Genomic DNA, 57,671 nt, shown 5'->3' with positions numbered 1-57,671 from the left:
ACACAGGGTGAAGAGGTGCGCCGCCGCTGGGACAGCCGCGGGCGTCTGATTGCCCTTGAAAACGAGAACGGCGAAGCGTATCAGTTCCGCTGGGGGCCTGACTCGCTGCTGCTGGAAGAGGTGGGGCTCGATGGCGTAGCCTCGCAGTATCGCTACGATGCCTGCGGGCGCACGATAGCGCGCACGTTTGCCGCCGGTCATCCGGAGGCCATCACCCACGCCTTCGCCTGGAGCGCGAGTGGCCAGCTGGTCGCGCGTACCACGCCGGAAGGGCAGACACGCTACCACTACACGCCGTCCGGGCTGTTAAGCCGGATTGGGCTGCATCCTGCGCTTTCAGCCGACGCGTGGACCACCGAGGCAGAGCAGGAGCTCGTCTTTGAGTATGACGCGCTCGGTCGCGTGACGCGAGAAGCGGGCGAGCACGGCGAGCTGGCGTGGGAGTATGACGCGCTGGGCAACCGCACCTCCGTCACGCTGCCCGATGGCCGCGAATTGAAGCAGTTCTACTACGGCAGCGGGCATCTGCTCAGCATTGCTCTCGATAAGCTGTCGGTCTCCGATTTTACCCGCGACGAACTCCACCGTGAGACCAGCCGCACCCAGGGGCTGTTGACCACCCGCAGCGAGTACGACCGCCTCGGCCGCCTGCATCGCCGGGACGTCTTTACCGGCAATGCCCAGCGCCCGTCGCCGCGCCGCTGGTCCCGCCGCTGGGATTACGACTACCGCAATAATCTGGTGCGCGAAGAGCGGGACGATAACCCGTTCAGCTGGTACCGCTGGCAGTACGACAGCGCCGGGCGTCTGCTCGTTCAGGACGGTACGCTGCCCGGCCAGGAGCAGTGGCGCTGGGATGCGGCCGGTAACCCGCTCGAAGGATCTGCTGAGAAGGTCACGCACAACCGCCTGACGCAGCTGAATGGCATTCGCTGGCGCTATGACATCCACGGCCGCACCGTGGAGAAGGATAACGGCCAGACCCGCTGGCACTACCGCTACGACGGCGAACATCGCCTGACGGAGGTCATCAGCCAGCCGCGGGACCGTAACAAGCCGCAGACGCAGGTCAGCTTCCGCTACGATCCGCTCGGTCGACGCGTCAGCAAAACGCGCCGCCAGATGCTGGGCGGACAGCCAACCGGCAAGCCGGTCACCACCCGGTTTGTCTGGGAAGGGTTCCGCCTGCTGCAGGAAGTGCACGGGGATGTGCCGCTGACCTACGTCTACAGCGATCAGGACAGCTACGACCCGCTGGCGCGTATTGACGGCGTTGATGCTCCGGAGATTTTCTGGTTCCACTGCCAGCCCAACGGCACGCCGGAGCGGATGACGGATATCGAAGGGCAGGTGCGCTGGGAAGGCGTGAACAGCGCCTGGGGCAAGCTACTGCGGGAAAGCGAGACGCAGGTATCAGGATATTCTCAGAACCTGCGGATGCAGGGGCAATACCTGGACCGTGAGACAGGGCTGCACTACAATCTGTTCCGGTATTATGACCCGGACTGCGGGCGGTTTACGCAGCAGGACCCGATAGGGCTGGCGGGGGGGATAAACCTTTACCAGTATGCGCCGAATGCGCTGGGGTGGGTGGATCCGTGGGGGTTGACTCCTGAAGATCTGATTCGCTACCGCCCACACGATTCCCTTTCTGCTCAAAACGGAGCTCGAAGCTCTGCTATCTCTAGGGCATGGGTGCAAGAAAAAGCCTTATTGCAGGATGGTGGGGCTGGCACCAGGAATTGGACAGCGCATGAGAGAGATTTAATATTGAAGACTCCGAACAAGAGTCTTACCTCCGTGATGTCACGGGCAGGCTATACTGGGCATCATATCAACTCGGTAGAAGGCAATGGTACACTTGGTTCTAAATGGCAAGGTGATCCGAGGAATATTGTTTTCTTGAAAAATCATAACCATCCCGACAAGTTCAATGAGCATGTCCATGGTGATCAAGGACATAGAGGGAATACTAAAAACTCGACGCGCGGGCGCTTAATAGATAGAGAAAGAACACTAAAATCTAGACAACGATGTAAGCAATTATAGGTGGAAAGATGAACATAAAAAATGCAGTCCAAAATCTTGCGAACAAATTCAAAATGAATGATTTGAATATGGGAGAGATAGACTATACAGACGATGAAAATGAGACTTCTTTTCCCGTGAATATAAATGGGGAGGTTGATTTTTTTTATCGTCATTTAATTTTAAATGACCGTCCAACATTTGATGGTACTTTCTATTTACAGATTATTGAGCCTCACGATCTCAATGAAATATTATCCGGTTGGCGAGTTCAAAATGATACAGCTTGGCGCGATGAATATATAATCTTTGCTGAAAGAAATGGTGACGTTCTTTTTTGTGATACCCAAAATTTAACATCTCCTGTTTATGGTAGCATTCAAAAACGCAACTTTATCATTTCCGGTTCCCTAGCTAACTTTTTGGATGCTTTTTGTTCTGCCATTGAGATAGAACAAAATAATTATGATGGTGATGCTACAGATGATGATTTTAATTTTCGAGGGGATTTCCTGGAGGATATCGATTTGATGCTTAAAACCAAACTAAAAGATGTTGAGGCGGAAGGGTTTAAGAAATTCTTTTTTGGTTAGTTTTTAATTTCTTAATAATTAATATTCACTGTTTTAGATACCTCCTTGCTTCTAAAAGCATTTATTTCTTATGCCCCTTTTCATAGGTGAGGAGGTTTATTTGCTATTAATAATGAATAAACATATGAAAAAAGATTTACATCTCTTGTAGAAAAAAGAAACGAGTTTCATGATGTTAAAAAATACGCCAAGGCTTTAGAGCAATACCAAACATCCCCTCTGCAATTGTGCGTCTTTACGCTGCAGGATGATGGCGAGTTGAAGCAATCCAACTATGACAGAGGGAGTTCACTCCGTATAGTCACAGCATCTCTCTTGGCAATGTGCAATCTTCATCAGCAGCGAATTATCAAATTAAGCAGCAGTCATATTTGATACTTGTAAAGTAAAACTTGGCGTAAAGGGTAATGAAAGTTATCGATGGTATCCGATTTAATGATTCTAATGAAAGTGTTGTTTTTAATTACTATAGTTGGGTTGAGTTAATTAAAGCGATTATTGTTAAATATGCGAATAAAACAGAGGGTGAGGCTGAGCGTATAGTGTTAGCCTCTCCACTTGTTCGTATTACGGAAAATGATTACATGTCTGTGGCTTTGCGCAGTCATGAAAGTGAATATCATTGGGCAATGTTAATTGTCTATGGTGATCAATATTGGACAAAAGGAGTTTCTCCAAATGAACCTGAGGGATATTTCGAGTGGGAAAAGGAATGCAAGAAAAAAAATAAACTGGCAGAAGATAACTTTATTTTTAGTGAGTAAGTGAAGTGAAAATATTAAGAAGAAAGATCTAGCCAGTTTTTATTGTATATTTTGGCATTATTACGGTGAAGCGTAGGGTAATGTCGCATAGCGTTCCCTTTTTAAGATTAAAAGCTCCGCTAAAAATTATAACGTTATCTTATATCATAAGAGGGTTTTTTTCTGTATATCTAACAAACGAATTAATTATTACTTAGATGAAAGCCTAGCTGAGAGGCAAAAGATGAGCACGGTTTACATTGTCATTTTGACCTATATAAAACCACTCGAAGAAATCGACGCAGCGATACCTGCTCATGTTGAGTGGCTTAAAAAGGGGTACGAAGAGGGGATTTTCCTGACGTCCGGTAGACGGATCCCAAGAAACGGTGGGGTCATTCTCGCGAAAGGTGAGAGCCTTGCCTCTCTTGAAGAGCGCCTACGCGAGGATCCTTTTCAGAAGTTAAAACTTGCGACTGTTGAGATCATTCCCTTTGAACCCAGCATGAAGACAGATCTCTTAGGCAATGTGTTTTGACCCCGCAATAAAAAATCCACGCCAAAGCGTGGATTTTTTTCATTCAAAACAAATCAGACGTTAAACAAGAAGTTCATCACATCGCCATCTTTAACGATGTAATCTTTCCCTTCCGCACGCATCTTGCCTGCTTCTTTCGCGCCTTGCTCACCCTTGTAGGTGATGAAGTCTTCAAACGCGATAGTCTGCGCACGAATAAAGCCTTTCTCGAAGTCGGTGTGGATCTTACCGGCCGCCTGAGGCGCAGTCGCACCTACAGGGATGGTCCATGCACGCACTTCCTTCACGCCAGCGGTGAAGTAGGTCTGCAGGTTCAGCAGCTCATAGCCCGCGCGGATCACGCGGTTCAGGCCCGGCTCTTCCAGACCCAGCTCGGCCATGAACTCTTCACGGTCGGCGTCGTCCAGCTCGGCGATGTCGGATTCAACGGCCGCGCAAACGGCCACAACCACAGAACCTTCCGCCGCGGCGATTTCGCGCACTTTGTCCAGGTACGGGTTGTTCTCGAAACCGTCTTCATTGACGTTGGCGATGTACATGGTTGGCTTCAGGGTCAGGAAGCTCAGGTATTTGATCGCCGCCTTGTCTTCTTCAGTCAGGTTTTTCAGCGCGCGCAGCATGCCCGCGTTTTCCAGCTGTGGCAGGCATTTTTCCAGCGCAGCCAGTTCCGCTTTCGCGTCCTTATCACCGCCTTTGGCTTTCTTCTGCACGCGGTGAATCGCGCGTTCGCAGGTGTCGAGGTCAGAGAGCGCCAGCTCGGTGTTGATGACGTCGATGTCGTCAGCCGGATCCACTTTGTTGTTAACGTGGATGATGTTGTCGTTTTCGAAGCAGCGAACAACGTGGCCGATCGCTTCGGTTTCACGGATGTTGGTCAGGAACTGGTTACCCAGACCTTCACCTTTGGATGCGCCTTTTACCAGGCCCGCGATGTCCACGAATTCCATGGTGGTTGGCAGAATGCGCTGCGGCTTCACGATTTCCGCGAGCTGGTCCAGACGCGGGTCCGGCATTGGCACAACGCCGGTGTTAGGTTCGATGGTACAGAACGGGAAGTTCGCCGCTTCGATACCCGCTTTGGTAAGCGCGTTAAACAGGGTGGATTTGCCCACGTTTGGCAGACCGACGATACCGCATTTGAATCCCATTTCTAAATCACCTTAATATCTTGATAATCAATCCGTTAACGATAACCGATTGATGAAAAGTAAATAACTACGCCTATTATACACGTAACCCGCATGACGCGCGGTAAAAAAGCCGGATCGGGCGGATTATTGCGCTTTGAAAGCGTGCAGGCGGTTTGTCGCTTTGGTTAACCCGTCTTTCAGCCAAATTTCAGTGCAGCGCGCCGCTTCGTCTACCGCCTCGTCAATCAGTTTCTGCTCTGAAACCGGGGGTTTACCCAGAACAAAACCGACAACCTTGTTTTTATCGCCCGGATGGCCGATTCCCACGCGCAAACGGTGAAAATTCGGGTTATTGCCCAGCTTGCTGATGATGTCTTTAAGACCGTTGTGGCCGCCGTGCCCGCCGCCCAGCTTGAATTTTGCTACGCCGGGCGGGAGATCCAGCTCATCGTGAGCCACCAGAATTTCATCCGGATTGATGCGATAAAATGTTGCCATTGCCGCCACGGCTTTACCGCTCAGGTTCATAAAGGTGGTGGGCACCAGTAAGCGAACATCCGCGCCAGCAAGGTTGATACGTGAGGTGTACCCGAAGAATTTAGGTTCTTCACGCAGGGGAGCACGTAACCGCTCGGCCAGCAGATCGACATACCATGCCCCGGCGTTGTGGCGGGTGGCCGCATATTCTGCGCCCGGGTTGGCGAGGCCGACAATCAGTTTAATCGTCACGATTCAATTCCTAATGGGTTCCAGATCTGGCGCGTAGTTTACTGTCTGGCGCGCCGCTTGACAAAATTCTGCGATCTTCCCAGCGAAATACGAATAATTTCTGATTTGAACAATTAGAATTTCAAGCTGTTCAAAGACTTATTTGTAAACTTTTGTTTGGGAGTTATCTGTAATTGTGATCATTCACGCAACTCATAAAAGGGGCGTTGTCTATACTTTACACACAAGGATTAGGGGCTTTCCCCCTGACAACCCAAAGTTCCGGAGGTGACACATGAAACGCAAAAACGCTTCGTTACTCGGTAACGTGCTGATGGGATTGGGGCTGTTCGTGATGGTAGCCGGCGTGGGTTATTCAATTTTAAACCAGTTACCGCAGCTTGACCTCCCGCAATACTTTGCGCATGGTGCGATATTGAGCATCTTCGTTGGTGCGGTATTGTGGCTGGCTGGGGCTCGCGTGAGCGGCCATGAGGAAGTGTGTGACAAATACTGGTGGGTGCGCCACTACGATAAACGCTGTCGTCGCGACCAGCATAAGCACAGCTAGTGCTACAATAAAGAATACCGAAACGGCTCCCGAGGGAGTCGTTTTTTTTTGCATCAAGGGTTGACCCTCACGTAACGTAAGGCTCCAGAGTGATGCCACTGGCAAAGAAAAAGGAGCAGTTATGTTGATTCAGGTGGGTGAGCTGGCGAAACGTGCCGGGCTCACCGTGCGGACATTGCACCACTATGAGCAAACAGGGTTGTTGCTGCCTTCTGCCAGAAGCGCGGCAGGTTACCGGCTTTACAACCTGGCGGATGTCCAGCGTCTGCACATGATCCAGGCGCTGGCAAAAGCGGGGCTGGAACTTGCTGAAATCAGGGATTTCCTGGAACAGGAGTCGCTGTCGTTAACCGAGTTACTCGATGCGCAAATCACGCTGCTGGATAAACAGCTGCGCAGCATACATACGCTGCGCGACCGGCTGGTGGAGTTGCGGACCGGGCTTATCGACGATGCGACGCCGGATCTGGAATCCTGGCTACAGACTCTGGAGTTAATGAATATGTACGATCGCTGGTTTAGCAAAGAAGAGTTACAGCAGCTACCGTTTGCAGTGCAGAAGGATGCGCTGGCGGCTATCTGGTCAGGGCTGGTTGCAGAGGCCAACACGCTTCTGGAGCAACATATACCCGTTACGGATCCGCGGCCGATGGACCTGGCGGCACGCTGGATGGAACGCCTGGAGCAGGACACGGCGGGCAAGCCTGAGTTTCTCACCCGGCTGAACGAGATGCACAGCGTGGAGCCACAGATGCAGGCGCAGACCGGTATCACGCCGGAGATGACGGATTACATCACGCACGCGTTTGCGGAATCAAAGCTAAAAATATGGGAGAAGTATCTCACTGCCGAAGAGATGGCCTTTACCCGGGCACATTATTTTGACCGCATGATGGAGTGGCCGCCGCTGGTGGCGAAACTGCATCAGGCGCAGCGGGAAAATATCGATCCTGCCTCGGAGGCGGCGCAAAAGCTGGCTGAAAACTGGCTGGCGTTATTCCAGTCGTACGCGGGCACCCGTCCGGAGACCCAGCAAAAGTTTCGCACCGCCATGCAGCAGGAGCCGCATCTGATGAAAGGAACATGGATGACGCCTGCCGTGCTTGAGTGGCTTCAACAGGCGATTGGGGTGATGATGCAGAGACGTTTCTCTGCATCAGGCGGTTCACAGATCCGCTAACGCGGCTTCACGGTTAGGATAAAAGGCAAGACGGCCAGGGATCGGCTGCACGCCCGCCCGCGCCATGGTGCGCAGCGGCTGAAATTCCAGGTTACTCACCCGCAGCTCGCAGCCTTCCGGCAGACGTGCAACAAAGCGCTGGAAGGCATCCAGGCCGCCTGCATCCAGCACCGGTACGGCATCCCACTTCAGCACCACAACCCGCTTGCCCGCGATACGGGACTCCAGATCGCTGAACAGACCTTCCGCCGCGGCGAAGAACAGCGGGCCAATCACGCGCAGAACCAGCACATCGTCAGGCACCTCCACATTGACCGGGGAGAGGCGAGTCATTTGCGCGATGCGGCGCATAAACAGCAGGGAAGCCAGCACGATCCCGACGCTGATGGCGATGACCATATCGAACAGCACGGTCAGCGACATACAGATCAGCATCACAATGATGTCGTCTTTCGGCGCACGACGCAGCAGGTTCACCACCTTGTGCGCCTCACTCATGTTCCAGGCCACCATCAGCAGGAGGGCAGCCATGGCGGAAAGCGGTAGCCAGGAGAGCAGCGGGGCGAGGATCAGCAGGGCGAGGATCACCAGCACGGAGTGGATAACCGCCGAAACGGGTGAGGTTGCCCCCGCTCGCACGTTTGCAGCTGAACGGGCGATGGCTGCCGTTGCGGTAATGCCGCCGAAGAACGGCGCGACGAGGTTGCCTAATCCCTGACCGACAAGCTCGCAGTTGGCTTTGTGTTTGGTGCCGGTCATACCGTCCAGAACGACGGCACAGAGCAGAGATTCAATCGCCCCCAGCATCGCCATAGAGAACGCGGCGGGAAGCAGGGCACGCAGAGAATCCCAGCTTAGGGTAAAGCTGGAACCGGGCATGTCCCACGGCAGCACCAGCTGCGGCAACAGCTGCGGAATGCCGCTGCCCTGCGAACCGTCCGCCAGAACATAGTGGAACTGCGAGCCGATAGTCGCGACGTGACCACCGAACATATTGACGATAGCCATTACCGCGCAGCCCAGCAGCAGCGCGGGCAGATGACCCGGCAGTCGAATGCCCAGACGAGGCCAGAGGATCAGCGTGCCCAGCGTCACAATCCCGATGGCGGCGTCGCCCAGGTTGGCAGTCGGCAGCGCCATAAACAGCGCCCCCACTTTTTGCAGATAGTGTTCAGGGACGTGAGCCATTTGCAGGCCGAGGAAATCCTTAATCTGCATGGTTCCGATGGTAATACCAATCCCCGAGGTGAACCCCAACGTCACGGAAAGGGGGATGTACTCGATCAGCCGCCCAAAGCGGGCCAGGCCGAACAGAATTAAAAAGACCCCGGACATCAGGGTGGCGACCAGCAGGCCTGCCAGACCAAACTGCTGCGAAACGGGGTAGAGGATCACCACAAAGGCGGCGGTCGGGCCGGAGACGCTGAAGCGCGAACCGCCGGTCAGAGCGATGACGATCCCGGCAACGGCCGAGGTGTACAGGCCGTACTGCGGCGCAACGCCGCTGCCAATCGCCAGCGCCATCGCCAGCGGGATGGCAATAATGCCGACGGTGATCCCGGCAATCAGGTCACGCACAAAGCGTGAGGAGGTGTACTTCTCTTTCCAGCAGGCGTCGATGAGGGCGCGAAAGGGCAGAACATGTGAGGAGGCTACGTTTTTCACAATTATCTATCATCCGTATGCGCATCATCTGTCATATGAATGGCAGGTGAAGGAGGCATTAATCATACAAATAAAACCCGGAGACAAAAAAACCCGCCGCAGCGGGTTTTTCGGCCGTGTTCGATTAGTGTTCGAACATTGCTGAGATGGATTCTTCGTTGCTGATACGACGAATCGCTTCGGCCAGCATCCCGGACAGGGTCAACGTACGCACGTTTGGCAGTGCTTTGATCTCGTCGCTCAGTGGGATGGTATCGCATACCACCACTTCGTCAATGACGGAGTTGCGCAGGTTGTTTACCGCATTACCGGAGAAGATCGGGTGGGTCGCGTAAGCGAACACGCGCTTGGCTCCACGCTCTTTCAGCGCTTCAGCTGCTTTACACAGCGTACCGCCGGTATCGATCATGTCGTCAACCAGCACGCAGTCGCGGCCAGCAACGTCACCGATGATGTGCATCACCTGAGAAACGTTAGCGCGCGGACGGCGCTTGTCGATGATCGCCATGTCGGTATCGTTGAGCAGCTTAGCGATAGCACGGGCACGTACCACGCCGCCGATATCCGGAGAAACCACGATTGGGTTATCCAGGTTCAGCTGCAGCATGTCTTCCAGCAGGATTGGGCTGCCGAATACGTTATCAACCGGGACGTCGAAGAAGCCCTGGATCTGCTCTGCGTGCAGGTCAACGGTCAGTACGCGGTCAACGCCAACGCTGGACAGGAAGTCAGCGACAACTTTAGCGGTAATTGGCACACGTGCGGAACGGACGCGACGGTCCTGACGGGCATAGCCGAAGTAAGGGATTACAGCAGTGATACGGCCTGCTGAAGCGCGACGCAGGGCGTCGACCATAACAACCAGTTCCATCAGGTTGTCGTTTGTTGGAGCACAGGTGGACTGGATGATGAAAATATCACCACCGCGTACATTTTCGTTAATTTGTACGCTGACTTCGCCGTCGCTAAAGCGACCTACGGCGGCGTCGCCGAGGGAAGTGTACAGGCGGTTGGCAATACGTTGTGCTAGTTCCGGGGTGGCGTTACCAGCAAAAAGCTTCATATCAGGCACGAGAAGAACCTCAGGCATGCGTCCAGTGGTGGATAGCGTTCGCCGCAAACTGTGCGGGCCAGGCAAATGCTATCCAGGCGGTGTATTAAAGAGCGCGATGCAACGTCTGGAACAGGGTGACGTTGTCACCGAAACTCAGTCTGCGCCAGAATGGCCTGCTGTAGGGGGGAGGTGTTCATCCCACGCGCTACAAAACCATGCAGCCAAACTGGCGCTTGCTCAAGCACCTGACGAGCGGCGGATTCGGTGTCAAATTCAGCAAAGACACAGGCTCCTGTACCAGTCAGGCGCGACGGCGCGTATTCTAACAGCCAGGAAAGCACCGCATCAACCTCGCGAAAACGTTTTCTTGCGATATCCTCGCAATCGTTGCTGAATTCACAATTTAATAACGTTTCTATTGACCGCACCGGGGTATTTCTTTTCAGGTCAGGATCTTTAAAGATGACCGGGGTCGGAATGCTCACGCCAGGGTGAGCAACCAGATACCATTTTTCCGGCGGTTCAGCCGGGGAGAGGATCTCGCCCACACCCTCAGCAAAGGCCGCATGGCCGCGAACAAACACCGGCACATCCGCACCCAGCGTCAAACCCAGAGCGGCCAGTTCGTCCTTCGACAGCCCGCAGCCCCAAAGGTGGTTTAGTGCAACCAGCACGGTGGCGGCGTTGGATGATCCACCGCCCAGACCACCGCCCATCGGCAGCCGCTTCTCGATACGGATATCCGCTCCGCTTCCTTCGGGCAGACGGCCTGATTCCGCTGCGGCTTTCATCAGCAGGCGCGCGGCGCGCACGATCAGGTTGTCCTCATGCGCCACGCCGTCGACCGGTGTCAGCAGGCAAATCTGCCCGTCCTGGCGCAGTTCAATGGAGATCGTGTCGCCATAGTCAATAAACTGAAACAGCGTCTGCAGGGTGTGATAACCGTCAGCACGCTGGCCGGTAATGTACAAAAACAGGTTTAGCTTTGCCGGAGAGGGCCAGTGGGTCATCATTTAACGATCCAGTTGTCCATTTTCAGCTTGATACGCTGGCTGCCCTGGGTCAGTTCCATATTCGATGGCAGCGACGGTTTACTCTTACTGTCATAGGCGCTGTACACCACTTTCCAGGTTTTGCCGTTTTGGGTGTAGTTCACCTGGCTCAGACGGTATTGATCGTCAAGGCTGTAGTCAGTAGCCTCACCCGGCAGGCCCAGGATCCACTGGCGCAGGCTGTTGAGCGGGATAGGCATTCCGGTCAGCTTGCCAATCATCTCTTCGGCATCGGTCGCGGTGTAGTGCTGGCCTTTGTTATCGGTAATCTGCGCTTCGCCCGGTTTAGCGATAAGCTCCAGCTCGGTGCTGCCCAGCGGGTTCAGCAGCAACAGGCGGTAGTTGTCCTGACCGGTCTGCTGCCAGAAGAAGCGAGCATAAACCTTTTGCTCGTCAGAAAGATAAGCAAATGCCCCGCGGGTCTGGTACTGCTTCAAATTCCGGACGTCCTGCTGGTGCTGACGCCACTGCGGTGAGTCAGGGCTTTTGCCCGGGCCTTTTGGTTTAGTGACGGTACAGGCGGTCAGAACCAGTGCTGCCAGCGGCAGCAGGCGAATCAGTCGGGTCATAATGAGGACAAATCCTTGAGATACGTTGCAGTTATGACTGTTAATGCTAGCGTCGAAGGGGGCTACCGTCTACGTTCAAATTATCTCAAAGCGTTGTATCTACCCTAAATAATTCAAGCTGCATGAAGGCGGCAAGAGAGTGAATCCCCATGAGCATAGATAACTATGTGATTGGGGTGAACGAGCGCAGCCAACGCGCATGCAGCTTGAAGTATGACGGGTATAAGCTATTACTCCGAAAGGGGGCAGTCCCTTTTATTGATCTCGCGCATCCTGTATGATGCGTTCTGCTAACCTTATTAACGCTGGTACTACTCCCGCTCAACATGACCCTATTAGCACTCGGCATCAACCACAAAACCGCCCCGGTTTCGCTGCGAGAACGCGTAACGTTTTCGCCGGATACGCTTGACCTGGCGCTGGACAGCCTGCTTGCACAGCCGATGGTGCAGGGTGGCGTGGTGCTCTCGACGTGCAACCGTACCGAGCTCTATTTAAGCGTGGAAGAGCAGGACAACCTGCAAGAAGCGCTTATCCGCTGGCTATGCGATTACCACAATCTCAACGAAGACGAACTGCGCAATAGCCTGTACTGGCATCAGGACAATGATGCCGTCAGCCATCTGATGCGCGTCGCCAGCGGGCTGGATTCGCTGGTGCTGGGCGAGCCGCAAATTCTGGGTCAGGTGAAAAAGGCGTTTGCGGATTCGCAAAAGGGACATCTGAAGGCCAGCGAGCTGGAGCGCATGTTCCAGAAGTCGTTCTCCGTGGCGAAGCGTGTGCGAACCGAAACCGACATTGGTGCCAGTGCGGTTTCCGTTGCTTTCGCGGCCTGCACCCTTGCGCGCCAAATCTTTGAATCCCTCTCCACCGTCACTGTGATGCTGGTGGGCGCGGGCGAAACCATCGAACTTGTGGCGCGCCATCTGCGCGAGCATAAAGTGAAAAAGATGATTATCGCAAACCGCACCCGCGAACGCGCGCAGGTCCTGGCGGATGAAGTGGGTGCAGAGGTGGTTGCCCTGAGCGACATCGATGAACGCCTGAAAGAGGCGGACATTATCATCAGCTCTACCGCCAGCCCGCTGCCGATTATCGGCAAAGGGATGGTGGAGCGTGCGCTGAAGTCCCGCCGTAATCAGCCGATGCTGCTGGTGGATATCGCCGTCCCGCGCGATGTTGAGCCGGAAGTGGGCAAGCTGCCTAACGCCTATCTCTACAGCGTGGATGACCTGCAAAGCATCATTTCGCACAACCTTGCCCAGCGTAAAGCGGCGGCGGTTCAGGCGGAAACCATCGTTGAGCAGGAAACCAGTGAGTTTATGGCCTGGCTGCGCGCGCAAAGCGTCAGCGAGACCATCCGCGAGTATCGCGGGCAGGCGGAGCAGGTGCGTGATGACCTGACTGCCAAAGCGTTAGCGGCCCTTGAACAGGGCGGCGACGCACATGCTATTATGCAGGATCTGGCGTGGAAACTGACCAATCGCCTGATCCATGCACCAACCAAATCTCTTCAACAGGCTGCCCGTGACGGGGATGATGAACGCCTGACTATTCTGCGCAACAGCCTCGGGCTGGAATAGCGCCCTATACCCATTTTCTAAGACAAGGTGCACTTACGCCTATGAAGCCTTCTATCGTCGCTAAACTGGAAGCTCTGCACGAGCGCCATGAAGAAGTCCAGGCGCTGCTCGGCGATGCCGGGACCATTGCGGACCAGGAACGTTTTCGCGCGCTCTCGCGTGAATACGCGCAGTTAAGTGATGTTTCCAAATGCTTTACCGACTGGCGACAGGTTCAGGAAGATATCGAAACCGCGCAGATGATGCTCGACGATCCTGAAATGCGCGAGATGGCGCAGGAAGAGTTGCAGGATGCGAAAGCGCGTTCTGAGGAGATGGAGCAGCAGCTCCAGGTGCTTCTGCTGCCAAAAGATCCGGACGATGAGCGTAACGCGTTCGTGGAAGTCCGCGCCGGGACCGGCGGTGACGAAGCGGCGCTGTTTGCCGGGGATCTGTTCCGCATGTACAGCCGCTACGCCGAGTCGCGTCGCTGGCGCGTGGAGATCATGAGCGCCAACGAAGGCGAACACGGTGGCTACAAAGAGGTTATCGCCAAGATCAGCGGCGACGGCGTATACGGTCGTCTCAAGTTTGAATCCGGCGGTCACCGCGTGCAGCGCGTACCGGCTACCGAATCTCAGGGCCGTATCCACACCTCTGCCTGTACGGTGGCGGTAATGCCGGAGCTGCCGGAAGCAGAACTGCCGGACATCAATCCTGCGGACCTGCGTATTGATACCTTCCGCTCCTCCGGGGCGGGTGGTCAGCACGTCAACACCACCGACTCCGCCATCCGTATTACCCACCTGCCAACCGGCATCGTCGTCGAATGTCAGGACGAGCGTTCACAGCACAAAAACAAAGCCAAAGCGTTGTCCGTGCTGGGCGCGCGTATCCACGCGGCCGAAATGGCGAAACGCCAGCAGGCGGAAGCGTCTACGCGTCGTAACCTGCTGGGCAGCGGCGATCGCAGCGACCGTAATCGCACCTATAATTTCCCGCAGGGCCGCGTAACCGACCACCGCATCAACCTGACGCTGTACCGTCTGGACGAGGTGATGGAAGGGAAGCTGGATATGCTGATCGAGCCTATCGTGCAGGAATACCAGGCCGACCAGTTGGCGGCACTGTCCGAGCAGGAATAATGGATTTTCAGCGCTGGTTACGTGAGGCGGTCGGAGAGCTTTCAGAAAGCGAAAGCCCGAAACGCGATGCCGAAATTTTGCTTGAGCATGTGACGGGTAAAGCCCGCACGTATCTGCTGGCTTTTGGTGAAACCGAACTGACCGCGGAGCAGGAAGCGCAGCTCGCCTCGCTGCTCGCCCGTCGTAAAACCGGCGAGCCGGTGGCGCATCTTGTTGGTGAGCGAGAGTTCTGGTCGTTACCGCTCTACGTTTCGGCGGCGACGCTGATCCCGCGTCCGGACACGGAGTGTCTGGTTGAGCAGGCGCTGGCGCGATTACCGGCGGCGGCCTGCAGCATACTCGATCTCGGTACCGGTACAGGTGCCATCGCGCTGGCGCTGGCCACCGAGCGGCCCGACTGTACGGTGACGGCGGTGGATGTAATACCCGACGCGGTGGCGCTGGCGCAGCGTAACGTGGAACGTCTCGGGCTAAGCAACGTGACGGTGCTGCAGAGCAGCTGGTTTGCAGCACTTGCGAATCGTTCATTTGCGCTGATTGTCAGCAATCCTCCCTACATCGACGAATATGACCCGCACCTTGCGCGGGGAGATGTTCGCTTCGAACCGCTCACGGCGCTGGTTGCTGCGAACGCGGGATTAGCCGATCTTGATCACATTGTTACAACGTCACGGAAACATTTACTTCCCGGCGGCTGGCTGCTTGTGGAACATGGCTGGACGCAGGGAGAGGCCGTGCGGGCACTGTTTACCGAAGCAGGCTACGCCGCTGTTGAAACCTGCCGCGACTACGGCGGCAACGAACGCCTGACGCTGGGGCAGTGGCTATGAGCCTGTTTACCGTGCTCTTTATCGTCCACCTGATTTCCGTTGCGCTGACCATCAGCTTTTTCATCGTCCGTTACTGGTGGCGTTACAGCAACAATCCCCTGATGGATGCCCGCTGGGCGCGTATCGCGCCGCACTGTATCGACACGCTGTTGCTCCTTTCCGGTGCCGGGCTCATGTGGAAGACAGGCTATCTGCCATTTACTGATAAAGGCGCATGGCTGACTGAAAAGCTGTTTGGCGTTATCATCTACATCGTTTTGGGTTTTATCGCGCTTGGACGTCGTCGTCCGCGCAGCCAGCAGGTCGGGTTTATCGCCTTTCTGCTGGGTCTGGTGGTGCTGTACATCATCATTAAACTCGCCACCACAAGAATACCGTTACTGGGGTAAGTCATGAGGTCCTTAGCCGATTTCGAATTTAATAAAGTGCCGCTTTGCGATGGCATGATCCTGATTTCTGAGATGATTCGCGACGATTTTACGTCGCAGTTTGTCTACGATGAGCTGGAGAATCTGGTCAGCCTGGCGCGTGAAGAGATTAATCAGGCTCGCCCGCAAGACTGGCAATTAGAGAAGCTGCTGGAGCTTTTCTACGGCGAATGGGGTTTCTGCGACACGCGGGGCGTGTATCGCCTGTCTGACGCATTATGGCTGGACCAGGTCTTAAAAAATCGTCAGGGCAGCGCCGTTGCGCTGGGTTCTATTTTACTGTGGGTCGCGCACCGCCTGGATATTCCGCTGGTGCCGGTCATCTTTCCGACGCAGATGATCCTGCGTGCGGAGTGGCTGGACGGCGAGATGTGGCTCATTAATCCCTTCAACGGCGACACGCTGGATGAACATACGCTGGACGTGTGGCTGAAAGGCAACATCAGCCCAGTGGCTGAGCTCTTCAACGAAGATCTCGACGAGGCGGATAACGCAGAAGTGATCCGCAAGCTGCTCGATACGCTGAAGTCTGCGTTAATGGAAGAGCGTCAAATGGAGCTGGCCCTGCGCGCCAGCGAAGTGCTGCTGCAGTTTAATCCGGAAGACCCGTACGAAATTCGCGACCGCGGCTTGATCTACGCCCAGCTCGACTGCGAGCACGTGGCGCTGAACGATCTGAGCTATTTCGTCGAGCAGTGTCCGGAAGACCCTATTAGCGAAATGATTCGTGCGCAGATCAACGCGATCTCGCACAAGCAAATTACACTGCATTAATCTTAATTCCGATTCACACCTGAATAAGGCGATCCTATGAAACAAAAAGTGGTTAGCATTGGTGATATCAAGGTAGCAAACGACCTGCCGTTCGTGCTGTTTGGCGGCATGAACGTGCTGGAATCCCGCGACCTCGCCATGCGTATCTGCGAGCACTACGTGACCGTGACCCAGAAGCTGGGCATCCCGTACGTGTTTAAAGCCTCTTTTGACAAAGCCAACCGCTCCTCTATCAACTCTTACCGTGGCCCGGGCCTGGAAGAAGGGATGAAGATTTTCCAGGAGCTGAAGCAGACCTTTGGCGTGAAAGTGATCACCGACGTGCATGAAGCCTCCCAGGCGCAGCCGGTGGCAGACGTGGTTGACGTGATTCAGCTCCCGGCATTCCTGGCTCGTCAGACCGACCTGGTTGCGGCGATGGCGAAAACCGGTGCCGTGATTAACGTGAAAAAACCACAGTTCGTCAGCCCGGGTCAGATGGGCAACATCGTCGATAAGTTTATCGAAGGCGGTAACGATCGGGTCATCCTGTGCGACCGTGGCGCTAACTTCGGTTACGACAACCTGGTTGTCGACATGCTGGGCTTCAGCGTGATGAAAAATGTCTCCGGCCAGTCTCCGGTGATTTTCGACGTGACCCACGCGCTGCAGTGCCGCGACCCGTTCGGCGCCGCGTCCGGTGGCCGTCGTGCGCAGGTGACCGAACTGGCGCGCGCCGGCATGGCGACCGGCCTGGCTGGCCTGTTCATTGAAGCGCACCCGGATCCGGATAACGCGAAATGCGACGGCCCATCCGCGCTGCCGCTGGATAAGCTGGAGCCGTTCCTGAAGCAGATCAAAGCGATTGACGATCTGGTGAAGAGCTTCGACGAACTGGATACCAGCAAGTAATAAAAAACCCGCTTCGGCGGGTTTTTTTATGGGGCATATTGACGGGTGGCGCTGCGCTTACTCGGCCTACGAAACCCGTAGGCCCTGCAAGCGCAGCACCGCTGGGCAAAAAGGCTAAGCAAAAATCGTCATCAAGTATGCAATAAACAACGCCATATGCGCCGCACCGTTCAGCACGTTGGTACGCCCGGTGGAAAACGAAATCTGGCACAGCAGCAACGAGGCAACCATCACAATCATCTCCGGCGCGCCCAGCGCAAACTGCAGCTCGTTACCGGTCATAAAGGCAATCAGCGTCACCACCGGCACGGTGAGTGAAATGGTCGCCAGCACGGAGCCAAAGAACAGGTTCATTGCGCGCTGCACCTGATTATTCAACACCGCTTTCAGTGCGCCCAGCCCTTCAGGCGACAGGATCAGCAGCGCCACCAGGAAGCCGGTAAACGCCACCGGCGCGTTCAGCTCGGTTAACAGCGTCTCCAGCGGGTTGGCGTTCATCTTGGTGACGGCAATCACCGCAATCAGATGCACGATCAGCCAAACCGTATGCCACGCGCTGCTGTGGGCCGACGGCTTACCGTGGTGCGGGTCATCGTCGTCGCTGTCGTCTTCATGCTCATACACAAACAGGCTCTGGTGCGTTTTGGTCTGAATCAACAGGAACACGCCGTACATGGCAGCGGAAATCAGGGCGACCAGCAGCGCCTGACCGGTGGAGAAGTTTGCACCCGGCAGCGCCATCGGGAAGACCAGCACGATAATCGCCAGCGGGAAGAGGGCAATCAGATACTGTTTAATGCCGAACAGGTTCATATACTGGGTCGCGAACTTGCGGCCGCCCAGCAGCAGAGAGAAGCCCACCAGGCCTCCCGTCACAATCATAATGATCGAGTAGAGCGTGTCGCGCATCAGCGTCGGCGCGGCATCGCCGGTCGCCATGAGCGCGGAAATCAGGCTGACTTCGAGAATAACGACGGAAAGGCTGAGAATTAACGATCCGTAGGGCTCGCCCAGACGGTGGGCCAGGACGTCCGCATGGCGAACAACGCTAAATGCGCTGGTCAAGATGCCCACCAGGGCAAGAATATTGATACCAACCACCACTGGCAGTGACTGACTGCTTCCCCAGAAGAGCAGCACAGCCAGTGCCAGAACCGGGAAAATGAGTGACGTCTCCTTGTGGCGGGTCTTTACCGCCTCGTGTGTTGCTGTCATGTGCTTCTCCATCAATGCAGGTGCTTGTAATTATAGATAGATTTTTGAGGGCATTAAACTAACAGATCTCTGTTAAATACCCTTTATCTTTTACTTAATTTTACCTTTTATCATGATTTTTCTTTTTGATGTCTATAATTAGCTGTCTTTATTTATTATTCATTAAATAACAATGAATTAGAAATGATATTTATTCATAAATTATCGCGGAGTGGCACCATGCCATATCGTCGTCCACACTTATCTCTTTAAGCAAAAGAGAGGTGAGTGATGCCATATAAAACGAAACGCGAATTACCCGATAACGTGCAAAACGTGCTGCCCGCTCACGCGCAGGATATCTACAAAGAGGCGTTTAACAGTGCCTGGGATCAGTACAAAGATAAGGACGATCGCCGGGATGATGCCAGCCGTGAAGAGACGGCACACAAAGTCGCCTGGGCCGCCGTAAAACATGAATATGAAAAAGGAGACGACGATAAATGGCATAAAAAGAAATAGCCGTGAAATAATTCGCTGCCTTCATTTTGACTTTTCAGGCGGTTGAACTGCCGTTGTATTGCAACTGGTCCGCTAATTGCTTATCGTTATTTAACTGCTGGCAAAATGACCAGCACATAATGCCGGGAAGGCGAATTACAGATGTCGCAAGGAAGCATGCAGTGGCGGAGGTGTAAAGTGTTAACGCGTGATTTCTTAATGAAGGCAGATTGTAAGACGGCATTTGGTGCTATTGAGGAATCGCTTCTCTGGTCAGCTGAACAACGTGCGGCGTCACTTGCTGCCACGCTTGCCTGCCGCCCGGATGATGGCCCGGTATGGATTTTTGGCTACGGTTCTCTGATGTGGAACCCGGCTCTGGAATTTGTCGAATCGGCAACGGGAACGCTGCCTGGCTGGCACCGCGCATTTTGCCTGCGCCTGACGGCCGGACGCGGCAGCGCGTGCCAGCCGGGGCGCATGCTTGCACTGAAAGAGGGCGGACGCACCACGGGCGTGGCGTATCGCCTTCCGGATGCCACGCTGGAAGAGGAGCTCACGCTGCTCTGGAAGCGTGAGATGATCACTGGCTGCTATATGCCGAGCTGGTGCAAGCTGGAACTGGATGACGGTCGTACCGTTAATGCGCTGGTATTTATTATGGATCCGCGCCATCCGCTGTATGAAGCGGATACCCGCACGCAGGTGATTGCTCCGTTGATTGCCACCGCGAGCGGGCCGCTGGGCACCAACGCGCAGTATCTCTTCTCCCTCGATCAGGAGTTGACCCGCCTCGGCATGCAGGACGATTGTCTGAATGAACTGGTAGCGAAGGTAAAGGCGCTGCTGGAAGGGAACCCGCTCAACGGCACGCTGCGACCGGGTTTTGCCTGAAAATACGCACGGTTCGCCGGGCGTATGACGTTATGCGGCCACGTAGCTGACGGAATGCTCCAGCGACTGGCTGTGGCTGTCGATCAGCACATCCCACGTGCCGGTATACGGCACGGTAAGCCAGGCGTTATCATCCTGCACGGTCAGAATATCCGCCTGGGATTGTTTTTGCGCTTTCGCACTCATGAGATGAATACGACAGCGCTCTGAGCAACGCACCACTACCGTATCCCCGCCAAACAGTTTCAAACTTGTTTTTACCAGTGCCATTTTTTACCCCGTAGTCTTAAACAACGCTCTCCCTGCAGCCATATCCGAGAGTGATGTTGTTCACAATTCACTCATGGCATAACACCAAAGGGGAGGGGGTGGGATGCTGATTTTGATCAAAAAATGGCATAACGTTTAAACAAAAATGACAAAATTCCTGAAAGCATTCAGCTGGCGCGGGTTTTAACCGGTAAACCCGCGCCGGAATAAAATTAAATGCGGAAATGGCCGGCCGTTTCAGCAAGGTCGCCCGCCTGGCTCTGCAGGGCACCCGCAGCGGCGGCGGATTGCACGACCAGCTCGGCGTTCTGCTGAACCATGCGGTCGAGATGGGTCACCGCGTGGTTGATCTCGTGAATGCCTTTCATCTGCTCGCTGGTGGCGATGGAGATTTCACGCATGATGCCGGAGACGCTGCCGATGCTGGAGCGGATCTCGTCCATGCTTTCCCCGGCCAGATGCACGTAGCGGGAGCCGGTTGCCACGCTGTCGGTGGTGGAGTCGATCAGCGATTTGATCTCTTTCGCAGCCTGAGCGCTTCGGCTCGCCAGGTTACGCACTTCGCCTGCTACGACGGCAAACCCGCGCCCCTGCTCACCGGCACGCGCCGCCTCGACGGAAGCGTTCAGCGCCAGAATGTTGGTCTGGAAAGCAATGCCGTCAATAACGCTGGTGATGTCGCCAATTTTTGCCGACGCGACTTCAATGGACTGCATGGTGCTGATCGCCTGGGAGACTACCTCGCCGCCGCGCGCAGCGGCCGCAGAGGCTTTGCTCGCCTGATCGTTCGCTTCTGCCGCCGACTCGTTCGACTGCGTCACGGAGGCGGTGATCTGCTCCACGGCGCTGGCCGTCTCGCGCAGGCTGGACGCCGCCTGCTCGGTACGTCCGGAAAGATCCTGGTTACCCGCGGCAATCTCCTGGGCGGCGTTTTTCACCGACTCGCTGGCATCACGGAGCTGTACCATCACCACCGACAGCTTATCGCTAAAGGCGTTAAAGGCCTGAGCAATCTGCGCCACCTCGTCCTCGCCGCTGTCCGGCAGACGCTGCGACAGATCGTTAGTCCCGTTGGCAATGTTGTGCATCGCGTCGCGAATGTCAGACAGGCGCTTCAGCAGACGGGCAATCAGGAAGTGAACAATGGCCGCGCTCAGCAGCGCCAGGATCACCAGCGAAATCGCCGATGCCTTGAGCATGGAACGCATGCCGGAGGTGGCATCACCGTTGTCGAGCGCGACGACTAACAGCCAGTTTGTGCCCGGCACGGCTGTTGCCACGAAGGTTTTTTCCGCGTCGTTAAGCGTGCCGTCGACAAGGTTACCGCTTTTCAGCGCGGCAAAATCGATGCCTTTGATGGTCTCAGCGAACGGTTTAAGCGTCAGAGCCGGGTCGTTAGCGGCAATTACGCTGCCGTCACTGTTCAGAAGCAACCCGCTGCTGGACGGGGTTGGATGGATCCCGCGAACGTTCGCCACCACGCTGTCCATGGCCACATCGCCAGCCACCACCGCTTTCAGGGTGCCATTCTCTTTCACCGGCACGGCGAAGGTCACCACCAGTTTACCGGTACCCGCATCAACGTAGGGCGCGGTGACGACCGGACCGTCCGTACTGACCACCTGCTGATACCAGGGGCGAATGGTCGGGTCATAATCAGCCGGAACGCCCGCCGGTTCAGAGAATTTCGCCGTTTTGCTGGCGTAGCCGACATAAACGTTAGTGAACCCACCCGCCTGCGCAAGCTGTTTAAACACCGGAACCGGATCGTCACTCAGCGCAACGGTCTGGGCAGAGGCAATCACCGTCATCTTGCTTTTGACCCAGTCGGCAATCGCCATGTTATGGCTGGCGCTGGTGCTGGTCAGGATATCGCGCTGCGACTGTTGGTTATCCTGACGGGTGACCTGGAAGTTAATAACGGTGTTGAGGAGAAGGGCGACGACCAGACAACCTGCCGTCGCAGCGATGATGCGTGCACGAATCGATCTGAACATAAGTGAAATACCTGCTGTGTTGTTTCCATGCCTATCGGCAACCCCGCAGGTAAACTTGATGCTGAAACCGCGTCCATAAGAAAATAATATTTTTACGGGTTTATTATTAAAAAGTTAATACTTTATCAGCGGACAGCGTCCACTCGGCCAGCTCAACCAGCGTACCAATTTCAACGCCATCAATCAGCGGTAGTCCGGTAATGCCGCGCCCGTCGGTGCAGGTTTTGCACAGCTTCACCGGCACGTTTTGCGCGGTCAGGATCTCCAGCATCTGCTGGATGTTATAGCCCTCTGCCGGTTTTTGACCTTTCAGCCCCGCAGTTACCGCGTCCGACATTAAAAAGAGGCGTAACGCCAGGTCGCTCTCTTTTTCACGCAGCGCAATGGCCAGGCGCAGGCTGTTAAAAAGGGATTCACTTCCGTAGGCCGCACCGTTAGCGACGATAACAATCTTTTGCATGTTGACTCCTGTACATATAAAGGCACGAATAATATAGGGTTTACCGAGTTTACGCTGCCTGCTGCTGTCAATAAACTTCAGGATATTCCTGAAATTTCCCGTAAGGCTGCAATTCTTTCTTGATCGCGTTAAGGTAAGAAGTCTTTTATAAAAATCCAGGCGCTAAATCCGACGTTGATGGCTGTATCGTCTCGCATTCGTTTTCTGTTATTACTCTCCCTTCTGTCGGCCGGAGCCGTTCACGGTGCGCCGAATTCCTTTATGCATCAGGCCCAGCACCCCTTTGATAATAACGGGGACAGTCTGCCCGACCTCGGCATGGCGGCGCCAACGGGCGAGGGGGAGAAGCATCTGGCCGAAATGGCGAAAGCCTTTGGTGAAGCCAGCATGACCGACAACGGTCTGACGACCGGCGAACAGGCGCGTCAGTTTGCTTTTGGTCAGGTGCGCGACGCGGTAAGCGGCGAAGTGAACCAGCAGATTGAATCCTGGCTTTCGCCCTGGGGGAACGCCAGCGTGAACTTACTGGTCGATAACGACGGCAAATTTAACGGCAGCAACGGGAGCTGGTTTATCCCGTGGAACGATAACAACCGTTATCTGAGCTGGAGCCAGCTTGGCCTGACCCAGCAGACGGATGGCCTGGTCAGCAACGCCGGTATAGGCCAGCGCTGGGTAGCGGGGAAATGGCTGCTGGGTTACAACACCTTTTACGATAATCTCCTGGATGAAAATCTGCAGCGTGCCGGGCTGGGCGCGGAAGCGTGGGGGGAAAATCTGCGCCTCTCAGCCAACTATTATCAGCCCTTTAGCGGCTGGCGCGAGCGCTCTGACGTCAAGGAGCAGCGCATGGCGCGCGGATATGACGTCACCGCTAAAGCCTGGCTGCCGTGGTTCCACCATCTCAATACCAGCGTTAGCTTCGAGCAATACTATGGCGATAACGTCGATCTCTTCAACAGCGGAACCGGCTATCACAATCCCGTAGCGGTGAATCTTGGGCTTAACTATACCCCCGTTCCGCTGGTCACTTTGACCGCCGGGCACAAGCAGGGCGAAAGCGGCGAGAGCCAGAATAACCTCGGACTGAAGCTCAACTATCGCTTCGGCGTGCCGCTGGTGAAGCAGCTTTCCGCCGGTGAAGTCGCCGCCACGCGTTCCCTGCGCGGAAGCCGCTATGATTCGCCGGAGCGCAATAGCCTGCCGGTGATGGAGTTCCGCCAGCGCAAAACGCTGTCCGTCTGGCTGGCAACGCCGCCGTGGGACCTGAAAGGGGGCGAGACCGTTATGCTGAAGCTTCAGGTTCGCAGCACGAACGGTATTCGTCAGATCCACTGGCAGGGGGATACGCAGGCACTGAGCCTGACGTCACCGGCGAAAAGCAACAGCACCGACGGCTGGAGTGTGATTATGCCTGCCTGGGATGACCGTGAAGGCGCGACAAACCGCTGGCACCTGTCGGCTGTGGTAGAAGATGAGAAAGGCCAGCGCGTCTCGTCCAATGAGATCACGCTTGCCGTGGTGCAGCCGCTGGTCGCACTGCCTGACGACGATCCGCGCTGGAAGCTGCTGCCGGATGAGTAGCCCTTAAAAAATGCGTTCCTGATGCACCCACACGGCGGCTTCAACGCGGGATTTTAGCTTCATTTTCTTCAGCATATGCTTCACGTGCACTTTCACCGTGCTTTCGGTGATGTCCAGACGACGGGCGATCATCTTGTTCGGCAGCCCCTGGGCAATCAGTTTGAGAATATCGCGCTCGCGCGGCGTGAGCTGGCTGACGTCACGGTCAGAGGTGGCGCGGTTCGCCCGCAGGCTGGCTGCCAGGACCGGCGTTAAGGCTTCGCTGAGCACCATCTCGCCCGCCGCCGCCTGCTGCAGCGCCTTAAGCAGATCTTCCGGCTCCATGTCTTTCAGCAGATAGCCGTCAGCGCCGCGCTTAAGCGCCGTGACCACGTCCTCTTCATGGTTCGACACGCTAAAGACGACGATGCGTCCGGAAAGCGATTTTTCCCGCAGCTTGTCGAGGGTCTCCAGACCGTTCATGCCGGGCATATTCAGATCGAGCAGGATCAGATCGGGATCGAGGGATTCGGCAAGCTCAATGCCCTGTTCGCCGTTGCTGGCTTCGCCCACCACGGTGATATCGGGTGCCATGCTGACCAGCTGTTTCACGCCAGTACGCAGCATCGGATGGTCGTCGATCAACAGGATGGATGCCGGTTCCTGATTAGTCATGGGTTTCTCCTTGAGCAGTTGTAAGCGGTTTCTCGGGAATAAAGGTGACGACAACTTCCGTGCCGCCCGTTTCTCTCCGGCGAACCTGGCAATCACCGCGCAGGCTTTGGGCGCGGTCTCGCATAATGATTAAACCATAGTGGTTAGTCCGTTCGGCATTTTCCGGCACGCCGCGGCCGTTGTCGTGAACCGTCAGTCTGACCTGATTGTCGTGCTGGCTGACGGTGACCGTGACCGCCGTCGCTTCGGCGTGTTTAAGCACATTGCTTAGCGCTTCGCGGGCGATCTGCAGTAAATGTATGGCCTGATGGGAGGGGACAAACCGCGGCGGCAGCTGGTAATCCAGCTTCACCGGGAACCCCAGCCTGGCGCTAAATTCGTGACAGCTGGCTTCCAGCGCCGGGCGCAGGCCCGGCTCGGTCAGCTGCAGGCGGAAGGTGGTCAGCAGCTCGCGCAGCTGCACCCAGGAGGTATTCAGCTCGTTGCGGATCTGGCCGAGCAGCTGCTTATTGCTTTCGGGCATCTCCGCATCCTGCATCTGCAGGCAGCTCACCTGCATTTTCATACAGGAGAGCGACTGGGCGATAGAGTCGTGAAGCTCGCGGGCAATCGTCGCGCGCTCTTCCATGACGATCAGCTGCTGCTGCTTTTCCTGATGCCTGTCGAGCGCCAGCGTGGCCGTTAGCTGTTCAACCAGCGTATCCACCAGCTGCTGCTGGTCGTGGCTCAGGTGACGCCCGGCTGGCAGCGTTGCCAGCAGAATACCGTACTGGGTGTGGCTGTCGGTCAGGCGCCACTTCAGGGTGGTGCCGCCGGTCGTCAGCGGCGGCAGGCCGCGAGGGCAAAGATGGCAGCCTTTGTCATCGCAGGACATATCCGACTGGCAGGTAAATTCCTGATGGTTGTCTTCGTCTTCCACATCGTAGACCCGCAGCTCAAGGTCGTGAAGCAGGGTCAGATTTTGCAGACCGTTCAGCACCGGCGAGAGACGTTCACATAGCGGCACCTGCATGTGCAGACGACGGTTGGCCTGCCACAGGAATGAGAGGATCTCGTTTTTCTGCTCCAGCCCGGCCGTTTTTTCCTGAACGCGCTGCTCCAGCACCGCGTAGCTCTCGGAGAGCTCTGCCGACATGGTATTAAGCGCCTGGCCGAGCATGGCCATCTCGTTGCGCCCGCTGATGTGCGTGCGCTGGGTAAAATCGCGTGCGGTGACCGCGCGGGCCATTGCCAGCAGCTGTTTCCACGGGTTCAGCAGCCGCGCGCGAAGCCAGACGATGGTGAAGATCAGCAGCAGACCCATAAACAGCGCCATGGCGCGGTGCACCATCACCACCCGGTCGATGCGTAATTCGGTGGTTTGGTCGAAAGAGGAGACCAGTGCATCAATACGTGAGACAAACCCCGCCACGTCCTGTGCGACGGTTTCCGTGCTGCGTGCCTGTTTCAGCCCTGGCTGCAGCTGGGTGTGCCAGTACCCCTGAAGAGCCTTAAGCTGGGACTGCTGGCCGGCGCGGACAGCGGCGTTTTCCAGTTCGGGGCTGAAAACCGTGCGCTCCATTTCATCAATCAGGGGCCGATCGTCCTGCGTCAAGGGAACCGATGCCAGCAGGCGATAGCTCTGCATGCGCAGCGAGCCTGCCTCGTTGATGGCATGCGCATTACCCTGTACTCCCTGTACCAGCCAGCCTGAGATCGCCATGCCGGTCACGCCGATGGCGGTGGACAGCAAAACGATCAGAGCGAGCTGATTCACGAGCGTCAGCGGAGATAAACATCTTTTTAACATAGAGGTGGCGTGCTCCTGACGTGGCCTGCTTGCAGGAATGGCGCTATTCTGGTGCATACCCTGGAGTATACCCATACCAATAAAGGATTACCCCTAAATTGCCAACGGAGTAGGGGGAAGGAGGTGAGGGTAGCCATGAACCGTCAGCGCCGTGAAAAACCACGTCTTTTTTACCGAATTAGCCTACTCACTAAGGGTGAGGCCTTATTTTGCTCCGCAAATCCCCCCACTTTTCCTTTGATTTATATCAACTTACCGCCGCCCTAAAACCCTAATGTTTGCAGCATCATTCGAGAATCAGAGGTGTCTATGAGTCACTCATCCGCTCCCGAAAGGGAAAATGGTGCCGTTATTACAGACTGGCGTCCAGAGGATCCGGCGTTCTGGCAACAGCGCGGCCATCGTGTAGCAAGCCGGAATCTGTGGATTTCCGTGCCCTGTTTGTTATTAGCGTTTTGCGTATGGATGTTGTTTAGCGCGGTGGCGGTCAACCTGCCGAAAGTCGGCTTTACGTTTACGACCGATCAGCTGTTCATGCTGACCGCGCTGCCGTCGCTGTCGGGCGCTCTGCTGCGCGTCCCTTACGCGTTTATGGTGCCGGTGTTTGGCGGCCGTCGCTGGACGGCGTTCAGTACGGGCATCATGATCGTTCCCTGCGTCTGGCTCGGCTTCGCGGTGCAGGATACCTCTACGCCATTTAGCGTATTCGTGATTATCTCCCTGCTGTGCGGTTTTGCGGGCGCGAACTTCGCCTCCAGCATGGCGAACATCAGCTTCTTCTTCCCGAAAGCGAAGCAGGGCGGCGCGCTGGGCATTAACGGCGGTCTGGGGAATATGGGCGTGAGCGTGATGCAGCTGATTGCCCCGCTGGCGATCTCTGTTTCTATTTTTGCGGCCTTTGGCGGCGCTGGCGTTGAGCAGGCAGATGGTTCTTCCCTTTATCTGCAGAACGCCGCCTGGATCTGGGTGCCGTTCCTCGTGGTCTTCACCCTCGCAGCCTGGTTCTTTATGAATGACCTGTCCGCGTCGAAGGCATCGCTGAGCGAACAGCTGCCGGTGCTGAAGCGTGGACACCTCTGGGTGATGGCGCTGCTGTATCTGGCGACCTTCGGTTCGTTTATTGGCTTCTCGGCGGGCTTCGCGATGCTGTCGAAAACGCAGTTCCCGGACGTGCAGATCCTGCAATTCGCCTTCTTCGGCCCGTTTATTGGTGCCCTTGCTCGCTCGCTGGGCGGCATGGTGTCTGACCGTCTGGGCGGTACCCGCGTGACGCTGGTTAACTTCGTCGTGATGGCGGTATTCTGCGCGCTGCTGTTCCTCACGCTGCCGGCCGACGGACAGGGCGGTAACTTCATCGCCTTCTTCGGCGTGTTTATGGTGCTGTTCCTGACGGCCGGTCTGGGGAGCGCGTCCACCTTCCAGATGATCTCCGTGATCTTCCGTAAGCTGACGATGGATCGCGTGAAGGCGCAGGGCGGCAGCGAAGAGCAGGCCATGCGCGAAGCGGCGACGGATACGGCTGCGGCGCTGGGCTTCATCTCCGCCATCGGCGCAATTGGCGGCTTCTTTATCCCGAAAGCGTTCGGTATCTCACTCGACCTGACCGGCTCTCCGGCGGGTGCCATGAAAGTCTTCCTCGTCTTCTATATCGCCTGCGTCGTGATTACGTGGCTGGTATATGGCCGTAATACCAAGAAAAATAAGTAAGTATGATTATCCGTTTACGCGGCCTTCGGGCCGCGTTTTTTTTACATTGAAAATAGTTACAACATACTGATGGGTTTACACAGAAGCCCGCGGATAACACTGTGATCGCCATCGCTTTGCAGGGCGCTCTACCCCTTAATACCTGAGATGTTAAATTCTGACTGGCTTTTTGTACGATGAAATAAAAATAACTTTATATTTCATGTTGATATGATTTTCCTGGAGATACCGCTTTGGTGGTATTCGGTGTAACCCCTCGCCTGAAAGTCCCTCGTCGTCTTGATCGTTATCAATTCTCCCCCTCTTTCAGGGCGTTACCTTCGCTGCAAATCAGCAATGTCGATTTAGAGAGCCACAGGCTCCATACAGGAGATACCCGATGAGCAAATTTTTGGACCGGTTTCGCTACTTCAAACAGAAGGGTGAAACTTTTGCCGATGGGCACGGCCAGGTTCTGGATACCAACCGGGACTGGGAAGACGGTTACCGTCAGCGCTGGCAGCATGACAAAGTCGTCCGTTCGACCCACGGCGTGAACTGTACTGGCTCATGCAGCTGGAAGATTTTCGTTAAAAATGGTCTGGTGACCTGGGAAATGCAGCAGACCGACTACCCGCGCACCCGCCCGGATATGCCGAACCACGAACCGCGCGGCTGCCCGCGTGGCGCCAGCTACTCCTGGTATCTCTACAGCGCGAACCGTCTGAAATACCCTCTGATGCGCAAGCGCCTGATGAAAATGTGGCGTGAAGCGAAAGTGCAGCACAGCGATCCGGTGGATGCCTGGGCGTCCATCATCGAAGACGCTGACAAAGCGAAAAGCTTCAAGCAGGCTCGCGGCCGCGGCGGCTTTGTGCGTTCCTCCTGGAAAGAGGTGAACGAGCTGATTGCCGCCTCCAACGTCTACACCGTCAAAACCTACGGTCCTGACCGCGTGGCGGGCTTCTCGCCGATCCCGGCGATGTCGATGGTCTCTTATGCCTCCGGCGCGCGCTATCTCTCCTTAATCGGCGGTACCTGCCTGAGCTTCTACGACTGGTATTGCGACCTGCCGCCAGCGTCTCCGCAGACCTGGGGCGAGCAGACCGATGTGCCGGAATCCGCGGACTGGTACAACTCCAGCTACATCATCGCCTGGGGCTCAAACGTGCCTCAGACCCGTACGCCGGACGCGCACTTCTTTACCGAAGTGCGTTACAAAGGTACCAAAACCGTGGCGGTGACCCCGGACTACGCGGAAATCGCCAAGCTTTGCGATCTGTGGCTGGCGCCGAAACAGGGTACCGATGCCGCGATGGCGATGGCGATGGGCCACGTCATGCTGCGCGAGTTCCATCTGGATAAACCAAGCCAGTACTTCACCGACTACGTCCGCCGCTATACCGACATGCCGATGCTGGTCATGCTGGAAGAGCGTGACGGGTACTATGCCGCAGGCCGTACGCTGCGTGCTGCCGATCTGGTGGATTCGCTGGGTCAGGAAAATAACCCTGAGTGGAAAACCGTTGCGTACAACAGCAACGGCGAGCTGGTGGCGCCAAACGGCTCTATCGGCTTCCGCTGGGGCGAGAAGGGCAAGTGGAACCTTGAGCAACGTAACGGCACGACCGGCGAAGAGACGGAGCTGCGCCTGAGCATGCTGGGTAGCCAGGACGAAATCGCTGAAGTCGGGTTCCCGTACTTCGGCGGCGAAGGTTCCGAGCACTTCAACAAGGTTGAACTGAAAAACGTACTGATGCACAAGCTGCCGGTTAAGCGCCTGCAGCTGGCCGACGGCTCTACCGCGCTGGTCACCACCGTCTATGACCTGACCATGGCGAACTATGGCCTGGAACGCGGTCTGGGCGATGAAAACTGCGCAACCGGCTATGACGACGTGAAAGCCTACACCCCGGCCTGGGCGGAAAAGATCACCGGTGTACCGCGCGCACACATTACCCGTATCGCACGTGAGTTCGCAGAAAACGCGGACAAAACACACGGCCGTTCGATGATCATCGTCGGTGCGGGCCTGAACCACTGGTATCACCTCGATATGAACTACCGTGGCCTGATCAATATGCTGATCTTCTGCGGCTGCGTAGGTCAGAGCGGCGGCGGCTGGGCGCACTACGTGGGCCAGGAAAAACTGCGTCCGCAGACCGGCTGGCAGCCGCTGGCGTTTGCCCTCGACTGGCAGCGCCCGGCACGCCACATGAACAGCACCTCCTACTTCTATAACCACTCCAGCCAGTGGCGCTACGAGACGGTCACCGCGCAGGAGCTGCTGTCGCCGATGGCGGATAAATCCCGCTACAGTGGGCACCTGATTGACTTCAACGTGCGCGCCGAGCGCATGGGCTGGCTGCCGTCGGCGCCGCAGCTGGGCACGAACCCGCTGCGCATCGCGGAAGCGGCGAAGAAAGCGGGCATGTCACCGGTGGATTACACCGTGAAATCCCTGAAGGATGGCTCAATCCGCTTCGCGGCGGAACAGCCGGAAAACGGTAAAAACCACCCGCGTAACCTGTTCATCTGGCGCTCCAACCTGCTGGGCTCGTCCGGTAAAGGCCACGAGTATATGCTGAAATACCTGCTCGGTACCGAAAACGGTATCCAGGGGAAAGATCTCGGCAAGCAGGGCGGCGTGAAGCCGGAAGAGGTGGAGTGGAAAGATAACGGTCTCGACGGCAAGCTGGATCTGGTGGTGACGCTCGATTTCCGTCTGTCCAGCACCTGCCTGTACTCGGACATCGTGCTGCCAACCGCGACCTGGTACGAAAAAGACGACATGAATACCTCGGATATGCATCCGTTTATTCATCCACTGTCTGCGGCCGTTGACCCGGCGTGGGAATCAAAAAGCGACTGGGAAATCTACAAAGACATCGCGAAGAAATTCTCCGAAGTCTGCGTGGGGCACCTGGGCAAAGAGACCGACGTGGTGACGCTGCCAATCCAGCACGACTCCGCCGCCGAACTGGCGCAGCCGCTGGACGTGAAGGACTGGAAAAAAGGCGAATGCGACCTGATCCCGGGCGTGACCGCACCGCACATTATTCCGGTTGAACGCGACTACCCGGCAACCTACGAGCGCTTTACCTCTATCGGCCCGCTGATGGAGAAAATCGGTAACGGCGGGAAGGGGATCGCCTGGAACACCCAGAGCGAAATGGATCTGCTGCGTAAGCTCAACTACACCAAAGCGGACGGCCCGGCGAAAGGCCAGCCAATGCTGAATACGGCGATTGATGCGGCAGAGATGATCCTGACCCTGGCCCCGGAAACCAACGGCCACGTTGCCGTCAAAGCCTGGGCGGCACTGAGCGAGTTCACCGGTCGCGACCATACGCACCTGGCGACGAATAAAGAGGAAGAGAAAATCCGCTTCCGCGATATTCAGGCCCAGCCGCGCAAGATTATCTCCAGCCCGACCTGGTCAGGCCTGGAAGACGAGCATGTGTCTTATAACGCGGGCTACACCAACGTTCACGAGCTGATCCCATGGCGCACCCTGTCAGGCCGTCAGTCGCTGTATCAGGATCACCAGTGGATGCGCGACTTCGGAGAAAGCCTGCTGGTTTACCGTCCGCCAATCGACACCCGGTCCGTCAAAGCGGTGATGGGCGCGAAATCGAACGGTAACCCTGAGAAGGCGCTGAACTTCCTGACGCCGCACCAGAAGTGGGGTATTCACTCCACCTACAGCGACAACCTGCTGATGCTGACCCTGTCGCGCGGCGGTCCGATCGTCTGGATGAGCGAAACGGACGCTAAAGATCTGGGTATTGAGGATAACGACTGGATCGAAGTGTTCAACAGTAACGGTGCCCTGACGGCGCGTGCGGTGGTGAGCCAGCGCGTACCTGCCGGGATGACCATGATGTACCACGCGCAGGAACGTATCGTTAACCTGCCGGGGTCAGAAATTACCGAGCAGCGCGGCGGGATCCACAACTCTGTGACCCGCATTACGCCGAAGCCGACCCACATGATCGGCGGCTATGCGCAGCTGGCCTACGGCTTTAACTACTACGGCACCGTAGGATCGAACCGCGACGAGTTCGTGGTGGTACGTAAGATGAAGAACATTAACTGGTTAGACGGCGAAGGTAATGACCAGGTACAGGAGAGCGTAAAATGAAAATTCGTTCACAAGTCGGCATGGTGCTGAATCTGGATAAATGCATCGGCTGCCATACCTGCTCGGTCACCTGTAAAAACGTCTGGACCAGCCGTGAAGGTATGGAATACGCCTGGTTCAACAACGTCGAAAGCAAGCCGGGCACCGGCTTCCCCACCGACTGGGAAAACCAGGAGAAGTGGAAGGGCGGCTGGATCCGTAAAATCAACGGCAAGCTGCAGCCGCGCATGGGTAACCGCGCGATGCTTCTGGGAAAAATCTTCGCTAACCCGCACCTGCCGGGCATCGATGATTACTACGAGCCGTTTGATTACGACTACCAGAACCTGCACAACGCGCCGGAAGGCAAACACCAGCCGATCGCCCGTCCTCGCTCGCTGATCACCGGTCAGCGCATGGACAAAATTACCAGCGGTCCAAACTGGGAAGAGATTCTGGGCGGCGAGTTCGAGAAACGCGCCAAAGACCAGAACTTTGAGAACATGCAGAAGGCGATGTACGGCCAGTTCGAAAACACCTTCATGATGTATCTGCCGCGCCTGTGCGAGCACTGCCTTAACCCGGCGTGCGTGGCGACCTGCCCGAGCGGGGCCATCTACAAGCGTGAAGAAGACGGCATCGTGCTGATCGACCAGGACAAGTGCCGCGGCTGGCGTATGTGCATCACTGGCTGCCCGTACAAAAAGATCTACTTCAACTGGAAGAGCGGCAAATCCGAGAAGTGTATCTTCTGCTACCCGCGTATTGAAGCCGGGATGCCAACCGTCTGTTCCGAAAGCTGCGTAGGCCGTATTCGCTACCTCGGCGTGCTGCTGTACGACGCGGACGCGATTGAAAACGCAGCCAGCACCGAGAACGAGAAAGATCTGTATCAGCGTCAGCTGGACGTGTTCCTCGATCCGAACGATCCGAAGGTCATTGAGCAGGCGCTGAAGGACGGCATTCCGCAGAGCGTGATTGACGCCGCGCAGCAGTCGCCGGTGTACAAAATGGCGATGGACTGGAAGCTGGCCCTGCCGCTGCATCCGGAATACCGCACGCTGCCGATGGTCTGGTACGTGCCGCCGCTGTCGCCGATTCAGTCTGCCGCTGACGCGGGCGAACTGGGCAGCAACGGTATCCTGCCGGACGTGGAGAGCCTGCGTATCCCGGTTCAGTACCTGGCAAACCTGCTGACCGCAGGGGACACCCAGCCGGTACTGCTGGCGCTGAAGCGCATGCTGGCGATGCGTCACTTCAAGCGTGCCGAAACCGTGGACGGCGTAACCGATACCCGCGCGCTGGAAGAGGTCGGTCTGACCGAAGCGCAGGCGCAGGAGATGTACCGCTATCTGGCGATTGCCAACTACGAAGACCGTTTCGTGGTGCCAAGCAGCCATCGTGAACTGGCCCGCGAAGCCTTCCCGGAAAAAAATGGCTGTGGTTTTAGCTTTGGCGACGGTTGCCACGGGTCAGACAGCAAATTCAACCTGTTCAACAGCCGCCGCATCGACGCCATGGATGTGACCAGTAAAACGGAGCCGCACTCATGATTGAACTCGTCATTGTTTCGCGTCTGCTCGAGTACCCGGATGCTGCGCTTGCGCAGCATCAGCAGGAGCTCTTTGATGCACTCGCGTCATCTGAAAATCTGGATAAAGAGGATGCCCAGAAGCTTGGCGTTTTCCTCCGGGACCTGTTAGCGCGCGACCTTCTGGACGCGCAGGCGGACTACAGCCAGCTGTTTGACCGCGGACGTGCAACGTCCCTGCTGCTGTTTGAACACGTTCACGGTGAATCCCGTGACCGCGGTCAGGCGATGGTGGATCTTATGGCCCAGTACGAACAGCACGGCCTGCAGCTCGACAGCCGCGAACTGCCGGACCATCTGCCGCTCTATCTGGAGTACCTGGCGCAGCTGCCGAAAGAGGAGGCGCTGGGCGGTCTGCAGGACATTGCGCCGATCCTGGCGCTGCTCGGCGCGCGTCTTCAGCAGCGGGAGAGCCGCTATGCGGTGCTGTTCGATCTGCTGGTGAAGCTGGCCAACGCCGCGGTCGACAGTGAAAAAGTGGCGGAGAAAATCGCCGATGAAGCCCGCGATGATACGCCACAGGCGCTGGATGCGGTCTGGGAAGAAGAGCAGGTGAAATTCTTTGCTGACCAGAACTGCGGCGAGTCTGAAATCTCCGCTCACCAGCGTCGCTTTGCCGGCGCGGTTGCCCCGCAATATTTGAATATCTCTAACGGAGGACGGCACTAATGCACTTCCTGAATATGTTCTTCTTTGACATTTACCCGTATATCGCGGGCACCGTGTTCCTGGTGGGAAGCTGGCTGCGTTATGACTACGGCCAGTACACCTGGCGCGCCGCCTCCAGCCAGATGCTGGATCGTAAAGGGATGCATGTGGGGTCTAACCTGTTCCACATCGGTATTCTGGGGATTTTTGCCGGTCACTTCCTGGGGATGCTGACGCCGCACTGGATGTATGAAGCGTGGCTACCGATTGAGGTGAAGCAGAAGATGGCGATGATCGCGGGCGGTGCCTGTGGGGTGATGACCTTAGTAGGTGGCCTGCTGCTGCTGAAACGTCGTCTGTTCAGCCCACGCGTGCGTGCGACCACGACCGCAGCGGATATCCTGATCCTCTCCCTGCTGATGGTGCAGTGCGCGCTGGGCCTGCTGACCATCCCGTTCTCGGCGCAGCATATGGACGGCAGTGAAATGATGAAGCTGGTCGGATGGGCGCAGTCCGTGGTGACATTCCACGGCGGAGCGTCCGCGCACCTGGACGGCGTGGCGTTTATCTTCCGCGTTCACCTGGTGCTGGGGATGACGCTGTTTGTGCTGTTCCCGTTCTCTCGTCTGGTGCATATCTGGAGTGCGCCGGTAGAGTACCTGACGCGCAAATACCAGATTGTGCGCGCCCGTCGCTAATCCGCCGTTTTGATGCCAACCCCGCACTCGCGGGGTTTTTTTTCGCCCCAGCCCAGGTTATTGCCCGCTGCAGCAAACAGAATCAGCGCGCCGCCCGCCAGCTGCGTCAGGTTCAGCGCGTGTCCGAACACCAGATTATCAACAACAATTGCCACCACCGGATAGATAAACGAGAGGGAGCCGGTTACAGGCGTCGGCAGCTTCTGAATTGCGCTGTAGAGCAACTGGTACATAATGCCGGTATGGACGATGCCCAGCGTCAGCAGGATCGGCCACGGGAAATCACCGGAAAATGACGGCATGCTGGCAAACGGCAGAAGCATCACGACGCCCGTCAGCACCTGGATAAAGGCAATATGCTGCGGCGCAACGGATCTGAGTTTGCGGGCAATAATGGCCGTGACCGCGTAGAAGAAAGCCGCGGCCATCGCCAGGCCGATTCCGGCGAGCCATTCACCGCCATGCGCGCCGGTCAGCTCGCTGGAGAGCAGTATCACCACGCCGCCAAAGGCGAGGAACAGCCAGCCCCATTTCACGAGGCTGACGCGTTCACCTAAAAACATCCCCATCAGGACCAGCATAAACGGCTGGGTGTTATAGACCACGGTCGAAAGGCCAATCGAGATCCGCGCATAGGCTGCGAAGAGCAGCAGCCAGTTCACCACTAATGCCACGCCGCCGAGAATGGCCAGCAGCAGTGTGGTGCGGGTGAGGGGACTAAAGGGCTTTTGACTTACCCGGATAAAAATAAAAAGCGCCACTGCTCCGATAAGACAGCGCCAGAACACGACTTCCGTCACCGGCAGACCGGAGAGCAAAACGAACGCGCCGATAGAGCCGGAAATTAACATCGCCAGGCTCATTTGCCAGACGCCTTTATGTAAATCACGCATCATCCACCTCCTGATTAATGACGTTATTGTCGAAAATCGCTGTCGGGTTTTACAGGGGTGATATAAGGTTAAAGAGGTGAAAGGCTTTTTAAAATTAGGTGAAAAGAATGGAATGCCTTCTTGACGATATCGACCGACAAATTTTAGCCTGCCTCGTTGAGGATGCGCGCATGTCTTTGAAGGTGCTCAGCGGACGCATCGGTCTGACATCCCCCAGCACGGCAGAACGCCTGAAGAGGCTGGAAGAGCGCGGTGTGATTCAGGGTTATGGTGCGCGTGTGAATCTGGCAGCGCTGGGCTATACGCTGCAGGCGCTGGTGCGCGTGCGGCCTTTGCCTGGGTTGTTGCATAAGGTGGATAAATACATTCAGGCGATGCCGGAGTGTATTGAGAGCGACAAAGTCACCGGGGAAGATTGCTTTGTGATTAGGCTGGTGGTGCGCTCGATAGAGCAACTGGATGCGTTGCTGGACGGCCTGGCGGAGCATGCCCAGTGTAATACGTCGATTGTGAAGAGTTCGCCGGTCAAGCGGCGTTTGCCGCCGATGTAGCCATTTTTCGCCGGGTGGCGGCTGCGCCTTACCCGGCCTACAAAGGCGGATTCGTTTTTTATCTTGGAGAAGTGATGGTGGTGGGGGAAGGATTACTCGGCGCGTTGCGCCTCGCCCTTCGGGTCGTTGCCTGCGGCAACGCTTTCTCGCTGCGCTCGAATCGAACCTTAGTCGAAGCTTCTCATCCTTCCCCGTTACGGAAATGCATGATGCCTGGTGCGAACTGAAGGTTTGGAATCGTTTGAAAGTGATGGTGGTGGGGGAAGGATTACTCGGCGCGTTGCGCCTCGCCCTTTGGGTCGTTGCCTGCGGCAACGCTTTCTCGCTGCGCTCGAATCGAACCTTAGTCGAAGCTTCTCATCCTTCCCCGTTACGGAAATTCATGATGCCTGGTGCGAATTGAAGGTTTGCAATCGTTTGAAAGTGATGGTGGTGGGGGAAGGATTACTCGGCGCGTTGCGCCTCGCCCTTTGGGTCGTTGCCTGCGGCAACGCTTTCTCGCTGCGCTCGAATCGAACCTTAGTCGAAGCTTCTCATCCTTCCCCGTTACGGAAATACATGATGCCTGGTGCGAACTGAAGGTTTGGAATCGTTTGAAAGTGATGGTGGTGGGGGAAGGATTCGAACCTTCGAAGTCGATGACGGCAGATTTACAGTCTGCTCCCTTTGGCCGCTCGGGAACCCCACCAGGGGTAATTCAAATTTTGAGGTCGTGCTGAGAGATGGTGGTGGGGGAAGGATTCGAACCTTCGAAGTCGATGACGGCAGATTTACAGTCTGCTCCCTTTGGCCGCTCGGGAACCCCACCACGGGGTAATGCTTTTTACTGGCCCGCTTCCTGCTGGAAGCGGGGCGCATCATATCAAATGAGACGCCCCTGTAAAGCATTCCTTTAGGGAAACGAAGCTGTTTGCCTGCTTTTTATCCGTAAAGGCGCAAAGCTAATCAATTCATTTTCCGAAAGATTAAAGAATGATGGTTCTGTTGCCGTACACGAAGACCCGCTGCGCCAGCACCTGATACAGCGCACGACTCAGTACGTTCTTCTCAACGTCACGCCCCGCGCGCATCATATCCTCAGCGGTGTAAGTGTGATCTACGTGAATCACGTCCTGCATGATGATTGGACCTTCGTCCAGGTTGTCATTCACGTAATGCGCGGTCGCACCGATGATCTTCACCCCACGCTCGTACGCCTGGTGGTATGGACGCGCGCCAATAAAGGCCGGCAGGAACGAGTGGTGAATGTTGATGATCTTGTTCGGGAAGCGCGCCACGAAGGACGGCGTTAACACGCGCATGTATTTCGCCAGAACCACGTAGTCTGGGTTATGCGCTTCAATGGCCTGGGCCATCATATCGTCGTGTTCTTCACGGGTATGGCCTTCATGGCTCACAAGCTCAAACGGAATATCAAAGCGCTCGACCAGCGTACGCAGCGTCTCGTGGTTGCCAATAACGGCAGCGATTTCAACGTCCAGACCGCCGTAGTTGGCCTTCATCAGCAGGTCGCCCAGGCAGTGTGCTTCTTTGGTCACCAGGATCACGATGCGGCGTCGACCGGCTGGGGTCAGCTCGCGTATGGAACCTTCCGGAAGCGCGCTGTCCAGATCGGCCAGCAGGGTGGTGTCGTTGAAAATACCTTCCAGTTCGGTACGCATAAAGAAGCGGCCGGTACGGTGGTCAACGAACTCGTTGTTCTGCACGATATTCAGTTCATGTTTGTAGCAAATGTTGGTAATTCGTGCGATCAGCCCTTTTTGATCGGGACAGATGGTGCGCAGAACTTTACGTTGTAATGATTGCATCGCCGGGAAATCCTGTTTGTATTTGCGAAGTCTGGGCTGTCAGGCATTACTGCCCGCAACACTTTTTAAATTTTTTACCTGAACCACACGGGCAGGGATCGTTACGACCAAACTGTGGGCGCGTTCCGTCAATATAATACCATTGCCCGCTTTCCTTTAAGAACCGGGAACGCTCGATAATGGCACCCGGTTTATTATTCTCGCTAAAACGGGCAACAAAACTGACGTAACCTTCATCCACATGACTGCCTGGAGAGGATTCATAAACGGTGAGGCCGAGCCACTGCGTATTCGCGAACCCGGCTTCGATGTCCTGTTTGAAATCGGCTGCGCGGCAGGATGGATGCCAGGTTTTAATCAGGTAGTCTGCGTCTTTGATCACAAAAGCAGTGTACCGTGAACGCATAAGGTGTGACGGGTCTGGTGCAACCTGATCGCCAGAAAGATATCGCTGGCAACATAGGCTATACTCCAGAGCGCTACCACAAGGGCAGAGTTGAGACACGATTCTCTTCCTGGAACAAAATATAAAGGCGTAAAACGCTTCGGGTAGCACTATGTTAACTGAGGCGTTGCGTTGACGCTATGTCAGGAATCCAGGGGAAGTAAAACAGGACTAATGAGAAAGGTTAAAATTGGGCTGGCGCTGGGTTCAGGTGCCGCCCGGGGATGGTCGCACATCGGCGTGATTAATGCCCTAAATCAGATGGGCATTACTGTCGATATTGTTGCAGGGTGTTCAATCGGATCGCTTGTCGGCTCCGCTTACGCGTGCGGGAAGCTTCCGGAACTCGAGACGTGGGTGCGCTCCTTCAGCTACTGGGACGTGCTGCGTCTGATGGATCTCTCCTGGCAGCGTGGTGGGCTATTGCGCGGCGAACGCGTCTTTAACCAGTTCCGCCAGGTTATGCCTCTCGAAGACTTCACTGATTGTCAGATGCCTTTCGGCGCCGTCGCGACGAACCTCAGTACAGGACGCGAACTCTGGCTCACCGAAGGCGATATCCATCTTGCCGTGCGCGCCTCCTGCAGCATGCCGGGGCTCATGGCGCCTGTCCCACACAACGGCTACTGGCTTGTCGACGGTGGCGTCGTTAACCCGGTTCCCATCTCTCTGACGCGCGCAATGGGGGCGGACATCGTGATTGCCGTCGACTTGCAGCACGATGCCCACCTGATGCAGCAGGATCTCATGCCGGTCAATCTCCAGAGCGAAGATGCTGAGGGCGAAAAACTGGCCTGGCATGAACGCCTGCGCGGAAGAATAGGGCGTATGGCCGCGCGTCGTTCGGTTGCCGCGCCGACGGCGATGGAAATCATGACCACCTCAATTCAGGTACTCGAGAATCGCCTTAAACGTAACCGTATGGCAGGCGACCCTCCGGATATTCTTATTCAGCCGTACTGTCCGCAAATCTCTACCCTTGATTTCCATCGGGCTGAGGCCGCCATCGCAGCGGGCTCGTTAGCCGTCGAAAAGAAAATGGACGAATTGTTGCCTTTTGTGCAGACCGCACGTTAAGCACCTTTTTTTGACTACTTCAGCAAAATCTGACAGGCGATAGTGCCGATCGCATGCCACTATTTAGTTACTGTCAGCCAGGGGAGGAACCATGACGCAGCCATTGGCCGGAAAACACATTTTGATTGTTGAAGACGAGCCCGTTTTCCGATCGCTACTGGATTCGTGGTTATCCTCGCTGGGCGCAATGACGTCACTGGCTGAAGATGGCATCGACGCCCTGGAAAAAATGATCGGCATTACGCCCGATTTGATGATATGCGACATAGCGATGCCGCGCATGAATGGGCTGAAGCTGGTTGAACATCTGCGTAACGAAGGCAATCAGACGCCGATTCTGGTGATCTCTGCCACCGAGAACATGGCGGATATCGCAAAAGCATTACGTCTTGGGGTACAGGATATTCTGCTTAAGCCGGTCAAGGATTTGCACCGGCTGCGAGAAACGGTGTTAGCGTGCCTTTATCCTAATATGTTTAATTCCCGGGTAGAGGAAGAGGAGCGTCTTTTCCAGGACTGGGACGCTCTGGTGAGCGATCCGCCTGCCGCGGCGAAACTGTTGCAAGAGCTCCAGCCGCCCGTTCAGCAAACTATTTCACACTGTCGCGTAAATTATCGACAGCTGGTGGCCGCTGACCAGCCAGGACTGGTGCTGGATATTGCGCCACTGTCAGATTCCGACCTTGCGTTTTATTCTCTGGATGTCACCCGGGCGGGGGATAACGGTGTATTAGCCGCGTTACTTCTTCGTGCGCTATTTAATGGTTTGTTGCAGGAACAGTTATCCCATCAGGGACAACGGTTGCCGGAGTTAGGCAGTTTACTCAAACAGGTAAACCAGCTTTTTCGTCAGGCCAATCTGCCTGGACAGTTCCCGCTATTGGTCGGCTATTACCATAGCGGTTTAAAAAATCTGATCCTCGTTTCAGCTGGTCTCAATGCATCACTGAATACCGGTGAACACCATATTCAGGTGAGTAACGGTGTACCGCTTGGGACGTTGGGAACGGCGTATCTTAATCAAATTAGCCACCGCTGTTCCTCCTGGCAGTGCCAAATTTGGGGCGCCGGAGGACGGCTACGCTTAATGTTGTCCACGGAATAAGCAATTGGATCGTAATTTTAAGATTGCTTTACCTGTGTTTTGCGGGGAGTGCTACTATCGCTGCCCAGTTTCATGCGTATTTATCCTAATTGATCGGCAACGCGTTCTTTTCAGACCCGAACTGCGGGGCGAGACTGATATACTCAACGCGTTATTTATTGCATAAAAGTTCAAAACTTGAACAGCTCAGGAGAATTTGAATGGCTGCCCTAAATTCGAAAGTCAGAAAGGCCGTTATCCCGGTAGCGGGATTGGGGACCAGGATGTTACCAGCAACTAAGGCGATTCCTAAAGAGATGTTGCCTCTGGTTGATAAGCCATTAATCCAGTATGTCGTTAATGAATGTATTGCAGCCGGCATCACTGAAATTGTGCTGGTTACGCATTCATCTAAAAACTCTATCGAAAACCATTTCGATACAAGCTTTGAACTTGAAGCCATGCTGGAAAAGCGTGTTAAGCGCCAGCTGTTAGAAGAAGTTCAGTCTATTTGCCCTCCACACGTCACCATTATGCAGGTTCGTCAGGGGCTGGCTAAAGGTCTGGGTCACGCTGTTATGTGTGCGCATCCTGTTGTGGGTGATGAGCCTGTAGCGGTAATTCTGCCTGACGTTATTCTGGACGAATACGAATCCGATCTTTCTCAGGATAACCTGGCTGAAATGATCAAACGTTTCGACGAAACCGGCAGCAGCCAGATCATGGTTGAGCCTGTTGAAGACGTAACCGCATACGGTGTGGTTGACTGCAAAGGCGTTAACCTTGAGCCGGGCGAAAGCGTGCCAATGGTTGGCGTCGTAGAGAAGCCTAAAGCCGACGTAGCGCCTTCAAACCTCGCCGTTGTAGGTCGCTATGTCCTGAGTGCTGAAATCTGGCCTCTGCTGGCTAAAACGCCTCCAGGAGCGGGTGATGAGATCCAGCTGACGGATGCCATCGATATGCTGATCGAGAAAGAGACCGTTGAGGCCTACCATATGAAAGGTAAGAGCCATGACTGCGGTAATAAGCTCGGTTATATGCAGGCGTTTGTTGAATATGGTATCCGCCATAATACCCTTGGCGAAGAATTTAAAACCTGGCTCAAAGAGAGCACGGGTATTAAGAAATAAGCCACGGTTGTAAATGTTCGAAACCGGTGAGGCGCTGCCCACCGGTTTTTTTATGCCTATAACACTCCCCAAACCTGTCTGAAAGTACAGTCGATGAAATTGCCGAATAATGCTTTATGACAGAGTGTAAGAGGATGTTTGCGACAAATTTAGGTTAAAAAAAATCCCGCAATATGCGGGATTTTCTGAATGAGGCTCGATTAATCCTTGATCAGGAAGTCGTCCAGCTGTTTACCCTGCTCATCCATCGCTTTCTTGATAACAGCAGGAGTACGACCCTGGCCAGTCCAGGTTTTAGTTTCGCCGTTCTCATCAACGTAGCTATATTTAGCAGGACGTGCAGCACGCTTGGCTTTAGTACCGGTTTTAGCGGCAGCCATGCTGTTCAGCAATTCATTTGGATCGATACCATCAGCAATCAGCATTTCACGATATTGCTGCAGTTTACGAGTGCGTTCTTCGATTTCCGCTGCAGCAGCGCTTTCTTCTTCACGACGTTCATTAACTACAACTTCTAATTTTTCCAGCATTTCTTCAAGCGTTTCGAGGGTGCATTCTCTTGCCTGCGCACGAAGAGTACGGATGTTGTTCAGAATTTTAAGTGCTTCGCTCATTGTAGTAATCTCAAACTTATAATGGGGGGTGGTTTGTTGACCTAATAATAGAGCCATAAATTCAGATGTGCAATAGCCAGGAATGTAAGGAATTCAAAAAATACTAAATAATGCCGCTATTATTAATTACGCTAACTTAAATTCCAGCATCCAACTGTCTCGGTTGTTATCACCGGAACCTGCTTAACCCGGTCGATTGCGTCTTTTTTTTGTGACATTTCCCGCAGGAATTATAGTTGCGGCGGAGAAATATCAGCCTTTTGTATTAGTTCTCACCCCTGGTGTTAAGCCTGAAATAGTTAATAAATAGTGAATTTTAAAGGGCCGGGATTCCACTATAAAAAGAAGTGTTATGTTTGGCTTAACTTATAACATATTGGCCGGGCTGAATGGGTTTACTTCATGTTTTAACGGGTTATTTTCATAAACAGAAGGGACTGAATGCGGCACAGAACCGCATCCTCTGTGCGCTGCATCGCGGATGACCAGACAAAATATGGTACAATGACTCATCGGGAATATTACACATTGATTAGGGTTTTACGGCCAATGGCACAACTTTATTTCTACTATTCGGCAATGAATGCCGGGAAATCCACCGCGCTGCTGCAATCCTCGTACAATTACCAGGAGCGCGGGATGCGTACCGTTGTTTATACGGCTGAAATTGACGATCGCTTTGGCGCAGGGAAGGTGAGCTCCAGAATAGGGCTCTCGTCGCCTGCCAGGCTGTTTAACCCGAAAACCGATCTGTTTGAAGACATTCGCGCAGAACATGCGGCACAGCCCATTCACTGCGTTCTGGTCGATGAGAGCCAGTTTCTGACGCGTGAACAGGTCCATGCCCTGTCAGAGGTAGTCGATGAGCTTGATATCCCCGTGCTGTGTTACGGCCTGCGTACGGATTTCCGTGGGGAGCTTTTTGAAGGGAGCCAATATTTGCTCGCCTGGTCGGATAAACTTGTCGAACTGAAAACGATCTGCTTCTGCGGTCGTAAAGCCAGCATGGTACTTCGTCTCGACCAGGCCGGTAAACCTTATGCAGATGGCGAGCAGGTGGTGATAGGCGGCAATGAACGCTATGTTTCGGTCTGCCGTAAGCATTATAAAGAAGCGCTGTCTGTAGGCTCGCTGACGGCGATTCAGCACGACAATAGAAAATAACCTCAGTCTTATTTTACAGACATAAAAAAACCCGCCATTAAGGCGGGTTTTTCATCTGCTGCTGTCAATTAAGCGGTTTTCTTCGCTTTCTTGTCAGCTTTGATGACAGGGGCTTCTGTTTTCACAGCGGCAACGTCACCTTCTTTGAACTCACGACCGTAGTAGGTATCCAGCAGAATCTGTTTCAGCTCGGAGATCAGTGGGTAGCGCGGGTTGGCACCAGTACACTGGTCATCGAATGCATCTTCAGACAGCTTGTCTACGTGAGCGAGGAAGTCAGCTTCCTGTACGCCCGCTTCACGGATTGATTTAGGAATACCCAGTTCAGCCTTCAGGCTTTCCAGCCATGCCAGCAGTTTCTCAATCTTCGCAGCAGTACGGTCGCCCGGTGCGCTCAGACCAAGGTGGTCAGCGATTTCAGCATAGCGACGACGTGCTTGTGGACGGTCGTACTGGCTGAAAGCCGTCTGCTTGGTTGGGTTGTCGTTAGCGTTATAACGGATAACGTTGCTGATCAACAGGGCGTTCGCCAGACCGTGAGGAATGTGGAACTGTGAGCCCAGTTTGTGCGCCATTGAGTGGCAAACACCCAAGAAGGCGTTGGCAAACGCGATACCGGCGATGGTTGCTGCACTGTGGACACGTTCACGTGCTACCGGGTTTTTAGACCCTTCGTTGTAGGACGCTGGCAGGTTTTCCTTCAGCAGTTTCAGAGCCTGCAGAGCCTGACCGTCAGAGAACTCAGATGCCAGCACAGAAACGTAAGCTTCCAGGGCGTGAGTTACCGCATCCAGACCACCGAATGCACACAGTGACTTCGGCATCTCCATAACCAGGTTTGCATCAACGATAGCCATGTCTGGAGTCAATGCATAGTCAGCCAGTGGGTATTTCTGACCTGTTGCATCGTCCGTTACTACCGCGAATGGCGTAACTTCTGAACCGGTACCGGAAGTTGTGGTTACCGCGATCATCTTCGCTTTGACGCCCATTTTCGGGAACTTGTAGATACGTTTACGGATATCCATAAAGCGCAGCGCCAGTTCTTCGAAGTGAGTTTCTGGATGCTCGTACATGACCCACATGATTTTCGCGGCGTCCATTGGGGAACCACCACCCAGTGCGATAATCACATCTGGTTTGAAGGAGTTAGCCAGCTCAGCACCTTTACGTACAACGCTCAGGGTAGGGTCAGCTTCAACTTCAAAGAACACTTCAGTCTCAACGCCAGCCGCTTTCAGCACAGAGGTGATCTGGTCAGCGTAGCCGTTGTTGAACAGGAAACGGTCAGTCACGATGAGCGCACGTTTGTGGCCATCAGTAATCACTTCATCCAGCGCGATTGGCAGAGAGCCACGGCGGAAGTAGATAGATTTCGGAAGTTTATGCCACAACATGTTTTCAGCTCGCTTAGCAACGGTTTTCTTGTTGATCAGGTGTTTTGGACCAACGTTTTCAGAGATGGAGTTACCACCCCAGGAACCACAACCCAGAGTCAGGGAAGGTGCGAGTTTAAAGTTGTACAGGTCACCGATACCACCCTGAGAAGCAGGGGTGTTGATCAGGATACGTGCAGTTTTCATCATCTGACCGAAGTGAGCAACGCGCTCTGGCTGGTTGTCCTGGTCAGTGTACAGACAAGAGGTGTGACCGATACCGCCCATGGCAACCAGCTTCTCTGCTTTCTCAACCGCGTCTTCGAAATCTTTCGCACGGTACATGGCAAGCGTTGGAGACAGTTTTTCGTGAGCAAACGGCTCGCTTTCGTCAACAACTTTTACTTCACCGATCAGGATTTTGGTTGTTGCCGGAACGGTAAAGCCTGCGAGCTCAGCAATTTTGTAAGCTGGCTGACCCACGATAGCAGCGTTCAGTGCGCCATTTTTCAGGATAATGTCCTGAACCGCTTTCAACTCTTTGCCCTGCAGCAGGTAGCCGCCGTGGCTGGCGAAACGTTCACGAACAGCGTCGTATACGGAATCGACAACAACAACAGACTGTTCAGATGCACAGATCACGCCGTTATCGAAGGTTTTAGACATCAGCACAGACGCAACGGCACGTTTGATGTCAGCAGTTTCGTCGATAACAACAGGGGTGTTACCGGCGCCCACGCCGATAGCAGGTTTACCGGAGCTGTATGCGGCTTTAACCATGCCTGGACCACCGGTCGCCAGAATCAGGTTAATGTCCGGATGATGCATCAGCGCATTGGAGAGCTCGACGGAAGGTTGGTCGATCCAGCCGATCAGGTCTTTTGGTGCGCCTGCAGCGATCGCCGCCTGCAGGACGATGTCTGCAGCTTTGTTGGTCGCATCTTTCGCACGTGGGTGTGGAGAGAAGATGATTGCGTTACGGGTCTTCAGGCTAATCAGTGATTTGAAGATTGCAGTAGACGTTGGGTTAGTGGTCGGAACAATACCGCAGATGATGCCGATAGGTTCAGCGATGGTGATGGTACCGAAGGTGTCGTCTTCGGACAGCACGCCACAGGTTTTCTCATCTTTATAGGCGTTGTAGATATACTCGGAAGCAAAGTGGTTTTTGATCACCTTATCTTCCACGATACCCATGCCGGATTCGGCAACGGCCATTTTAGCGAGAGGGATTCGAGCATCTGCAGCAGCCAGTGCGGCCGCGCGGAAGATTTTATCAACCTGTTCTTGGGTGAAATTGGCATATTCACGCTGGGCTTTTTTAACGCGCTCAACGAGGGCGTTCAGTTCAGCGATATTAGTAACAGCCATAATGCTCTCCTGATAATGTTTAAACTCTTTTAGTAAACCAGCGCTCGATACGTCACACAGTATAGACAGAGCCGATACGACTTGCGTAACACAAAGTAAAACAAAGAGTTACTTTCTGCGTCAGCACACTAATTTACTAAAAGAGCCTTACCTTAGCATCATCCCTTTTTGTCAGGCGATCTCCCTGGGGGCGTAACCAAGATTACTCACTTCTGAGTACGGAAATCATGATCTACGTCAATTTTCCCCCAAGCTGATACCTTTCAGCAGGGTTATTTCTTTGAGATTTTTCCAGTGTTAAATAATTACGTAAGTATTGGAAGCGGCGCTATCATTGATTATACATAAGTTTAACATCCTGAAATGATAACGTTTTGCCACAGATTTCGAGTGAAGTATGCTGCTAAAAAGGGTATCTTCAGCGCGATTTCTCACGACAAATTGTCAGTCCCGGGCATGTGTATAAGCGGAGCAAAACGTGATCCAAACGCTCTTTGATTTTCCAACGTATTTTAAATTTTTTATTGGTTTGTTTGCCCTGGTGAACCCGGTGGGGATCATTCCTGTTTTCATTAGTATGACGAGTTACCAGACAGCGGCGGCCAGGAATAAGACCAACCTGACCGCTAACCTGTCGGTAGCTATCATATTGCTCACCTCCCTTTTTCTGGGTGACGCCATTCTCCAGCTCTTTGGAATTTCGATTGACTCTTTCCGCATAGCGGGTGGGATCCTGGTCGTGACCATCGCGATGTCCATGATCAGCGGTAAGCTGGGCGAGGATAAACAGAACAAGCAGGAGAAGTCCGAAACCGCCATCCGCGAAAGTATTGGCGTGGTGCCTCTGGCCTTGCCGCTCATGGCTGGCCCCGGCGCCATCAGTTCAACCATTGTCTGGGGCACGCGTTACCATAGCCTGATGCACCTGGTTGGATTTTCCGTTGCCATTGCGCTTTTCGCGCTCTGCTGTTGGGGCGTATTCCGCATGGCACCCTGGCTGGTGCGCCTGCTGGGTCAAACGGGCATCAACGTCATTACGCGAATCATGGGCCTGCTGTTGATGGCGTTAGGGATTGAATTCATCGTTACGGGAATTAAAAGCATTTTCCCCGGTTTGCTGCATTGATATTTCGTATGATAGAACGGAGCAACGGCTCCGTTTTTTTTACGTCATTATCAGTAAATCCTATAACTAAAGTTGAAATGCTCACATATCATAATAAATTCTACTAATAATGTTCATTGCTTGTATTTCAATAAGTTATTAATTCCTCTAAAACCCGCCTGCACAGAAAATCTTCGATCGCTCTGTTATTTTACTCACATGATACTCTGGGGCTTGCTGAGAGATAACCGAAATGATATTAGTAATTTCAACATTCCCCTAGATGAATGTGCTAAATAATAACCAGTTGTTAAATTTTTGTACAAAATCACTCGATGATAGCGCAGCGACGCGCTTGTAGAGAAAAAATTCTCTATCTTTTTGAATATTATGTTTTTTACGTGATGTTCGATGTCCGGCAGGGCTGCCCTCAACGATGCGGTACTCACCGTAAAAGAGAATTGCTTAACAAATTTGCAAAATGTATTGGCGCGCGTTTACGCCATTTGATACTTTCCGGCCTAATATTTTGCAGCATAAAACAAGCAGATGAGAATTATTTTCATATAGTTCTCTTCTCAGATATCCAGCGCAGGCCTCAAACAGGGGAGGCCTGTAAAGAATCGACGCAAGACGGCCATACGAGCGGTCAGTAATAAAAAAGTCGGTGATAGCAAGCAGTAAAAGAAGAACCTGACAGCAGCAAAAAAAAACTCCTGCGCTGTACAGGCCCCAACAGGGGATTACACAGCTGGCGAAGGCCAGTCATTATAATGAGTGGAGTACCAACACAATGTCCATCATCACAAAAAAAAATCTGGTAGCGGCGGGGATTTTAACTGCGCTAATCGCGGGCAACGCTGCAATGGCTGCGGACGTTCCTGCAGGTGTTCAACTGGCTGAGAAACAGACGCTGGTGCGTAACAACGGTGCGGAAGTTCAGTCTCTTGACCCGCACAAAATTGAAGGTGTTCCTGAGTCTAACGTTAACCGCGACCTGTTCGAAGGCCTGCTGGTAACGGACGTAGACGGCCATCCGGCACCGGGTGTAGCCGAAAAATGGGAAAACAAAGATTTCAAAGTCTGGACCTTCCACCTGCGTAAAGATGCGAAATGGTCCGACGGTACACCGGTCACGGCCGAAGATTTCGTTTATAGCTGGCAGCGTCTGGCGAACCCAACAACCGCCTCTCCATATGCGAGCTACCTGCAATATGGCCACATCGCCAATATTGATGACATCATCGCGGGTAAAAAACCGATCACCGATCTGGGCGTAAAAGCGATCGATGCTAATACCTTTGAAGTAACGTTGAGCGAACCTGTTCCGTACTTCTATAAGCTGCTGGTTCACCCGTCCGTCTCCCCGGTACCAAAATCCGCCGTGGAAAAATTTGGTGAAAAATGGACCCAGCCTGCCAATATCGTGACCAACGGTGCCTATAAGCTGAAAGACTGGGTGGTCAACGAGCGTATGGTGCTTGAACGTAACCCGCAATACTGGGACAACGCGAAAACCGTCATTAATCAGGTGACCTACCTGCCAATTTCTTCCGAAGTGACTGACGTTAACCGCTATCGCAGCGGTGAAATCGACATGACCTATAACAACATGCCGATTGAATTGTTCCAGAAACTCAAAAAAGAGATCCCTAAAGAAGTTCACGTCGATCCGTACCTGTGCACCTATTACTATGAAATCAACAACCAGAAAGCACCGTTCACCGACGTACGTGTTCGTACCGCGCTGAAGCTGGCACTGGATCGCGATATCATCGTGAACAAAGTGAAAAACCAGGGCGATCTGCCGGCGTATAGCTATACCCCTCCATACACCGATGGCGCAAAACTGACCGAGCCAGACTGGTTCAAACAGACTCAGGAACAGCGTAACGCAGAAGCGAAGAAACTGCTGGCCGAAGCGGGCTACACCGCAGATAAGCCGCTGACCTTCAGCCTGCTGTACAACACCTCCGATCTGCATAAAAAACTGGCTATCGCCGTCGCCTCGATCTGGAAAAAGAACCTGGGCGCGAACGTGAAGCTGGAGAACCAGGAGTGGAAAACCTTCCTCGACAGCCGTCATCAGGGCACCTTTGATGTGGCACGTGCAGGCTGGTGTGCGGACTATAACGAACCGACCTCCTTCCTGAACACCATGCTGAGCGACAGCTCGAACAACACCGCGCACTATAAGAGCCCGGCGTTCGACAAGCTGATTGGCGACACGCTGAAAACCACTGACGAAGCACAGCGTACAGAACTGTACTCTAAGGCCGAGCAGCAGCTGGATAAAGATTCCGCGATCGTACCGGTTTACTACTACGTTAACGCCCGTCTGGTGAAACCGTGGGTAGGTGGTTATACCGGTAAAGACCCGATGGATAATATCTACGTTAAAAACTTGTATATTATCAAGCATTAATGGCAATGAGTGGGGCGGGCGTGCTCGCCCCACGGTGTCTAACCAACGTCACATAATATAGGCACACGCCAGAAGGTACGGGCAATGTTGAAATTTATCCTACGTCGCTGTCTTGAAGCGATTCCAACGCTATTTATTCTCATCACGATTTCATTCTTCATGATGCGCCTTGCGCCGGGAAGTCCATTTACCGGTGAGCGTACGCTGCCGCCAGAAGTCATGGCGAATATCGAAGCGAAATACCACTTGAACGATCCTATCTCCACCCAGTACTTCAATTACCTGAAGCAGCTGGCCCACGGCGATTTTGGACCGTCATTTAAATATAAAGACTATTCCGTTAACGACCTGGTCGCGTCCAGCTTCCCGGTTTCGGCTAAGTTGGGTGCTGCGGCATTCATTCTGGCCATCGTTTTCGGCGTCACCGCGGGCGTTATCGCCGCGCTCAGACAAAATACCAAATGGGATTATGCCGTAATGGGGGTGGCAATGACCGGGGTAGTGATACCCAGCTTCGTTGTCGCGCCATTACTGGTGATGATATTTGCCATCACGCTGAAGTGGCTGCCGGGCGGCGGCTGGAACGGCGGGGCATTGAAGTTCATGATTTTGCCGATGGTAGCATTATCTCTGGCGTACATTGCCAGTATCGCGCGTATTACCCGTGGTTCAATGATCGAAGTGCTGCACTCGAACTTCATTCGTACCGCGCGCGCTAAAGGGCTGCCGATGCGTCGGATTATCTTCCTCCACGCGCTCAAACCGGCGCTGTTACCCGTGCTCTCCTACATGGGACCGGCATTCGTGGGGATCATCACCGGCTCAATGGTTATCGAAACAATCTACGGCCTGCCTGGCATTGGTCAGCTGTTCGTTAACGGCGCGCTTAACCGCGACTATTCGCTGGTTCTGAGCCTGACGATTCTCGTCGGTGCGCTGACCATTCTCTTCAACGCTATCGTCGATGTGCTGTATGCCGTCATCGACCCGAAAATTCGTTACTAACGCTGGAGCACGCCATGATGTTGAGTAAGAAAAACAGCGAGGCGCTGGAAAACTTCAGTGAAAAACTGGAAGTAGAAGGTCGTAGCCTCTGGCAGGACGCGCGCCGTCGCTTTATGCACAACCGTGCTGCGGTTGCCAGTCTGGTTGTTCTGGTGATCATTGCGCTGTTTGTGACCCTGGCGCCGATGCTGTCGCAATTTACCTATTTCGACACCGACTGGGGCATGATGTCCAGCGCGCCGGATATGGAGTCTGGCCACTATTTTGGCACGGACTCTTCCGGACGCGATCTGCTGGTGCGTGTCGCTATCGGTGGCCGTATCTCGCTGATGGTCGGTATTGCTGCCGCGCTGGTGGCCGTGATCGTAGGTACGCTCTACGGCTCACTTTCCGGCTATCTTGGCGGTAAAATCGACTCGGTAATGATGCGTCTGCTTGAAATCCTGAACTCCTTCCCGTTCATGTTCTTCGTCATCCTGCTGGTGACCTTCTTCGGTCAGAATATCCTGTTGATCTTCGTGGCCATCGGGATGGTTTCCTGGCTGGATATGGCGCGTATTGTCCGCGGCCAGACGCTGAGCCTTAAACGCAAAGAGTTTATCGAAGCCGCGCAGGTCGGCGGTGTCTCTACCGGGAATATCGTGGTTCGCCATATCGTTCCTAACGTGCTGGGCGTGGTGGTGGTCTATGCCTCACTGCTGGTGCCAAGCATGATCCTGTTTGAATCCTTCCTGAGCTTCCTCGGTCTGGGTACGCAAGAGCCGCTGAGCAGCTGGGGCGCTCTGCTGAGTGACGGTGCAAACTCAATGGAAGTGTCACCGTGGCTGCTGTTATACCCGGCGGGTTTCCTGGTCGTTACCCTGTTTTGTTTTAACTTTATCGGCGATGGCCTGCGTGATGCCCTCGACCCGAAAGACCGTTAAGGAGCGCCGTCATGACAATTATTGAAACGGCAACCGCGCCACAGGCGCAGCAGCGGAGCGACCTTCTGCTGGACGTAAAAGATCTTCGCGTCACCTTTAAGACCCCGGACGGTGATGTGACCGCCGTGAACGATCTCAACTTCAACCTGCGCGCGGGCGAAACGCTCGGCATCGTGGGTGAATCTGGATCCGGGAAGTCCCAGACCGCCTTTGCGCTAATGGGCCTGCTGGCCGCTAACGGTGTGATTGGCGGTTCCGCGAAATTCAACGGTCGCGAAATCCTCAACCTGCCGGAGCACGAGCTGAACAAGCTGCGCGCCGAACAGATCTCGATGATTTTCCAGGATCCGATGACTTCCCTGAACCCGTACATGCGCGTCGGTGAGCAGCTGATGGAAGTCCTGATGCTGCACAAAGGTCTGGGCAAAGCCGAAGCCTTTGAAGAGTCGGTCAAAATGCTTGATGCGGTGAAAATGCCGGAGGCGCGCAAGCGCATGCGTATGTTCCCGCACGAGTTCTCTGGCGGGATGCGTCAGCGCGTGATGATTGCGATGGCGCTGCTGTGCCGGCCAAAACTGCTGATTGCCGACGAACCGACCACCGCGCTGGACGTTACCGTTCAGGCACAAATCATGACCCTGCTGAACGAGCTCAAGCGTGAGTTCAATACGGCGATTATCATGATCACCCACGACCTGGGCGTGGTGGCGGGCATCTGTGACAAAGTGCTGGTGATGTACGCCGGTCGTACCATGGAATACGGCAAAGCGCGTGACGTGTTCTATCAGCCAGCTCATCCTTACTCAATTGGCCTGCTGAACGCGGTGCCGCGCCTTGATGCGGAAGGGGAATCCCTGCTCACCATTCCGGGCAACCCGCCAAACCTGCTGCGCCTGCCGAAAGGCTGTCCGTTCCAGCCGCGCTGCCCGCACGCGATGGAAATCTGCAACAGCGCACCGCCGCTGGAAGAGTTTGCACCAGGCCGTCTGCGCGCCTGCTTTAAGCCGCAGGAGGAGCTGGTATGAACGCATTAGATGAAAAACGCAATGTGCTGCTCGAGATTGCTGACCTTAAGGTGCATTTCGACATCAAAGATGGCAAACAGTGGTTCTGGCAGCCGTCGAAGACCCTGAAAGCGGTGGACGGCGTCACGCTGCGCCTCTATGAAGGGGAAACCCTGGGCGTGGTGGGCGAGTCCGGCTGCGGTAAATCGACCTTTGCGCGCGCCATTATCGGTCTGGTGAAAGCCACCGACGGTAAAGTGGCCTGGCTGGGTAAAGATCTGCTGGGCATGAAATCTGACGAGTGGCGCGACGTGCGCAGCGATATCCAGATGATTTTCCAGGATCCGCTGGCGTCATTAAACCCGCGTATGACCATCGGTGAGATTATTGCCGAGCCGCTGCGTACCTATCATCCGAAGATGTCCCGTCAGGAAGTGCGCGATCGCGTTAAGGCAATGATGCTGAAAGTCGGGCTGCTGCCTAACCTCATCAACCGCTATCCTCACGAGTTCTCCGGCGGTCAGTGTCAGCGTATTGGCATTGCGCGTGCGCTGATCCTCGAACCGAAGCTGATTATCTGTGATGAACCGGTTTCCGCGCTCGACGTCTCCATTCAGGCACAGGTGGTTAACCTGCTGCAGAAGCTGCAGCGCGAAATGGGGCTGTCGCTGATCTTCATCGCGCATGACCTGGCCGTGGTGAAACACATCTCTGACCGCGTGCTGGTGATGTATCTGGGGCACGCCGTGGAGCTGGGCACCTATGACGAGGTGTACCACAATCCGCTGCACCCATACACCAGGGCGCTGATGTCGGCGGTGCCGATTCCCGATCCCGATCTGGAGAAAAATAAAACCATCCAGCTTCTGGAAGGGGAATTGCCTTCACCGATTAATCCGCCGTCGGGCTGCGTTTTCCGTACGCGCTGCCCAATGGCCGGGCCGGAATGTGCAAAAACGCGACCGGTTCTGGAAGGCAGTTTCCGACATGCGGTTTCCTGCCTGAAAGTAGACCCGTTATAATCGCAAGGGCTGACATGATGTCAGCCCTTATTTTTTGCGAGGTCACTGTGTCGCGTTTATTCACGTCAGCCCGTCGGCGGCTATATCATTTTTTATTCGATCCTGAAACGGTTTCCGGACGACGATTCGAAGGTATTTGCGGTTTATTTGCGCTTCTCAGCGTGGTGGTCATCTTTATTGAATCGGGTGCCGGGACGCAATACCACCTGACGTTTGACGAATGGCATATCTTTGTCTGGCTTGAGCTGGCGATTACCCTGGTTTTTACCGCTGAATATCTTCTCCGGGTAATAGCCTGGCCCAACCCGGCCCGATATGTTTTCAGCTTCTGGGGATTTATTGATTTAGCCACCATTCTGCCGCTCTACGTAATGTGGCTGTGGCCGGAAATCAGCCTGAGCTATGTCTTTGCCTGGCGGGCGATGCGCGTTATTCGGGTATTACGTATTCTGAAATTACTGCGCTTTATGCCGTCATTGCGCGTGTTCTGGAGTGCGATCGTCAGCGCCCGGCATCAGCTTATTTTGTTCTACTCGTTTATCGCCATCGTCATGATTGTTTTTGGCGCGCTGATGTATTTAATAGAAGGGCCTAAATATGGCTTTACGACCCTCAATGCGTCCGTCTACTGGGCCATTGTGACCGTGACGACCGTGGGGTACGGTGATATTACGCCCCATACGCCATTGGGTCGCATCGTGGCGTCAGTGCTGATTTTGATTGGTTATTCGGTCATTGCGATCCCGACCGGGCTTATTACCACGCACATGAGCAGCGCATTTCAGAGCCGCAAGCAGCAGCACAAATGTCCGGCATGTCATCAGGGGGAACATGACCTCAACGCGCGGTTTTGTAACCGCTGCGGAAGTGCGTTGCCGGAGTAAATAAAAAAGGCTGCAATCGCAGCCTTTTTATTATTCGCGCCAGAGAATATGGCACAGCTTGTGGTCTTTCTCTCGACAGAGCAGGACGCGGGCGAAAATATCGTTAATCTCGCCGCCGTCTTCATCGGCCAGCCCGATGACCACTTCGGCAAAGAAGTCCGGATTCAGATCGAAATCCACATGCTCAGCCCAGTCTTCTGAAGGGTCGAACAGTTCGGCACCGCCGCGCTCTTCGAACTGCAGATTAAAGAGGATCACGTCTGCGGGATCGAGGTTATCAACCGCCAGTTCGAGAAAAATGTCATAGGCCTGCTCGAGCGTTTCGTCTTCGGTCAGGCGATTGTTCAGATCCATTTCCATGATGACTACCTGTTTAACATCGTTGGGCACGTTTTACAGCAACGGACTAAAGAAGTAAAACAGTCGTTCGGCAATTCTCTGCCACAGCGGACGTTTTACCCACAGTCTGGCATCCAGCAGCCGCGAGCGGGAGATATAATCATCCTGCACCGCCGCGAGATCGCCGCCAAAGCCCGCATCATCAATAACCAACGTGATTTCAAAGTTGAGCCACAGGCTGCGCATATCCAGGTTGACCGTTCCCACCAGGCTCAGTTCGCCGTCGACAAGAACGCTCTTGGTATGGAGTAATCCGCCTTCGAACTGGTAGATCTTCACCCCGGCGGCCAGCAGTTCGCTGAAGAATGCCCGGCTGGCCCAGCCCACCAGAAGGGAGTCATTTTTGCGCGGCAAAATAATGCTCACATCGACGCCGCGCTGCGCCGCGGTACAGATCGCGTGCAGGAGGTCGTCGCTGGGGACAAAGTAGGGCGTCGTCATGATCAGGTATTCACGCGCCGAGTACGTCGCCGTCAGCAGCGCCTGATGAATCAAATCCTCCGGGAAGCCCGGCCCGGAAGCAATGGTATGAATGGTGTGACCGCTGGCCTCTTCAAACGGCATAATATTGCCGTCCGGCGGTGGCGGCAGAATGCGTTTGCCGGTTTCTATCTCCCAGTCGCAGGAGTAAACGATGCCCATCGAGGTGGCAATCGGCCCCTCCATTCGCGCCATCAAATCCACCCACTGGCCCACGCCCGAGTCCTGCTTGAAGAAGCGCGGGTCAACCATATTCATGCTGCCGGTGTAGGCAATATAGTTATCGATCATGATCATTTTGCGGTGCTGACGGAGATCCATCCGGCGCAGAAACACGCGCAGGAGATTGACCTTCAGCGCCTCAACCACTTCGATACCGGCATTGCGCATCATGCCCGCCCAGGGGCTGCGGAAAAATGCCACGCTGCCCGCAGAGTCAAGCATCAGGCGGCAGTGAATGCCGCGTCGCGCGGCGGCCATCAGCGATTCAGCGACCTGGTCAGCCATCCCGCCGGGCTGCCAGATATAAAAAACCATCTCGATATTATGACGCGCCAGCTGAATATCGCGGATTAACGCCTGCATGACGTCGTCGGACGAGGTCAGCAGCTGGAGTTGATTGCCCTTAACGCCACCAATCCCCTGACGGCGCTCGCACAGCTTAAATAGTGACGATGCGACGCTGCTGTTCTCCTCGGCGAAGATATGCTTGCAGGCCTTAAGATCGTTCAGCCACTTTGCGGTTGAGGGCCACATGGCGCGGGCCCGCTCGGCGCGGCGTTTACCGAGATGAAGCTCACCGAAAGAGAGATAGGCAATAATTCCCACCAGCGGCAGGATGTAGATGATCAGAAGCCAGGCCATGGCAGAGGGTACGGCTCTGCGCTTCATCAGGATGCGTAACGTCACACCCGCGATTAACAGCCAGTATCCCAAAATGACCAGCCAACTCACCACGGTGTAGAAGGTTGTCATAGGTAAAAAAATCCTTTTGAAAGCGTATTGTTATGAGTGTACGCATCAGGATTCATCTGGCAAATAAAAACGCCAGGTAAAAGCGCTGGTTTGCTGCCGGGTTGGGTTTATAATGGCGACTCTGTTAAAGAAAGAGTTGTAGACATGAAGCGCAGTAGAACAGAAGTAGGGCGCTGGCGCATGTTGCGACAGGTGAGCCGTCGCAAGGCTCGTTGGCTGGAAGCACAATCCCGCCGCAATATGCGTATTCACGCCATCAGAAAATGTGGAATGACCCGGCACCGCAACGCGTTGCTGTTCGCAGTCCAGGATATCTGAGTACCATGAGGGCACCGTAATGGTGCCCGCTGATTTTATAGAGTCTGATTTTAAGGAGTAGCGTATTT

General features: G+C 54.7%; 52 protein-coding genes, 2 tRNA genes and 3 other RNA genes (1 of these 57 running past the window's edge). 33 read left to right on the top strand and 24 right to left on the bottom strand.

Going from position 1 to position 57,671, the window contains the following annotated elements; genetic code table 11:
• From V1587_RS15425 to V1587_RS15410, 4 genes are all read left to right on the top strand, one after another.
• Positions 1 to 2,049: the 3' end of an RHS repeat-associated core domain-containing protein gene (locus V1587_RS15425; protein WP_371898605.1), read on the top strand. The gene continues 2,376 nt to the left of window position 1, outside the view; only the last 2,049 of its 4,425 coding nucleotides appear in the window; its start codon lies off the left edge, out of view; it ends in the stop codon at positions 2,047 to 2,049.
• A gap of 8 nt (positions 2,050 to 2,057) precedes the next feature.
• On the top strand, positions 2,058 to 2,621 hold the full coding sequence (locus V1587_RS15420) for a hypothetical protein (RefSeq protein ID WP_371898604.1): 564 nt from the start codon (positions 2,058 to 2,060) through the stop codon (positions 2,619 to 2,621).
• Positions 2,622 to 3,028: 407 nt separating this feature from the next.
• Entirely contained in the window at positions 3,029 to 3,385 is a 357-nt protein-coding gene (locus tag V1587_RS15415; protein ID WP_371898603.1) for a hypothetical protein, read from the top strand.
• 223 nt (positions 3,386 to 3,608) lie between these two features.
• Positions 3,609 to 3,902 carry a YciI family protein gene (locus V1587_RS15410; protein WP_371898602.1) on the top strand — a complete coding sequence of 98 codons (294 nt, stop codon included), beginning with the start codon at positions 3,609 to 3,611 and terminating at the stop codon, positions 3,900 to 3,902.
• A 53-nt stretch (positions 3,903 to 3,955) separates the two neighbouring features.
• On the opposite strand, the gene ychF is transcribed toward V1587_RS15410, so the two are convergent.
• Positions 3,956 to 5,050 carry a redox-regulated ATPase YchF gene (gene ychF / locus V1587_RS15405; RefSeq protein WP_010432886.1) on the bottom strand — a complete coding sequence of 365 codons (1,095 nt, stop codon included), beginning with the start codon at positions 5,048 to 5,050 and terminating at the stop codon, positions 3,956 to 3,958.
• Positions 5,051 to 5,176: 126 nt separating this feature from the next.
• The gene (pth, locus tag V1587_RS15400; RefSeq protein ID WP_023336005.1) at positions 5,177 to 5,761 is read right to left on the bottom strand and encodes an aminoacyl-tRNA hydrolase; all 585 of its coding nucleotides are present in this window, start codon (positions 5,759 to 5,761) and stop codon (positions 5,177 to 5,179) included.
• 274 nt (positions 5,762 to 6,035) lie between these two features.
• On the opposite strand from pth, the gene ychH reads away from it, so the two are divergent.
• Entirely contained in the window at positions 6,036 to 6,311 is a 276-nt protein-coding gene (ychH, locus tag V1587_RS15395; RefSeq protein WP_032656663.1) for a stress-induced protein YchH, read from the top strand.
• A 121-nt stretch (positions 6,312 to 6,432) separates the two neighbouring features.
• A complete protein-coding gene (locus V1587_RS15390) occupies positions 6,433 to 7,491 on the top strand; it encodes a MerR family transcriptional regulator (protein WP_395314408.1) in 1,059 nt (352 codons plus the stop codon).
• On the opposite strand, the gene dauA is transcribed toward V1587_RS15390, so the two are convergent.
• The 4 genes from dauA to lolB form a co-directional block, all read right to left on the bottom strand.
• Positions 7,477 to 9,156, bottom strand: coding sequence for a C4-dicarboxylic acid transporter DauA (gene dauA / locus V1587_RS15385; RefSeq protein WP_371898600.1), 1,680 nt, complete (start codon positions 9,154 to 9,156; stop codon positions 7,477 to 7,479). The genes V1587_RS15390 and dauA overlap by 15 nt on opposite strands.
• A 124-nt stretch (positions 9,157 to 9,280) precedes the next feature.
• On the bottom strand, positions 9,281 to 10,228 hold the full coding sequence (prs, locus tag V1587_RS15380; protein ID WP_003856663.1) for a ribose-phosphate diphosphokinase: 948 nt from the start codon (positions 10,226 to 10,228) through the stop codon (positions 9,281 to 9,283).
• A 125-nt stretch (positions 10,229 to 10,353) separates the two neighbouring features.
• Positions 10,354 to 11,223 (bottom strand): 4-(cytidine 5'-diphospho)-2-C-methyl-D-erythritol kinase, encoded by an 870-nt coding sequence (ispE, locus tag V1587_RS15375; protein ID WP_371898599.1) that lies wholly within the window; start codon positions 11,221 to 11,223, stop codon positions 10,354 to 10,356.
• Positions 11,220 to 11,831: a lipoprotein insertase outer membrane protein LolB gene (gene lolB / locus V1587_RS15370; protein ID WP_371898598.1), complete on the bottom strand. Its 612-nt coding sequence runs from the start codon at positions 11,829 to 11,831 to the stop codon at positions 11,220 to 11,222. The genes ispE and lolB overlap by 4 nt, the downstream gene beginning before the upstream one ends.
• 326 nt (positions 11,832 to 12,157) lie before the next feature.
• Here lolB and hemA point away from each other — a divergent pair, with 326 nt between their 5' ends.
• From hemA to kdsA, 6 genes are read left to right on the top strand one after another with little or no spacing between them, the layout of a single operon-like run.
• Positions 12,158 to 13,414: a glutamyl-tRNA reductase gene (gene hemA, locus V1587_RS15365; protein ID WP_371898597.1), complete on the top strand. Its 1,257-nt coding sequence runs from the start codon at positions 12,158 to 12,160 to the stop codon at positions 13,412 to 13,414.
• 41 nt (positions 13,415 to 13,455) lie between these two features.
• Positions 13,456 to 14,538, top strand: a complete 1,083-nt coding sequence (gene prfA / locus V1587_RS15360) for a peptide chain release factor 1 (protein WP_021240360.1) — start codon at positions 13,456 to 13,458, stop codon at positions 14,536 to 14,538.
• Entirely contained in the window at positions 14,538 to 15,368 is an 831-nt protein-coding gene (gene prmC, locus V1587_RS15355; RefSeq protein WP_371898596.1) for a peptide chain release factor N(5)-glutamine methyltransferase, read from the top strand. Before prfA ends, prmC begins: the two co-directional genes overlap by 1 nt.
• Positions 15,365 to 15,757, top strand: a complete 393-nt coding sequence (gene sirB2 / locus V1587_RS15350) for an invasion regulator SirB2 (RefSeq protein ID WP_371898595.1) — start codon at positions 15,365 to 15,367, stop codon at positions 15,755 to 15,757. Before prmC ends, sirB2 begins: the two co-directional genes overlap by 4 nt.
• 3 nt (positions 15,758 to 15,760) lie before the next feature.
• Positions 15,761 to 16,570, top strand: coding sequence for an invasion regulator SirB1 (gene sirB1, locus V1587_RS15345; protein WP_024907069.1), 810 nt, complete (start codon positions 15,761 to 15,763; stop codon positions 16,568 to 16,570).
• A gap of 36 nt (positions 16,571 to 16,606) precedes the next feature.
• Positions 16,607 to 17,461 (top strand): 3-deoxy-8-phosphooctulonate synthase, encoded by an 855-nt coding sequence (kdsA, locus tag V1587_RS15340; RefSeq protein ID WP_223537224.1) that lies wholly within the window; start codon positions 16,607 to 16,609, stop codon positions 17,459 to 17,461.
• A 114-nt stretch (positions 17,462 to 17,575) separates the two neighbouring features.
• Here kdsA and chaA read toward each other — a convergent pair whose 3' ends face one another.
• Positions 17,576 to 18,676: a sodium-potassium/proton antiporter ChaA gene (gene chaA / locus V1587_RS15335; RefSeq protein ID WP_024907071.1), complete on the bottom strand. Its 1,101-nt coding sequence runs from the start codon at positions 18,674 to 18,676 to the stop codon at positions 17,576 to 17,578.
• Between the two features lie 270 nt (positions 18,677 to 18,946).
• Here chaA and chaB point away from each other — a divergent pair, with 270 nt between their 5' ends.
• Entirely contained in the window at positions 18,947 to 19,177 is a 231-nt protein-coding gene (chaB, locus tag V1587_RS15330) for a putative cation transport regulator ChaB (protein ID WP_008499518.1), read from the top strand.
• A gap of 177 nt (positions 19,178 to 19,354) precedes the next feature.
• Positions 19,355 to 20,050 carry a gamma-glutamylcyclotransferase gene (locus V1587_RS15325; RefSeq protein WP_371898594.1) on the top strand — a complete coding sequence of 232 codons (696 nt, stop codon included), beginning with the start codon at positions 19,355 to 19,357 and terminating at the stop codon, positions 20,048 to 20,050.
• 30 nt (positions 20,051 to 20,080) lie between these two features.
• Here the strand turns inward: V1587_RS15325 and V1587_RS15320 are convergent, their stop codons facing one another.
• From V1587_RS15320 to V1587_RS15310, 3 genes are all read right to left on the bottom strand, one after another.
• The gene (locus tag V1587_RS15320) at positions 20,081 to 20,320 is read right to left on the bottom strand and encodes a DUF1883 domain-containing protein (RefSeq protein WP_008499520.1); all 240 of its coding nucleotides are present in this window, start codon (positions 20,318 to 20,320) and stop codon (positions 20,081 to 20,083) included.
• Positions 20,321 to 20,532: 212 nt separating this feature from the next.
• A complete protein-coding gene (locus V1587_RS15315) occupies positions 20,533 to 22,317 on the bottom strand; it encodes a methyl-accepting chemotaxis protein (RefSeq protein ID WP_371898593.1) in 1,785 nt (594 codons plus the stop codon).
• A 106-nt stretch (positions 22,318 to 22,423) separates the two neighbouring features.
• On the bottom strand, positions 22,424 to 22,777 hold the full coding sequence (locus V1587_RS15310) for a DsrE/DsrF/TusD sulfur relay family protein (RefSeq protein ID WP_008499522.1): 354 nt from the start codon (positions 22,775 to 22,777) through the stop codon (positions 22,424 to 22,426).
• A gap of 177 nt (positions 22,778 to 22,954) precedes the next feature.
• Between V1587_RS15310 and V1587_RS15305 the strand changes: the two genes are divergently transcribed.
• Complete coding sequence (locus V1587_RS15305) at positions 22,955 to 24,361, top strand: YchO/YchP family invasin (RefSeq protein WP_371898592.1); 1,407 nt, start codon at positions 22,955 to 22,957, stop codon at positions 24,359 to 24,361.
• 3 nt (positions 24,362 to 24,364) lie between these two features.
• Here V1587_RS15305 and narL read toward each other — a convergent pair whose 3' ends face one another.
• Positions 24,365 to 25,015 (bottom strand): two-component system response regulator NarL, encoded by a 651-nt coding sequence (gene narL / locus V1587_RS15300; RefSeq protein WP_008499531.1) that lies wholly within the window; start codon positions 25,013 to 25,015, stop codon positions 24,365 to 24,367.
• On the bottom strand, positions 25,008 to 26,804 hold the full coding sequence (narX, locus tag V1587_RS15295; protein WP_371898591.1) for a nitrate/nitrite two-component system sensor histidine kinase NarX: 1,797 nt from the start codon (positions 26,802 to 26,804) through the stop codon (positions 25,008 to 25,010). The genes narL and narX overlap by 8 nt, the downstream gene beginning before the upstream one ends.
• A 309-nt stretch (positions 26,805 to 27,113) precedes the next feature.
• On the opposite strand from narX, the gene V1587_RS15290 reads away from it, so the two are divergent.
• The 5 genes from V1587_RS15290 to narI all read left to right on the top strand — a co-directional run bounded on the left by V1587_RS15290 (position 27,114) and on the right by narI (position 35,550).
• Positions 27,114 to 28,511 carry a NarK family nitrate/nitrite MFS transporter gene (locus V1587_RS15290; protein ID WP_196352995.1) on the top strand — a complete coding sequence of 466 codons (1,398 nt, stop codon included), beginning with the start codon at positions 27,114 to 27,116 and terminating at the stop codon, positions 28,509 to 28,511.
• A gap of 379 nt (positions 28,512 to 28,890) precedes the next feature.
• Entirely contained in the window at positions 28,891 to 32,634 is a 3,744-nt protein-coding gene (locus V1587_RS15285) for a nitrate reductase subunit alpha (protein ID WP_371898590.1), read from the top strand.
• Positions 32,631 to 34,166: a nitrate reductase subunit beta gene (gene narH, locus V1587_RS15280; protein WP_063621892.1), complete on the top strand. Its 1,536-nt coding sequence runs from the start codon at positions 32,631 to 32,633 to the stop codon at positions 34,164 to 34,166. The genes V1587_RS15285 and narH overlap by 4 nt, the downstream gene beginning before the upstream one ends.
• Positions 34,163 to 34,873 (top strand): nitrate reductase molybdenum cofactor assembly chaperone, encoded by a 711-nt coding sequence (gene narJ / locus V1587_RS15275; protein WP_045908972.1) that lies wholly within the window; start codon positions 34,163 to 34,165, stop codon positions 34,871 to 34,873. The genes narH and narJ overlap by 4 nt, the downstream gene beginning before the upstream one ends.
• Positions 34,873 to 35,550, top strand: a complete 678-nt coding sequence (narI, locus tag V1587_RS15270; RefSeq protein ID WP_023312107.1) for a respiratory nitrate reductase subunit gamma — start codon at positions 34,873 to 34,875, stop codon at positions 35,548 to 35,550. Before narJ ends, narI begins: the two co-directional genes overlap by 1 nt.
• Here narI and V1587_RS15265 read toward each other — a convergent pair.
• A complete protein-coding gene (locus tag V1587_RS15265; protein WP_395314591.1) occupies positions 35,547 to 36,443 on the bottom strand; it encodes a DMT family transporter in 897 nt (298 codons plus the stop codon). The genes narI and V1587_RS15265 overlap by 4 nt on opposite strands.
• A 107-nt stretch (positions 36,444 to 36,550) precedes the next feature.
• Here V1587_RS15265 and V1587_RS15260 point away from each other — a divergent pair, with 107 nt between their 5' ends.
• Positions 36,551 to 36,994, top strand: a complete 444-nt coding sequence (locus tag V1587_RS15260; RefSeq protein WP_371898589.1) for an Lrp/AsnC family transcriptional regulator — start codon at positions 36,551 to 36,553, stop codon at positions 36,992 to 36,994.
• Between the two features lie 75 nt (positions 36,995 to 37,069).
• Here V1587_RS15260 and V1587_RS15255 read toward each other — a convergent pair.
• The 7 genes from V1587_RS15255 to V1587_RS15225 all read right to left on the bottom strand — a co-directional run bounded on the left by V1587_RS15255 (position 37,070) and on the right by V1587_RS15225 (position 39,307).
• A non-coding RNA gene (locus tag V1587_RS15255) (RtT sRNA) lies at positions 37,070 to 37,200 on the bottom strand.
• A gap of 45 nt (positions 37,201 to 37,245) precedes the next feature.
• A non-coding RNA gene (locus tag V1587_RS15250) (RtT sRNA) lies at positions 37,246 to 37,376 on the bottom strand.
• Between the two features lie 45 nt (positions 37,377 to 37,421).
• Positions 37,422 to 37,552: non-coding RNA, RtT sRNA (locus V1587_RS15245), on the bottom strand.
• 45 nt (positions 37,553 to 37,597) lie between these two features.
• A tRNA-Tyr gene (locus V1587_RS15240) sits at positions 37,598 to 37,682 on the bottom strand.
• A gap of 35 nt (positions 37,683 to 37,717) precedes the next feature.
• A tRNA-Tyr gene (locus tag V1587_RS15235) sits at positions 37,718 to 37,802 on the bottom strand.
• A 157-nt stretch (positions 37,803 to 37,959) separates the two neighbouring features.
• Complete coding sequence (gene purU / locus V1587_RS15230) at positions 37,960 to 38,802, bottom strand: formyltetrahydrofolate deformylase (protein ID WP_371898588.1); 843 nt, start codon at positions 38,800 to 38,802, stop codon at positions 37,960 to 37,962.
• Positions 38,803 to 38,848: 46 nt separating this feature from the next.
• Positions 38,849 to 39,307 carry a YchJ family protein gene (locus tag V1587_RS15225; protein WP_371898587.1) on the bottom strand — a complete coding sequence of 153 codons (459 nt, stop codon included), beginning with the start codon at positions 39,305 to 39,307 and terminating at the stop codon, positions 38,849 to 38,851.
• Between the two features lie 114 nt (positions 39,308 to 39,421).
• Between V1587_RS15225 and rssA the strand changes: the two genes are divergently transcribed.
• The 3 genes from rssA to galU all read left to right on the top strand — a co-directional run bounded on the left by rssA (position 39,422) and on the right by galU (position 42,538).
• Positions 39,422 to 40,324, top strand: a complete 903-nt coding sequence (gene rssA, locus V1587_RS15220; RefSeq protein ID WP_371898586.1) for a patatin-like phospholipase RssA — start codon at positions 39,422 to 39,424, stop codon at positions 40,322 to 40,324.
• 91 nt (positions 40,325 to 40,415) lie between these two features.
• The gene (rssB, locus tag V1587_RS15215) at positions 40,416 to 41,429 is read left to right on the top strand and encodes a two-component system response regulator RssB (protein WP_371898585.1); all 1,014 of its coding nucleotides are present in this window, start codon (positions 40,416 to 40,418) and stop codon (positions 41,427 to 41,429) included.
• 200 nt (positions 41,430 to 41,629) lie between these two features.
• Positions 41,630 to 42,538 (top strand): UTP--glucose-1-phosphate uridylyltransferase GalU, encoded by a 909-nt coding sequence (gene galU / locus V1587_RS15210; protein WP_371898584.1) that lies wholly within the window; start codon positions 41,630 to 41,632, stop codon positions 42,536 to 42,538.
• A 200-nt stretch (positions 42,539 to 42,738) separates the two neighbouring features.
• On the opposite strand, the gene hns is transcribed toward galU, so the two are convergent.
• Positions 42,739 to 43,152, bottom strand: coding sequence for a histone-like nucleoid-structuring protein H-NS (gene hns / locus V1587_RS15205; protein WP_008502781.1), 414 nt, complete (start codon positions 43,150 to 43,152; stop codon positions 42,739 to 42,741).
• Positions 43,153 to 43,701: 549 nt separating this feature from the next.
• On the opposite strand from hns, the gene tdk reads away from it, so the two are divergent.
• Positions 43,702 to 44,316 carry a thymidine kinase gene (tdk, locus tag V1587_RS15200; protein WP_008502782.1) on the top strand — a complete coding sequence of 205 codons (615 nt, stop codon included), beginning with the start codon at positions 43,702 to 43,704 and terminating at the stop codon, positions 44,314 to 44,316.
• Positions 44,317 to 44,384: 68 nt separating this feature from the next.
• Here the strand turns inward: tdk and adhE are convergent, their stop codons facing one another.
• The gene (adhE, locus tag V1587_RS15195; RefSeq protein WP_371898583.1) at positions 44,385 to 47,063 is read right to left on the bottom strand and encodes a bifunctional acetaldehyde-CoA/alcohol dehydrogenase; all 2,679 of its coding nucleotides are present in this window, start codon (positions 47,061 to 47,063) and stop codon (positions 44,385 to 44,387) included.
• A gap of 478 nt (positions 47,064 to 47,541) precedes the next feature.
• On the opposite strand from adhE, the gene V1587_RS15190 reads away from it, so the two are divergent.
• From V1587_RS15190 to V1587_RS15160, 7 genes are all read left to right on the top strand, one after another.
• On the top strand, positions 47,542 to 48,189 hold the full coding sequence (locus V1587_RS15190; RefSeq protein ID WP_234649645.1) for a YchE family NAAT transporter: 648 nt from the start codon (positions 47,542 to 47,544) through the stop codon (positions 48,187 to 48,189).
• A gap of 772 nt (positions 48,190 to 48,961) precedes the next feature.
• A complete protein-coding gene (gene oppA, locus V1587_RS15185) occupies positions 48,962 to 50,593 on the top strand; it encodes an oligopeptide ABC transporter substrate-binding protein OppA (RefSeq protein ID WP_271368167.1) in 1,632 nt (543 codons plus the stop codon).
• 84 nt (positions 50,594 to 50,677) lie between these two features.
• A complete protein-coding gene (oppB, locus tag V1587_RS15180; RefSeq protein WP_371898582.1) occupies positions 50,678 to 51,598 on the top strand; it encodes an oligopeptide ABC transporter permease OppB in 921 nt (306 codons plus the stop codon).
• Between the two features lie 14 nt (positions 51,599 to 51,612).
• Complete coding sequence (gene oppC, locus V1587_RS15175) at positions 51,613 to 52,521, top strand: oligopeptide ABC transporter permease OppC (protein ID WP_023312096.1); 909 nt, start codon at positions 51,613 to 51,615, stop codon at positions 52,519 to 52,521.
• An 11-nt stretch (positions 52,522 to 52,532) separates the two neighbouring features.
• Entirely contained in the window at positions 52,533 to 53,546 is a 1,014-nt protein-coding gene (locus V1587_RS15170) for an ABC transporter ATP-binding protein (RefSeq protein WP_045404931.1), read from the top strand.
• A complete protein-coding gene (oppF, locus tag V1587_RS15165) occupies positions 53,543 to 54,547 on the top strand; it encodes a murein tripeptide/oligopeptide ABC transporter ATP-binding protein OppF (RefSeq protein ID WP_371898581.1) in 1,005 nt (334 codons plus the stop codon). The genes V1587_RS15170 and oppF overlap by 4 nt, the downstream gene beginning before the upstream one ends.
• A gap of 14 nt (positions 54,548 to 54,561) precedes the next feature.
• The gene (locus tag V1587_RS15160) at positions 54,562 to 55,431 is read left to right on the top strand and encodes an ion transporter (RefSeq protein WP_371898580.1); all 870 of its coding nucleotides are present in this window, start codon (positions 54,562 to 54,564) and stop codon (positions 55,429 to 55,431) included.
• A 30-nt stretch (positions 55,432 to 55,461) separates the two neighbouring features.
• On the opposite strand, the gene V1587_RS15155 is transcribed toward V1587_RS15160, so the two are convergent.
• Both V1587_RS15155 and cls read right to left on the bottom strand, forming a co-directional pair.
• Entirely contained in the window at positions 55,462 to 55,791 is a 330-nt protein-coding gene (locus V1587_RS15155) for an HI1450 family dsDNA-mimic protein (RefSeq protein ID WP_006810881.1), read from the bottom strand.
• 33 nt (positions 55,792 to 55,824) lie between these two features.
• Positions 55,825 to 57,285, bottom strand: coding sequence for a cardiolipin synthase (cls, locus tag V1587_RS15150; protein ID WP_008502791.1), 1,461 nt, complete (start codon positions 57,283 to 57,285; stop codon positions 55,825 to 55,827).
• A 144-nt stretch (positions 57,286 to 57,429) separates the two neighbouring features.
• On the opposite strand from cls, the gene V1587_RS15145 reads away from it, so the two are divergent.
• Positions 57,430 to 57,603 (top strand): YciY family protein, encoded by a 174-nt coding sequence (locus tag V1587_RS15145; protein ID WP_021240326.1) that lies wholly within the window; start codon positions 57,430 to 57,432, stop codon positions 57,601 to 57,603.
• Positions 57,604 to 57,671 lie beyond the last annotated feature (68 nt).

This window comes from Enterobacter sp. ECC-249 (assembly GCF_043965265.1).
In the GTDB taxonomy this organism is placed as follows: domain Bacteria; phylum Pseudomonadota; class Gammaproteobacteria; order Enterobacterales; family Enterobacteriaceae; genus Enterobacter; species Enterobacter quasiroggenkampii.
This window is presented reverse-complemented; position numbering and strand designations above follow the sequence as displayed.

Coding starts and splice junctions, on each gene's coding strand:
- V1587_RS15290 (WP_196352995.1), top strand. CDS start 27,114: ATGAGTCACTCATCCGCTCCCGAAAGGGAAAATGGTGCCGTTATTACA.
- V1587_RS15155 (WP_006810881.1), bottom strand. CDS start 55,791: ATGGAAATGGATCTGAACAATCGCCTGACCGAAGACGAAACGCTCGAG.
- kdsA (WP_223537224.1), top strand. CDS start 16,607: ATGAAACAAAAAGTGGTTAGCATTGGTGATATCAAGGTAGCAAACGAC.
- V1587_RS15320 (WP_008499520.1), bottom strand. CDS start 20,320: ATGGCACTGGTAAAAACAAGTTTGAAACTGTTTGGCGGGGATACGGTA.
- sirB2 (WP_371898595.1), top strand. CDS start 15,365: ATGAGCCTGTTTACCGTGCTCTTTATCGTCCACCTGATTTCCGTTGCG.
- V1587_RS15310 (WP_008499522.1), bottom strand. CDS start 22,777: ATGCAAAAGATTGTTATCGTCGCTAACGGTGCGGCCTACGGAAGTGAA.
- adhE (WP_371898583.1), bottom strand. CDS start 47,063: ATGGCTGTTACTAATATCGCTGAACTGAACGCCCTCGTTGAGCGCGTT.
- V1587_RS15305 (WP_371898592.1), top strand. CDS start 22,955: ATGGCTGTATCGTCTCGCATTCGTTTTCTGTTATTACTCTCCCTTCTG.
- V1587_RS15170 (WP_045404931.1), top strand. CDS start 52,533: ATGACAATTATTGAAACGGCAACCGCGCCACAGGCGCAGCAGCGGAGC.
- V1587_RS15160 (WP_371898580.1), top strand. CDS start 54,562: ATGATGTCAGCCCTTATTTTTTGCGAGGTCACTGTGTCGCGTTTATTC.
- narI (WP_023312107.1), top strand. CDS start 34,873: ATGCACTTCCTGAATATGTTCTTCTTTGACATTTACCCGTATATCGCG.
- oppA (WP_271368167.1), top strand. CDS start 48,962: ATGTCCATCATCACAAAAAAAAATCTGGTAGCGGCGGGGATTTTAACT.
- ychF (WP_010432886.1), bottom strand. CDS start 5,050: ATGGGATTCAAATGCGGTATCGTCGGTCTGCCAAACGTGGGCAAATCC.
- chaB (WP_008499518.1), top strand. CDS start 18,947: ATGCCATATAAAACGAAACGCGAATTACCCGATAACGTGCAAAACGTG.
- prfA (WP_021240360.1), top strand. CDS start 13,456: ATGAAGCCTTCTATCGTCGCTAAACTGGAAGCTCTGCACGAGCGCCAT.
- V1587_RS15265 (WP_395314591.1), bottom strand. CDS start 36,443: ATGCGTGATTTACATAAAGGCGTCTGGCAAATGAGCCTGGCGATGTTA.
- V1587_RS15410 (WP_371898602.1), top strand. CDS start 3,609: ATGAGCACGGTTTACATTGTCATTTTGACCTATATAAAACCACTCGAA.
- rssA (WP_371898586.1), top strand. CDS start 39,422: ATGAGAAAGGTTAAAATTGGGCTGGCGCTGGGTTCAGGTGCCGCCCGG.
- narH (WP_063621892.1), top strand. CDS start 32,631: ATGAAAATTCGTTCACAAGTCGGCATGGTGCTGAATCTGGATAAATGC.
- ychH (WP_032656663.1), top strand. CDS start 6,036: ATGAAACGCAAAAACGCTTCGTTACTCGGTAACGTGCTGATGGGATTG.
- V1587_RS15390 (WP_395314408.1), top strand. CDS start 6,433: ATGTTGATTCAGGTGGGTGAGCTGGCGAAACGTGCCGGGCTCACCGTG.
- cls (WP_008502791.1), bottom strand. CDS start 57,285: ATGACAACCTTCTACACCGTGGTGAGTTGGCTGGTCATTTTGGGATAC.
- V1587_RS15315 (WP_371898593.1), bottom strand. CDS start 22,317: ATGTTCAGATCGATTCGTGCACGCATCATCGCTGCGACGGCAGGTTGT.
- galU (WP_371898584.1), top strand. CDS start 41,630: ATGGCTGCCCTAAATTCGAAAGTCAGAAAGGCCGTTATCCCGGTAGCG.
- tdk (WP_008502782.1), top strand. CDS start 43,702: ATGGCACAACTTTATTTCTACTATTCGGCAATGAATGCCGGGAAATCC.
- chaA (WP_024907071.1), bottom strand. CDS start 18,676: ATGACAGCAACACACGAGGCGGTAAAGACCCGCCACAAGGAGACGTCA.
- oppC (WP_023312096.1), top strand. CDS start 51,613: ATGATGTTGAGTAAGAAAAACAGCGAGGCGCTGGAAAACTTCAGTGAA.
- oppB (WP_371898582.1), top strand. CDS start 50,678: ATGTTGAAATTTATCCTACGTCGCTGTCTTGAAGCGATTCCAACGCTA.
- sirB1 (WP_024907069.1), top strand. CDS start 15,761: ATGAGGTCCTTAGCCGATTTCGAATTTAATAAAGTGCCGCTTTGCGAT.
- V1587_RS15145 (WP_021240326.1), top strand. CDS start 57,430: ATGAAGCGCAGTAGAACAGAAGTAGGGCGCTGGCGCATGTTGCGACAG.
- hns (WP_008502781.1), bottom strand. CDS start 43,152: ATGAGCGAAGCACTTAAAATTCTGAACAACATCCGTACTCTTCGTGCG.
- prmC (WP_371898596.1), top strand. CDS start 14,538: ATGGATTTTCAGCGCTGGTTACGTGAGGCGGTCGGAGAGCTTTCAGAA.
- rssB (WP_371898585.1), top strand. CDS start 40,416: ATGACGCAGCCATTGGCCGGAAAACACATTTTGATTGTTGAAGACGAG.
- purU (WP_371898588.1), bottom strand. CDS start 38,802: ATGCAATCATTACAACGTAAAGTTCTGCGCACCATCTGTCCCGATCAA.
- narX (WP_371898591.1), bottom strand. CDS start 26,804: ATGTTAAAAAGATGTTTATCTCCGCTGACGCTCGTGAATCAGCTCGCT.
- hemA (WP_371898597.1), top strand. CDS start 12,158: ATGACCCTATTAGCACTCGGCATCAACCACAAAACCGCCCCGGTTTCG.
- V1587_RS15260 (WP_371898589.1), top strand. CDS start 36,551: ATGGAATGCCTTCTTGACGATATCGACCGACAAATTTTAGCCTGCCTC.
- V1587_RS15420 (WP_371898604.1), top strand. CDS start 2,058: ATGAACATAAAAAATGCAGTCCAAAATCTTGCGAACAAATTCAAAATG.
- V1587_RS15285 (WP_371898590.1), top strand. CDS start 28,891: ATGAGCAAATTTTTGGACCGGTTTCGCTACTTCAAACAGAAGGGTGAA.
- narJ (WP_045908972.1), top strand. CDS start 34,163: ATGATTGAACTCGTCATTGTTTCGCGTCTGCTCGAGTACCCGGATGCT.
- lolB (WP_371898598.1), bottom strand. CDS start 11,831: ATGACCCGACTGATTCGCCTGCTGCCGCTGGCAGCACTGGTTCTGACC.
- oppF (WP_371898581.1), top strand. CDS start 53,543: ATGAACGCATTAGATGAAAAACGCAATGTGCTGCTCGAGATTGCTGAC.
- V1587_RS15415 (WP_371898603.1), top strand. CDS start 3,029: ATGAAAGTTATCGATGGTATCCGATTTAATGATTCTAATGAAAGTGTT.
- narL (WP_008499531.1), bottom strand. CDS start 25,015: ATGACTAATCAGGAACCGGCATCCATCCTGTTGATCGACGACCATCCG.
- ispE (WP_371898599.1), bottom strand. CDS start 11,223: ATGATGACCCACTGGCCCTCTCCGGCAAAGCTAAACCTGTTTTTGTAC.